The following is a 57,671-nucleotide window of genomic DNA, read 5'->3' as shown; positions in this document are numbered from 1 at the left end:
GCCGGCAGGGCGCTCGGCACTGCGATGCCGAGCGCCAGATCCAGCTGCCCATCCTGCAGCCGGGGCACGATGTTGCCCAGCGTGCCCGATTCCACCTCCAGCTGTCCTTCCGGATGACGGCGCTGGAACTCGTGCAAAATGCTGCCGAGTTTTGTTGCGGCCACGACAGGTGTCACTGCAATGCGCGCGGTGGCAACCGCCTGCCCGGAAATACGCCGCACTTCCTCTTCTGCCCGGCGCATGGTTGCCACGATCAGCCGTGCATGGGTCATCAGCGCCTTGCCGGCCGGGGTGAACTGCGTGCCGTGAGAGGCGCGCAGCAGCAGCGCCGCCCCGGTCTGTGCTTCCAGCTCTCGCAGCATCTTGGTCAGCGCGCTTTGCGACAGCCCCATCTCCCGGGCGGCGCCGCGGATGGAACCCTTGTCGGCGAGGGCGACAAGCGCCTTGAGCTGTTGTGTCTTCACGGGCGGGGTGAACTCTCTTGGTTGTCAGGTGGCAACATTATGTGTCTGTTTTGATTTTTGCCAATATGCCTGAATGACGAAACGAACACCGCAGGCGCGAAGACGCTCGGGTTCGGGCCGCTTCTGCTCTGGAGGCGGCGGACAAGGGGAGGAAGCTTGTGTCGCGAACTGAATTCAGAAAAATCCCGGCAATACTGGCCATGGCCTTGATGAGCCTTCCGGCTGCCGCATCGGCCAGTGACCAGAATGATGCGAAATGGTTGTCACCGACCATGGTGAATGCCCGCGCCAACATGCTGAACCCGGCGCTGAACTACCTGACATTCCAGCATATGGATCAGATGTTTGCGACCCGGACCGTTGCCGCAGGCTCGCAAGTGCAGCCGCTGCCGTCCATGCCTGTTTCGCTGGAGGGCGAGTACACGATTGGTGATGCCAAGCTGGATCTGGAAGGCGCGCTTGAGGCGACTCACACCAACGCCCTCGTCGTGCTGAAGGATGGTAACCTCGTTTACGAGACCTACCGCAATGGCAGTGACGAAAACACCCGCTTTCTGACCTTCTCGGTCGCCAAGTCTTATGTCTCGACGCTGATCGGCCTCGCGCTGGCCGATGGCCATATCAAGAGCCTCGACGACAAGGTGACCGACTATCTGCCCGAGATGAAGGGCAGCGGCTATGACGGGCCGACCATCCGCGATCTGCTGCAGATGCGCTCCGGCGTGGACTGGCTGGAGGTCTATGAATTCGGCAGCGACACCCAGCTGACCACCGTTCATGATAATTCCCTCGTCGGCTACAAGTACCGCTGGTGCGACTATGCCGCCAAGGAATCCAAGCCAGGCGCCAAGGCGGCGGAGCGGCCCTTCAACTACGCCACACTCGACACCAGCGTGCTGGGCTGCATCCTCGAAAAGGCCGTCGGCAAGACCGGCGCCGAATACATGTCCGAAAAGCTCTGGAAGCCGGCCGGCATGGCAAATGATGCCTATTGGATCATGGACGGGCCGCCTTCCGTTGGCCGCGAGTTCTTCGGCGCAGGCCTTGCCGCTACAGCCCGAGATCATGCCCGCTTCGGCCTGATGTTCCTCAATCAGGGCAAGTCCAACGGCAACCAGGTTGTTTCGGCAGACTGGGTGAAGGAAGCCACCGTGCCATCCGAGGGCAACGAGCCTGCCGGGCCGGAGGAAAAGCTTGGCTATCAGTACCAGTGGTGGACCTTCCCGGAGAGCGACGCCTATTCGGCGCTGGGCCTGTTCCACCAGTACATCTACGTCGATCCCACCAACAATCTCGTTATCATGAAGGCAACCGCTTCGCCCGATCCGGTCGGTCATGACGAGCCCAATCTGGCTTTGTTCAAGCAGATCACGGACAAGCTGACGAAGTAATCTGCAGCAGAGGGAAATGCAGACCCATCGCGTATCCCGCTAACTCCAGAACCGCATCGCTTCCTGCGATGCGGTTTTTTTGATGGGCTGCAGACCGCAGCCTGCTGGCATCTTTCAGGGGAGGGGCAATAGGCGCATACGGTGGAATTGCCCGATCCGCAGTAGGATCACACGGGCGCAGGGAGTATCATGCCGGTCTCCTTTCCTCCCTGGGCCATACCGTGATTGATCTGCGCAACATCGAAACCTTTTTCTGGGCAGCGGCTCTTGGCAGCTTGCGGGCTGCTTCCGAGAAGCTTGGCACCACCCAGCCGGCTGTTTCCCAGCGTATTGCCTCGCTGGAAGGCGCGCTGGGCGTGCGGCTGTTTGACAGGGCGGCACGTGGTGTGCGCCTCACCGCCAAGGGGCATGAGCTTCTGGCCCACGCCGAACGGATGATGCAGGCGCGCAATGATATCATTCAGGCCGCCCGCGACCAGACCACCATGAGCGGCAGCTTTCACATCGGCGTGGCGGAGACGATTGTGCAGACATGGCTGCCGCGCCTCATTGCCGAAGTACACAGCGCCTATCCGGCGCTGACGCTGGAGATCGAGGTGGACAGCAGTGAGATGCTGAAGGCGCATCTGATGAGCCGGCGGCTCAACCTCGCCTTCATGATGGGGCCGGTGCTGGAGGCGCGGATGGAGAACCGTCCGCTCTGCACCTATCCGCTGTCCTGGGTGGCCAAGGCCGGACTGGATCTCGGGCCCCGGCCCTTGACGCTGGAGCAGGTGACCCGCTTGCCGGTCATCACCTATGCTTCCAACAGTGCGCCCTACCGGCAGGTGCGCGACATGCTGCGGCGGGAAGGGGTGCCGTCACCACGCATGTATGGCTGTGCATCCCTGTCGATGATCGTGCGCATGGTGCAGGATGGCATCGGCACGGCAGTGATCACGCCCATCTTCCTTGGCGCCGAACTGGAGCGGGGAGAACTGGAAATCCTCGACGTGATCGCAGACCCGCTGCAGGACCTGAATTTCACCGCCACCTGGATCGACGGGCCCGACAGTTATGCCGCCCGGGTAATTGCCCGGATGGCGCAGCAGGTGGCTGCGGGCGAGGCAGGCACAGAAACTGTGCAAATGCCTGGAATTGAAGCTGAGGCATAAATAAAATTTATATCACGCTTCCAAACATACGATTGGACAGCCGGGTTTCCGTCATCGTTCTATAGCGGGCAAGACAGCGCTATAAGCTGCATGCAAGGGAACAGACTGGACGTGTAAATCATCCGGTGATGCAGAACAGGCTTGCCCTGTTTTTATATCTCAGGTGAAACCAGCTGCTTCTTGTGTGCGGTGCTGTGACGGAATACAGCAAAAGGGACCGCAGCATGAAACTCCTTACCCTCACGACCGCATTCCTTGCCGCCTCCACCTCGCTCTCCGCTTTCGCGCAGGACCTGCCGAAGACGGAACTGCATGTCGTTGGCGGCCTCAGCAACCTGACAGCCTATCAGCAGTTCGAGCAGCCGTTCTGGGAAAAGACGATCCCGGAGAAGTCCGGCGGCCAGGTGACGGCCACCATCAAGGGCTTCAATGAGATGGGCGTGAAGGGCCCGGAACTGATGCGCCTGATGTCTCAGGGGGCCATCGAGTTCGGCACCGCAACCCTGTCCTATTTCGCTTCGGACAATCCGATCAACGAAGCCATCGATCTGCCGGGGCTGGCACCTGACGTGCAGACGGCCCGCAAGGTGACCGCTGCCTTCGAGCCGGTCTACGAGAAGTTCTATGGCGAAGGCTCGCGCGTGAAGCTGCTGGGCATCTCCACCTATCCGGCGCAGGTGCTGTTCTGCAACGCCGAGATCAACAGCCTCAAGGATCTGGCCGGCAAGAAGGTGCGCACCTCCAGCCGCACGCAGGCCGAGTTCGTGGAAGCCTTTGGCGGCGCCAGCGTGACCATGGCCTTCGGCGAAGTGGTTCCGGCCCTGCAGAACAAGGTGGTGGACTGCGCCATCACCGGCTCGCTCTCCGGCTATTCGGCCAAGTGGTATGAAGTCTCCACCCACCTTCTGGCTCTGCCGATCAACTGGAACCAGCAGATCCACGGCGTGAACCAGGGTGCCTGGGACAAGCTGGACCCCAAGGTGCAGGCCTTCATCCAGGAGAACATGAACACGCTGATGGATGACATCTGGGCCGCAGCCGATGCGCAGACGCAGCAGGGCTTTGACTGCAACACAGGCGCAGCATCCTGCACGCTTGAGGTCAAGGGCAAGATGAAGCTGGTGGTGCCGTCTGATGAGGACAAGGCGCTTCTGGCCGAAACACTGAAGACCAAGATCCTGCCGCAGTGGGCCGCTCGCTGCTCGGATGATTGCGTTGCTGATTTCAATGCCACCATTGGCAAGGAAATGAATCTGACTGCAGCCAAGTAATGGCAGACTGACAGGGCGGGGCCTCACATTTGCCGAGGCTTCGCCCTGTCCCTTTTTGATTGGAGCCGTGAGACATGGGTATGTCCGGATCTCTCCCCGTCCTTGCGGGTGCCTACCGCTTTGCCAACACTGCGGCGCGCTATGCCGTTCTGGTGAGTGGAGCGCTGACCATCGCCAGCGTCTTGCTGATTTCCTATGACGTGATCGTCCGCAAGCTGTTCGGCATCACCATCGGCGGTTCGGACGAGCTGTCCAGTTATGCCTTCGCCATCAGTACGTCGTGGTCACTCGCCTATGGCGTGATGCAGCGGGCGAATGTGCGGGTGGATGTGCTCTACCAGTATCTGCCGGTGCGCGTTTCGGCGCTGCTCGACTGGCTTTCGCTGGTCTGCATGGGCGTCTTCATCGGTTATCTCACCTTTTACGCCTATGATGTGGTCGCCCAGTCATGGATTTACGGTTCGCGCGCCAATACGCCGCTTGGAACGCCGCTTGCCCTGCCGCAGGGCCTGTGGTTCGGCGGCCTTGTCTTCATGTGCCTCATTCTTGCGCTGATGCTGATCCGCTCCTCCGTCGCACTCGTCACCGGTGACATCGAGACGGTGAAGCTGGTGGCCGGTATGCGCTCCACCAAGGAGGAGGCCGAGGAAGAAGCAGCTCAGGGCGAACGCCTCATTCAGGGAGAGCGCAAGTGATCGCCACAACGCTCATCATTCTTCTGGTCCTCATCGGCCTGTCCGTTCCCGTCGCTGCGGCGCTGGGCGTGCTGGGGCTCATTCTGGACCCGCTCTATTCCATGCTGCCGCTGACGCGGGCCATGGGTGAAATGGCCTGGAGCACGAACAACGAGTTTCTGCTCGTCGCCATTCCGCTGTTCATCCTGCTGGGTGAAATCCTGTTGCGCGCCGGATTTGCCGAGCGCATGTACGGCGCCATGAGCCTGTGGCTCTCCTGGCTGCCCGGCGGCCTGATGCATGCCAATATCGGTGCTTCGGCCCTGTTCGCGGCAACATCCGGTTCAAGTGTCGCCACGGCTGCCACGGTCGGCACCGTCGCCATCCCGCAGATCCGGCGATATGGCTACAACGAGCCCCTGTTCCTCGGGAGCATTGCGGCCGGCGGCACGCTGGGCATTCTCATTCCTCCGTCGATCAACATGGTGCTCTATGGCGTGCTGACGAATACGTCCGTGCCCAAGCTCTATCTGGCGGGCATTCTGCCGGGTCTCGTGCTCACGGGCTTGTTCATGCTGACGATCATCGCCGGCTGCATTCTGGTTCCGCGCTGGGGCGGAGAGCGGGTCAAGGGCACTTGGGGCGCACGCCTTGCCAGCCTCGTGCATCTGGCACCGCCGCTGGGCATCTTTGTTTTGGTCGTCGGCTCCATCTACGCAGGCATCGCCACCCCGACGGAAGCTGCCGCGCTGGGCGTGTTGGGAGCGCTGATCCTTGCCGCCTGCTTCCGCCGGCTGACGCTCCCCATGCTGGCCACCGCCATCGAGGGCACGATGAAATCCTCGGCGATGATCCTGCTGATCATCATCGCCTCAGGCTTTCTCAACTTCATCATGTCGGCGGCCGGCATCACCGATGCCATCACCAGCTCGATCAAGGGGCTTGGCCTGTCGCCGATGCAGATGATTGCGGTTGTCGTGATCTTCTACCTGATCCTCGGCTGCTTCATGGAATCCCTGTCGATCATGATCACCACCATCCCGATCGTGACGCCGATCCTCTTTGCTCTCGGCTTTGATCCGCTGTGGGTGGGCATCCTGATCATCGTGCTGGTGGAAGCCGCCCTGATCACGCCGCCGGTGGGGCTCAACCTCTTCGTGGTGCACAGCCTGCGCAAGAGCGGCTCCATGGGGCCGGTGATCCTCGGCAGCCTGCCATTCGTGCTGGCGATGGGCGTGCTGATCGTCCTGCTCGCGCTCTTCCCGTCAATCGCCCTTTACCTGCCGGGGCTGGCCGGCTGACGGCTCCCCGGTAAAACGGCCATTCCATCCGGATACAAGACACATGAAACTGTCCTTCACCGTTGAAACCCTCAAGGGCCCGTCGAGCCTTGAGGTAAGCATCACTGACCTCATCGTTGCCGGCTGGGCCGGGCGCGACATCCACGCCATCGAGCATCACATCGAGGAACTGGCCGCCATTGGCGTACCGCGTCCCAGCACCGTGCCGCTCTATTACCGCTGCTCCGACAACTCGCTGGTGCAGGCGGACACCATCCAGGTGGTCGGCGAGGAGACATCGGGCGAAGTGGAAACCTTCGTGTTCCGTGCAGGTGACGAGATGTTCGTCTCCATCGCTTCGGACCACACCGACCGCAAGCTGGAATCCCACAGCGTCGCCCTGTCCAAGCAGATCTGCGCCAAGCCGGTGGCCTCCCGCGCCTGGCCTTTCGCAGAAGTTGCCCCGCATTGGGACCAGCTGATCATCCGCTCCTTCATCGAGGAGAATGGTGCGGAAGTGCTTTATCAGGAAGGCACGCTTGCTTCCCTGCGCAGCCCTCAGGACCTGATCGCTGGCTACTCCGGCGGCAATGACATGCTGGAGCCGGGCTCCGGCATGGTCTGCGGCACGGTGGGAGCCATCGGCGGCATCCGCCCGTCAAAAACCTTCAGAATGGAGTTGCATGATCCGGTCCTGAACCGGACCATTGCGCACAGCTACTCCATCGAAACCTTGCCGGAAATCGCCTGATGACAACCTCCGAGACCTCCCGTCTGACCCTTGCCGCCGCAGCTGAGGCTCTGGCGAAGGGAACCGTGACCTCCACCAGCCTGACGGATGAGGCGCTGGCGCGCATCAATGATCCGGCAGGCGAGGGGGCGCGTGCCTTCGTGCGGCGCAATGATGCCCGCGCCCGCAAGCTGGCGGAGGCCTCGGATGCCGTGCGTGCTGCCGGGCATGTGCGCTCGCCCCTCGAAGGGCTGCCCATTTCAGTGAAGGACCTCTTCGGCATTGCCGGAGAGGTGTCACTCGCAGGCAGTATCGCGCTCAAGGATGCCGAAGCTGAGACCGCAGACTGCCCCGTGGTGGCGCGGCTGGTGGCGGCAGGTGCTGTCATCACCGGCACCACCAACATGAGCGAGTTTGCCTTCTCAGGTCTTGGCATCAACCCGCACTACGGCACACCGCGCAATGCCTATGACCGCGCCGCGGGGCGCATCCCCGGCGGCTCGTCTTCCGGTGCTGCGGTGTCCGTCACCGATGGCATGGCTCTGGCAGCCATCGGCACGGACACGGGCGGCTCCATCCGCATTCCTGCAGCGCTTTGCGGGCTGACCGGCTTCAAGCCGACCGCCCGCCGCGTGCCTGCCGAAGGCGTGGTGCCGCTGTCCACCTCGCTCGACTCCATCGGCCCGATTGCCCGCAGCGTTGCCTGCTGTGCCGTCATCGACGCGGTGCTCTCCGGCAGCGGCGAGGATGTGCCCGCAGCCCTGCCGCTCGCCGGCGTCCGCCTTGCCGTTCCCACAACCGTTGTGCTGTCGGACATGGACGAAACCGTCAGCGCCGCCTTCGCCCGCGCCCGCAAGGTGCTGGAAGCCGCTGGGGCGCTGATCACGGAAATCGAGATCCCTGAATTTGCGCAGCTTGCCACGATCAATGCCAAGGGCGGGCTTATAGCTGCCGAAGCCTGGCACTGGCACCGGGCGCTGATCGAAAAGGCCGGTGACAGCTATGATCAGCGGGTGCGCCAGCGCATCCTGCGCGGGCGGGACATTTCCTCGGCGGATTACCTGGACACGCTCGCCAGCCGCAAAGCCTGGCAGGCCGCTGTCGAGGCCCGCGTCGCCCCGTTCGATGCCATGATCCTGCCCAGCGTGCCGGTGATCGCCCCGGAGATTGCGCCGCTTGAGGCCGATGATGCTGCTTTCTTTGCGGCCAACGGCCTGATCCTGCGCAACCCGACGATGATCAACTTCCTTGATGGCTGCGCCCTGTCGGTGCCGTGCCACGCAGCCGGAGAGGCCCCTGTGGGGCTGATGATTGCCGGCACACAGATGCAGGACCGCAAGATCCTGGCCCTCGGGCTTTCCATTGAGGCGGCCCTTGCCGCCATCACCGCATGAACGATTGATACCGGCATGACCGCAACCAGCCTTCTCACCCGCCCCTTCGATGTGCGCCAGGCTGCCCGCTCTGGCGCCCTGTGTGGTCCGACTGCCAATCTGGCACCGGGGTTCATTCAGGCCAATCTCGCCATCCTGCCGCAGGATCTGGCCTATGACTTCCTCTTGTTCTGCCAGCGCAATCCCAAGCCTTGCCCACTGGTGGGGGTGGCGGAAACCGGCGATCCGATGATCCCGGCCCTTGGCCGCAATCTCGACATCCGCACCGACCTGCCGCGCTACCGCGTGTGGCAGAAGGGCGAGCTGGTGGCCGAGCCGCAGAGCGTTGAAGACTGGTGGCGTGATGATCTGGTGTCCTTCCTGATCGGCTGCTCCTTCTCCTTTGAAGAAGCGCTGCTGGCGGCAGGCATTGGCATCCGCCATATCGAGGAAGGCTGCAACGTGCCGATGTTCCGCACCAGTATCGAGACGGTTCCCGCCGGGCGCTTCTCCGGCCCGGTGGTTGTTTCCATGCGGCCCATGAGCCCGAAGGATGCCGTCCGTGCAGTGGAAATCACCTCCCGCCTGCCTGCTGCCCATGGCTCCCCGATCCATATCGGCGATCCGGCACAGATCGGTATTTCCGATCTCTCGCGGCCTGACTACGGCGATGCGGTGAGTGTGCGGCCGGGAGAGGTTCCGGTGTTCTGGGCCTGCGGGGTGACGCCGCAGGCGGCGATTGCCCGTGTGAAGCCGGAGTTCTGCATCACCCATGCGCCGGGCCACATGCTGGTGACTGACATTCCCAACGCCTCGCTGATGTGACGCTGGCCATTGCGCCGCCCGTCATGCCATCCTGTGTCCTGTCTCGGCAGCATATGAGGACAGGGCGCAATGCAGCTTCAGGCGATCACCTATTTCAACGAACTGGTGCGCTGCCGGTCCATCCGGCAGGCCGCCCAGAACCTTGGCGTGACGCCAACGGCGATCAGCCGCCAGCTCGACAATCTCGAATATCATTTCGGCGTGCAGCTGGTGGAGCGCGGCGCGCGCGGCATTGAGCTTACAGCGGCGGGCGAAGTGGTGGCGGCCCGGCTCAAGACGGCGATCCGCGCCTTTGATCAGGCCAATCAGGCGATTGACGACCTGCGGGGCTTGCGCCGGGGCGAGGTGAGCGTGCACGTGAATGGCGCCACCGGCGGCTCTATTCTGGCGGCGGCGCTCGCGGCCTTCTCGAAGGAATTTCCGGCGATCCGCGTCACCGTGCAGGAGACCTCGGCGCGTGAGGCGATGAGCGCGATCGTGCGCGGCGATACGGACATGGCGCTGACCTTGTTCTCGCCGGAAGACCCGCGTGTCGCGGCGCGTGTCCGTGTGCCGGTCCGCCATGCGGCCATTCTTGCACCCGGTCATCCGGCTGCCGCGCTGAAAAGCATTGGTCTTGCAGCACTCACCAGTCATGCACTGGCCGTGCCGGACACGTCCTACAGTCTGCGCGCTGCGCTTGAGGCGCGGCTGCGGGCAGGGGGGCATGATCCGCTTTCCGTCAGCTTCACCACAGCCTCGCTGACCGTGCAGAAGGAACTTGCCCGGCTGGGGGCTGCGATCCTGATTCTGCCTGAGATTGCTGTGGCCCGCGATCTGGAGCTCGGCAGTCTGACTGCCCGTCCACTGGCCGCAGACGCCGCCATCGACACGGCGCTTCAGCTCAGTCTTTCGCCGGAACGCCAGCTGAGTTTCGCCGCCAGCCGTTTTGCCGCTTCGCTGGAACGCTTGCTGCTCTCAAGGTTCGGGTCTTCTTCGGCTGTTAGTGCAACGGTTTCCGCAACACGGAGCACTCAAGATCTTCGTTGAGTGTGCGCTGCAAAGTCGTGCAGCCTGATGCCATGACATGCGGATGACGGCATGTGCAGGCACAGGAGGCAGGCATGGCGATGGTGGATGCGGACGAGCGGGTGCGCCCGGAAGACGAGGTTCTGTCCCTTCCGGCCCGCAGCGTGCTGGCGGCCTTCAAGGCGGGCACTCTTTCGCCTGCCGAGTATATGGCGGCACTTATCGCAAGAATTGAAGATCGTGAGCCAAGGGTTTGTGCGCTCTACGATTTCCGCCCGGATGACGCGATGAAGGCAGCGCGAGCCTCCGAAGCCCGCTGGGTCAAGGGCGCGCCCATCGGCCCGCTGGATGGCATGCCGGTCAGCATCAAGGACAACATCGCCATGAAGGGCGATCCGGTGACCACGGGCACCGCTGCTGCCGACATGACTCCCGCTGCCGAAGATGCGCCACTGACGGCACGGCTGCGTGAGGATGGCGCGATCTTCTATGCCAAGACCACATGCCCTGACTTCGGCATGCTGAGTTCCGGCCTCTCCAGTCTTCACCATCTTTCGCGCAATCCCTGGGATCTGACGCAGAACCCTGGCGGTTCCAGCGCGGGCGCGGCAGCGGCGGGCGCGGCAGGCTATGGCCCGCTGCATATCGGGACTGACATTGGCGGCTCCATTCGTCTCCCGGCCGGCTGGACCGGCCTCATCGGCTACAAGCCATCGCAGGGCCGGGTGCCGGTCTACCCCTATTACCCGGGCCGCTGCGCGGGACCGTTGACGCCAACGGTTGATGATGCCCTGCTGCTGATGGAAACGATCAGCCGCCCGGACTGGCGCGATGCCACGTCGCTGCCGCCACAGGATCTGGACTGGAACGTGCCGCCCGCATCCGTGCGCAGCATGAAAATCGGCCTTATGCTGGATGCCGGCTGCGGGTTGCCGGTGGATGGAGAGATCCGCACTGCGGTGCTCGCCGCGGCCCGCCGGTTCGAGGACGCAGGCGCAGAGATCATCCCGGTGGATGGCATTCTCACGCGGCAGATGCTGGATGGTCTCGATGACTTCTGGCGTGCCCGCTTCTGGGCGCAGATGGAAACCTACACGCCGGAGCGGCGCGCAAAAATCCTGCCCTTCATCCTGGACTGGGCCGCAGGTGCGAAGGATCTGCCTGCCACGCGGGCCGCTTCAGGCTTTGACCAGATGCTGGCGATCCGGCAAGCCACGGCGCAGGTGTTTCAGGGGCTGGATCTGATCATCTCACCAGTGAACCCGGTGGTCAGCTTCCCGGCGGAATGGGCGGGGCCGACCAACGATCCCTCGCTGCCTTTCGAGCATATCGCCTTCACCGTGCCCTGGAACATGGGCGACAATCCGGCCTGTTCGATCAACTGCGGCTTTTCGGTTTCGGGCATGCCCATCGGCCTGCAGATCATTGGCCCGCGTTTTGCTGATCTGAGGGTCTTGTCCGTCACCAAAGCCTTTGAAGGCTGGACCGGCGGCATCCCCAACTGGCCGAAGCCGTGAAGGGCGGAATGGCGTCCTGCTCAGCCCCGGCTGATGGTCTGCGCCGCCTGGATCACCAGCGGCGCCACCTGACGGGCAAAATCCTCGGGCTCCCATTCGGCGAGAGATGCCGCGACGTGGATGGCCGCCACTGGCCGTCCGGATGCGCCAAGAATGGCCGCGCCGATAGCGATTTCTCCGGTCAGGATCTGCTCCAGCGCAAGGGCATAGCCGTTCTGCCTGGTCTCTTCGATCCGTTCCATCAGAACAAGTGGATCAGTGAGCGTCTGCGGCGTCACCGGCACGCGGTTGGAGCGGGCAATCAGTTCCGCGCATTCGGATTCGGGCAAACGGGCGAGAATGGCCCAGCCGCCGGAGGTGCAGAACAGCGGCACGCTGTGCCCGACCATGGTCGAGGACAGGATTTCCCGCTTGCTTTGCAGGCGGCTGGCATAGACGAGGCGCAAGCCATCCCACAGGCTGAGGTCCACACGTTCACGCACCTGCCGCCGCAGTTCCAGCAGCACGGGCGTTGCCTTGACCACCACGGGGTTGAGCCGCAGGAAATCGAGCGAATGGTCGAGGATGCGCAGGCCCGGAACATAGCCGGCGTCGTCGGGATCGCGGGTAACGTAGCCCAGATGCTTCAGCGTGAAGACCAGCCTCTGCACGGCGCTGCGGGTGAGGCCGGTCTGGTCCGCAAGGTCCTGCAGCGACATCGGCTTCTCGCTCTGATGAAAGGCAGACAACACCTGCATGGCCCGGCCAACCGACTGGATGAACAGCGGATCTTCCCAGGTCTCGTCCTGGCGCACGGGCGGACCAAAGATCGAACGCAAAAATTTTGGGCTCATGAGGCTCCAGATTGCATGTGTTTTGACATTGACCTCAGTGGTTAACTGGGTCAGCATATTCAATACAATTGTATTGCATGGCGATACAGTGAGACAAGCCGTGAAATTTCCTGATTGGGTGCAAGGAGAGACGACGGATGAAAAGACGTGTGGCAGTTGCCGGTTTCCTGCACGAAACCAACACCTTCGCCCCCTCCCGTGCAACGCTCGATCACTTCGCCGAAGGTGGCGGTCACATGCCGATTTCACGGGGACAGGAAATTCTTGACCGCTGCCCCGGCATCAACATCGGCGTTGCCGGAGCCGTGGATTACGCCCGCGAGGCCGGGTGGGAGCTGGTGCCGCTTCTATGGACCGTCGCCATTCCGTCTGCCCATGTCGAAAAGGCCGCTTTCGAGACAATCCTTGGCGAGCTGTGCGAGCGGCTTGCTGCTGCAGGGCCGCTCGACGGGCTTTACATCGATCTGCATGGCGCCATGGTCTGTGAGCATCTGGATGACGGGGAGGGGGAAATCCTCGCCCGCCTGCGCAAGGTGGCCGGACCTGATCTGCCCATCGCTGCCAGCCTTGACCTGCACGGCAATGTCACTGCCCGCATGGTGGAGGAGAGCGATGTTCTCGCCGCCTACCGCACCTATCCGCATGTAGACATGGCTGAAACCGGTTACCGCACGGCTGTGCAGCTCGACCGGCTGATGCAATCGGGCAAGCGCTATGCCAAGGCCTTCCGCCAGCTGCCCTTCCTCATCCCTATCCCGTGGCAATGCACCGGGCTGGAACCGGCCAGGAGCCTCTATGCCCGTGTTGCCGCGCTGGAAGGCGGGGCTGTGGCAAGCACATCCTTTCTGACCGGGTTTCCTGCAGCGGATTTCGAGGATTGCGCCCCTTCCGTCATCATCTATGCGGAGGATCAGGCTGCTGCCGATGCGGCGGCAGATGCGCTGGTGGGGGATATTATGGCGGCGGAACCGGCCTTCAACGGCAGGGCCTACGAGCCGGACGAGGCCATAGCTGAAGCGCTCAGGATCGCAGCTTCTGCTTCCCGGCCCGTCGTCATCGCCGATACGCAGGACAATCCCGGAGCGGGCGGAGATTCCAACACCGCCGGCATGCTGGCGGCGCTGGTGCGGGCCGGTGCATCCCGTGCCTCGCTTGGCCTGATGGTCGATCCGGAGGCGGCCAAGGCGGCGCATGCGGCAGGCGAGGGGGCGGAGGTGACGCTGACCCTTGGCGGGCGCTCCGGTGTTGCGGGCGATGAGCCCTTCACCGGTACCTTCAAGGTGGAGCGCCTGTCGGACGGGAGCTTCATGGCGCAAGGTCCGTTCTTCGGGCACACGCATATGGATCTCGGGCTTTCGGCCTGTGTGTCAATTGGCGGCGTGCGCGTGGTTCTTGCCAGCCGCAAGGTGCAGATGGCGGATCTGTCCATGTACCGTTTCGTTGGCATTGAACCAACGCAGGAGGCCATTCTCGTCAACAAGAGTTCGGTGCATTTCCGTGCCGATTTCGAGCCGGTGGCCGAGACCATTCTCGTCGCCCGCTCGCCAGGGCCGATGGCGCTGCATGCCAGCGATCTGCCCTTCCGCAACCTGAAACCGGGCATCCGGCTGACGCCTTGCGGACCTTCTTTCATGACCAGTGAAAAGAAGGGAGAGGTTTCAGTCATCTGACAAGAAGCAATACCGCTGTGCAGCTTGCAACAGCGGATGGGAGGAGAAGCAGAGCAGATCACAACCGGCCGGAAAACAGGCCGGGCTCCAACGAAGCATCATCACAACCAACCAGACGGGGTTCACGAACATGCTGAGTGTTGAAACTGGGGTCATAAGCAGACTGAAGGCTGAGAGCCGCCCGCGCCGCCTGAAGGGCCTTGGCCGCCTTGCCGCCGGTCTTGTTGCCGGCACGCTGCTGGCCGGCAGCGCAATGGCGCAGGAAAAGGTGATTACCGCCGTGATGCATTCCGGCTTGCGTGTCACCGATCCGGTCATCACCACCGCCCACATCGTGCGCAATCATGCCTATATGATTTACGATGTGCTCATCGCTGTAGACGAGAACTTTACGCCCAAGCCGCAGATGGCGGACTGGACCATCTCCGATGACAAGCTGACCTACACCTTCACGCTGCGCGATGGTCTGAAGTTCCACGATGGCGCGCCGGTGACGGCGGAGGACGCTGTTGCCTCCCTGAAGCGCTGGGGGCAGAAGGATTCCGGCGGCCAGCTCATCTTCGACGTGACCGACAGCCTGACGGCAGGTGATGCGAAGACAATCGTCTGGAAGCTCAAGCAGCCCTATGGCCCGCTGATCGAGACGCTGGCGAAAATGTCGGCCCTGCCGCCCTTCATCATGCCGGCCAGTGTTGCGGCAACCCCGGCGTCCGAGTCGATCAAGAGCTTCGTTGGCTCCGGCCCGTTCCGTTTCGTGGAATCCGAGTTCCAGCCCGGCGTCAGCGTGACTTACGAGAAGTTCGCCGATTATGTGCCGCGTGACGAGCCGTCCAGCTGGATGGCCGGCGGCAAGAAGGTATACGTGGACAAGGTGAAGTGGGTCACCATGCCGGATGCCCAGACGGCGGTGAATGCGCTGTCTTCCGGCGAGATCGACTATATGGAGCAGGTGCCTGTCGATCTGCTGCCGCTCCTCGATGGCAATGAGGACGTGGTGTCCGAACTGCGTGATCCGCTCGGCTATCAGACCATGGGCCGTATGAACTTCCTCTACCCGCCCTTCGACAATGTGAAGGTTCGCAAGGCAGCCATGATGGCGATCAGCCAGGAGCAGGTTCTGGCAACGCTGATTGGCAACCCGGACTATTACAAGATCTGCGGTGCGCTGTTCGGCTGCGGCACGCCGCTTGCAGATGAAACCGGGGCAGAAAGCCTCATCAGCGGCGGCAACATCGAGGAGGCGAAGAAGCTTCTGGCCGAGTCCGGTTACGACGGCACGCCCGTGGTGCTGATGCAGCCGACCGACGTGCCGGCCATTTCCGCCCAGCCGGTGGTGGCTGCCCAGGCGCTGCGCGATGCGGGCTTTACCGTGGACCTGCAGCCGATGGACTGGCAGACGCTGGTCACACGCCGCGCCAGCCAGTCCAAGCCGTCCGAGGGCGGCTGGAACCTGTTCTTCACCAACTGGGCCGTGCCGGAAATCGCCTCGCCGCTGATCAACCCGATGCTCAACGGCCGTGGCAATGCAGCCTGGTTCGGCTGGCCGACGGATGAGAAGCTGGAAGCTCTGCGCAAGGACTTCATCGCAGCCGGAACGCCGGAAGAGCAGCTGGAAGTGGCGAAGAAGATCCAGGTCCATGCCATGGACGTGGTGAACTACGTCCCGCTTGGTCAGTACCTCACCCCGCAGGGGCGTTCCGTCAAGCTGGTGGACATGATCGGCTCGCCGGTGCCGGTGTTCTGGAACATGAAGAAGGAAGACTGATCCTCCCGCCGTCTGAACGGCTGCCGGGACCGCATGAAGCGGCCCCGGCCCATCGGGAGCGGCGGGCCTGCCTGGAAAAGGACAGGATCTCCGCCGCTCGCACCGCCTGAAGGGAAGGGAGCATCCGCCGATGATCGGTTACATCTTCCGGCGCATCCTGGCCGTCATTCCGGTCGTGTTGTGCGTCGCCATATTCGTCTTTCTGCTGCTGCGCCTGACACCTGGCGATCCGGCAGCGATCCTTGCCGGTGACGCGGCAACGCCCGAGCAGCTGGAGAAGATCCGCACCTCGCTGGGCCTCAACGAACCGCTTCTCACCCAGTTCGTTACCTGGGCCGGGCGCCTTGCCGATGGCGATCTCGGCATTTCACTCATTTCCAATGTTCCGGTCACGGAATTGATTGGCCAGCGTATCTGGCCGACGATCAACATCGCCGTCATGACCATCACTCTGGCCGTGCTCATCGCCGTGCCCATGGGTGTGCTGGCCGCCTGGCGGCACCGCACCTGGACGGATTATGCGGTGATGGCCTTCTCGGTGCTGGGCTTTTCCATTCCGGTTTTCGTCATCGGCTATCTCTTCATTCAGGTGTTCTCGCTGCAGCTGCGCTGGCTGCCGGTGCAGGGCTACGCGGCACCATCGCAGGACTTCGGCAAGTTCCTGGCCCGTGCCATCCTGCCCTGCCTGACGCTGGCGACGATCTACATTGCGCTCATCGCCCGCATGACGCGCGCCAGCATGCTGGAAGTGCTGGGCGAGGACTTCATCCGCACCGCCCGGGCCAAGGGGCTGATGGAGAAGGCGGTGCTGTTCCGCCACGCCCTGCGCAACGCCTCGGTGCCGATCCTGACCATCATCGGCACCGGCTTTGCGCTGCTCATTTCCGGCGTGGTGGTGACGGAAAGCGTCTTCAACATCCCCGGCATCGGCCGGCTCACCGTCGATGCGATCCTGGCCCGTGACTATCCGGTCATCCAGGCGATGATCCTTCTGACAAGTGCCGTCTACGTTCTCATCAATCTGATGATCGACGTGGCCTACAGCTTTCTTGACCCGAGGATCCGGTATTGATGTCAGCTTCTTCAGACCCCGTATCCCGGCTGCAGCCAGTCCTGCGCCTCTTGTCCCTGCCGGTGAAGGTTCGCAAGCTTGGCGGCGGGCCGATGGTGGCGGCCATCGTGCTCGCCATCATCGCCATCGCCGTAGCGCTGGCTCCGCTCTACATCCCTCACGATCCGCTGGCGATCAATGCGCTCAACCGGCTGAAGGGCCCTTCGGAAACCAATCTGCTGGGCACCGATGCCTATGGCCGGGATCTCTTCTCCCGCGTCATGATGGGCGGACGCGTGTCGCTGTTCATCGGCATTGGCGCTGCGGTGACAAGCGTTCTCATTGGCCTTGCCATCGGCCTTGTCTCCGGCTTCTTCCGGCTGGCGGACGCGATCATCATGCGGATCATGGACAGTCTGATGGCGATCCCGTCGATCCTGCTGGCGATTGCGCTGGTCGCCCTCAACGGCCCGAGCCTCTGGTCGGTGATTGCCGCCATCACCATTCCGGAAATCCCTCGCGTGGTGCGGCTGGTGCGCTCCGTCGTGCTGTCCGTGCGCGAGGAGCCCTATGTGGAGGCGGCGGTGGCGCTGGGGTCTTCCATGCCGAAGATCCTGCGGCAGCACCTGATGCCCAACACGCTGGCGCCGCTGACCGTGCAGGCCACCTATATCTGCGCCTCGGCCATCCTCACGGAAGCGATCCTCTCCTTCCTGGGCGCGGGCGTCAGCACGGAAATTCCCACCTGGGGCAACATCATGGCGGAGGGGCGGATGCACTTTCAGCTCAAGCCCTCGCTGATCTTCTGGCCGGGGCTGATGCTGTCCCTGTGCATCCTGTCCATCAACCTGCTTGGCGACACGGCCCGCGATCTCCTGGATCCGCGCCTGCGCAAGAGGGAGGGCTGAGCCTGTGATCTTCAAGTCCAGATCCTTCGAGGGCGCTCCGGCGGTTCTCACCATCGACAACCTCACCGTCCGCATTCCCACGGCTGCACCGGAGTTCCGGCCCATCCTTGACCGTGTGTCCCTGACCATCCGGGCGGGCGAAACCGTCTGCCTTGTGGGGGAAAGCGGCTCGGGCAAGTCCGTCACGTCGCTTGCCACCATGGGGCTTCTGCCGAAGAACGCGCTGGAGGTGACGGGCGGGCGCATCCTGCTAGGGGACACCGACCTTCTGCAACTCTCGCCGCAGCAGATGCGCGACATGCGCGCCCGCAATCTCTCCATGGTGTTTCAGGAGCCGATGACTGCGCTCAATCCGGTCATGAGAGTGGGGCAGCAGATCGAGGAAGTGCTCGACACCCACACCAAGCTGCCGGCAGCCGAAAAGCGCAAGCGCGTGCTGGCCATCATGGAGCAGGTGCACCTGCCGGATGTGGAGCGGATCTACCGGTCCTATCCGCACCAGCTCTCCGGCGGCCAGCGCCAGCGCATCATGATTGCCATGGCGCTGATCCTGGAGCCGCAGCTGCTCATCGCCGACGAGCCGACCACCGCGCTGGATGTGACCACCCAGAAGCAGATCCTCTCACTGATCTCGGAACTGCAGGAAAAACACGGCACGGCTGTTCTGTTCATTACGCATGATATGGGTGTGGTGGCCGAGATTGCCGACACGGTGCAGGTGATGAAGCATGGCGAGATGGTGGAGAATGCGCCGGTCGCGGAGCTTCTGCGCAATCCTCAGAACGACTATACCCGGCGCCTGCTGAAGGCCGTGCCCAGCCTGACACCGCGGCCGCCGCGTGCCGCGGTGGAGGACAAGCCGCCGGTGCTGGAAGTCTCGAACCTTGCCAAGGTCTATGGCACCTCCGGCTGGCTGCTCAACCGGGAGCCAACCCGGGCGGCGCAGGATGTGGCCTTCACCATCGCGCCGGGCCGCACGCTCGGCATCGTCGGGGAAAGCGGCTCGGGCAAGTCCACCGTGGCGCGCTGCGTCATGCGGCTCATTGATCCCACCGGCGGCGGCATCAAGGTGGCCGGGCTTGAAATCGCAAGCATGCCGCGCGCGCAGCTGCGCCCGCACCGCAAGCATATCCAGATCGTGTTTCAGGACCCGTTCCGTTCGCTCAACCCGCGCTGGACGGTAGGGCGCTCGCTGATCGAGGGGCCACTGAACCTTGGTCAGGACAAGGAGGCGGCCATGGCTCGCGCCCGCGAGCTGATGGCGCTTGTCGGTCTTCCGGCCGATGCAGTGGACCGCTATCCGCACCAGTTCTCCGGCGGCCAGCGCCAGCGCATCGCCATTGCCCGGGCCATCGCCATGGAGCCGGATGTGCTGGTGGCGGACGAGGCCGTCTCGGCACTGGACGTGTCGGTGCAGGATCAGGTGCTGAAGCTTCTGGAGGATCTGCAGGCCAAGCTCGGCATTGCCATCCTGTTCATCACGCATGACCTGCGGGTCGCGGCGCAGATCTGTGACGATGTGCTGGTGATGCAGAAGGGCAGGGTGGTGGAGCATGGGCCTGCGGGCGAAGTTCTGGCCCATCCGAAACATCCCTACACCCGTTCCCTCATTGAGGCCGCGCCTGGCCGCAACTGGGATTTTGCCAACTTCCGTGAGCTGACGCTGGCCTCCTGAGGCCCAGCGTCCGCCGCAGCCGGGGCATCCGCAGCCGCCCCGGCTGCTTCTTCCCTTTCCGTTTCATTTCATCTGTCAGAGGACTGCCCCATGCCCGTCATCGAGAAAATCGCCGGTTATGCCAAGGAGCTGACGGCCCTGCGCCATGACTTCCATGCCCACCCGGAAATCGGCTTCGAGGAACAGCGCACATCCGGCATTGTCGCCAGCCTTTTGGAGGAGTGGGGCCTTGAGGTGCACCGGGGCATCGGCCAGACCGGCGTTGTCGGCGTGCTGAAAGGGGCAAAGGGCGAAGGGCGGACCATTGGCCTGCGTGCCGATATGGATGCGCTGCCCATGGACGAGCACACCAATCTGCCCTTCCGCTCTACCCATCCAGGCAAGTTCCACGGCTGCGGCCATGATGGCCACACCACCATGCTGCTGGGCGCGGCGCGCTATCTCTCCGAGACCCGGGACTTTGCCGGAACCGTTGTCTTCATCTTCCAGCCGGCCGAAGAGGGGCTGGGCGGCGCAAGGGCCATGCTGGCGGACGGGCTGTTCGACCGGTTCCCTTGCGATGAAGTCTATGGCATGCACAACAACCCGCTTGCCCAGCCGAACCGGGTGGCGGTGCGCCCCGGCGTTGCCATGGCCGGTTCCACCTTCTTCGACATCACCATTCAGGGCCGCGGCAGCCACGGCGCGGCACCGCATCATTCGAAGGACCCGATCATCGTTGCCACCTCGCTGGTGCAGAACCTGCAAAGCATCGTCAGCCGCAATGTGGAGCCGGTGCAGCCGGCGGTGCTGTCGGTGACGCAGATCCACTCCGGCACGGCCTATAACGTCATTCCCGATCAGGCGGTCATCTCCGGCACGATCCGCTACTTCGACGATGGCGTGCGCGATCTCATTCATGAGCGGATCGAGGCCTTCTGCGCCGGTTATGCCACCAGCTTCGATGTCACCATCACGCCGGAACTGCGGCCCGTGTTCTCGGTGCTGCGCAATGATCCATCCCTGAGTGCAGCCTATCTGGAAGCGGCAGCCGAAATTGTCGGCGGTGATCTCGTCACCGATCAGGTGGATCTGGTGCCGGCCAGCGAGGACTTCGCCGACATGCTGCTGGCCGTGCCGGGGGCTTACTGCACCGTTGGCCACAGCGGCGGCGTGCCGGTGCACAATCCGGGTTTCGTGCTGGATGACGCCATCCTGCCGGTCGGCGCCAGCATCTATGCCCGCATCGCCGAGCGGCGGCTGGCGGCCTGAGCTGGCTGTCTGATCCTCAACCTCATCCCTTCACGCAGATCCGCCGGGAGCAGGCCATGCGTTTCACGGAATTACCTTTCGACAGCAATGAAATGATCAAGGGCCTGCGCCCCTGGGTGGAATGCGAAAGCCCCACCCATGACGCGGCTGCCCTCAACCGGATGATGGATCTCGCCGCCTATGAGCTGGCAGCGCTTGGTGCGGATATCGAGCGCATTCCGGGGCGGATGGGCTTTGGCGGGTCACTGCGCGCCCGCCTGCCGCATCCGGACAAGGGCAAGCCGGGCATTCTCGTCAGCGGCCACATGGATACGGTGCATCCCGTCGGCACGCTGGAAAAGCTGCCGTTCCGCATCGAGGGCAACCGTGCTTACGGGCCGGGTATTCAGGACATGAAGGGCGGCAATTACGTGGCCGTCGAAGCCCTGCGCCAGATCATCCGCGCCGGGCTTACCACACCGCTGCCGGTGACCGTGCTCTTTACCCCCGATGAGGAAGTGGGCACGCCTTCGACGCGCGATCTCATCGAGATGGAGGCCCTGCGCAACCGCTATGTGCTGGTGCCTGAACCGGCGCGGGAGGATGGCGGCTGCGTCACGGGCCGCTACGCCATCGCCCGCTTCAACCTGCGCACCATTGGCCGCCCCAGCCATGCGGGCTGGGCGCTGAAGGACGGGCGCTCGGCGATTGCCGCCATGGCCCGCAAGGTGCTGGAAATCGAGGCGATGACAGGCGAGGACTGCACCTTCAGCGTCGGCATCGTCCGGGGCGGTGAGTGGGTCAACTGCGTTTCGTCCCTCTGCGAGGGGCAGGTGCTGTCCATGGCCAAGCGGCAGGCGGACCTTGATGCGGGCGTGGAGCGGATGTTGGCGCTCAATGATGACAGCGGCGACGTGATCATCGAGGTGACACGCGGCGTCACCCGGCCCGTGTGGGAGCCGGATGCAGGCACGCTGGCGCTTTATGAAGTCGGCAGGGAACTGGCCGCAGAAGTGGGCTTTGAGATGAGCCATGCCAGTGCGGGCGGCGGGTCGGATGGCAACTTCACCGGCGCTCTCGGCATTCCGACGCTGGACTCCATCGGAGTGCGAGGCGCCGGGCTGCATACGCTCAACGAGCATATCCTGATCGACAGCCTCCCTGAGCGTGCCAAGCTCTGCGCCGGTCTGTTCCTGCGGCTCAGCTGAAGCATGCGAAGGCGGGGGCCAAAAGCCCTCGCCTTATTCCAGTGGCTCTCCCGCGTGGACGCGGGAAATGAGCGCCGAGGCCTGGCGCGTGCAACCGCTGTCGAGCAGCCAGCCAAGCACGGCCCCTGGCGCGGCTCCTTCCAGATCCTGCGGCAGCACCTTGATGTCGAACTTGCGCAAGTTTGATCCGGCAGAAAAGGCCAAGGGCCCTTCGGTAGCGGCGAAGGATGCGGGAGCGGAGAGGGTATGGCTGCCGGCCGGCCATGTCAGGTCTGAAGCCCGCGCTGCTTCGCTGCGCAAGGCGATGGTCAGTGCGTCATCTGTATCCCGCCGCCAGAAGGTCAGCTGATCCTTGCGGGCGCAACGCTTGCCGGAGCTGTCGATGCTGACGAGCCATATGCCCGGCTGTTCCGGCAGGCTGCTGTCTGCCTTGCGTGAGGCGCCCAGAACTTCGGACTTTTGTTCGGCAGCGCCGAGAAAGCTCTTGATCGTCTCCCAGGTGCTGATCGGTGCGGCGGCGGGTGTATCCCCGGCTATGTTCCCTTCGAAGGGGCCGCTGATCACCTTCATTTCACCGGACTTGAAAAGAAAGGTAAGCCTTGCCCCTTCTGGCAATTGCAGGCTTGTACCCTCCGCAATCCGGTCGCCGGGATGGAATGCGGCATCCCCGCTGGCTGCAACCACAATCATCTCCGCGAGCGCCGGGGCCACGTTTGCCGCCATCAGAGCGGTTGCCATCATCACTTGCCGGAACATGCCGAACCTCATGCTGCTTTTGCTCAACCGGGCTAGGCCTATTTGCCACCCAGAACGATCTGCGTACCTGTTTCACCTTGCCCGAGGCGCGCCAGATGGAGCCGTGAGGGGCCGTCATCCGCACGAAGGCGCAGAACCGCCTCAAATCCCTGCCGCGCCGCCTCTGTATCGCCCTGATGCAGCAAGACAAAGGCAGATTCATACGCAGCCAGCCAGTCTGCGCCAGCCTCTGTTTCGCTCATAGGCTCGACGCAAGGCAAGGGTTCGGCGCGCCCCTTGACCACCAGATCGCCGATGGGGCGGTAACGAAAGCCCGGAGCATGGGCCGCGGCTGCGGCGCTGACACAGATCCGCGTGCCCAGATACTTGTTGGCGCCTTCAAGGCGGGCGGCGGTGTTCACCGTGTCGCCAATGCTTGTATAATCGAAAAACCGGCTACCGCCAAAATTACCGACGACAGCCTCACCCCTGTGCATGCCGATGCGGGTGACGCCAAGTGGAATGCCCTCCGCCGCCATGTCCTTGCGGAAGCCCTCACAGAAGGCATCCACCGCCAGTGCCAGCTTGACCGCCTTGAGACTTTGCTCCGGGTCATCCTCAGGCGCACCGAAGAAGCCGACCACCGCATCGCCGATCAGCTTGTCGATGGTGGCGCCGTGGCTGACGAAGAGATCGCACATGCGGTCAAGGTACCGGTTCAGGATGGTGGCGACCTGATCTGCCGTCAGCTGCTCAGACAGGGTGGTGAAGCCCTCCAGATCCGTGAACACATAGGTGACTTCACGCTTTTCCCCGCCAAGCGCGAGGCTCAGCCTGCCCGACGTGAGCCGTTGCACGACTTGCGGGCTGACATAGCGGGAGAAGGCGGTGTTGAGAAAGGCGCGCTCCGACCTGTCGATGCGCCAGCGGAACAGCGCCAGCAGCAGCGCAGAAGTGATGGCCGCGGCCGGTAAGGTCAGCACCGGCACTTGCAGGATCTGCAGGCGCAGCAGCAGCGCGGAAATGGCAAGGCATGCGAGCGAGGTGAGGGAGAGAACGAGGAAGAACTGGCCGGGCTTCGGCGTCAGGGTGAAGCCCGTGACAGTCAGCACGGCGGCAAGAGCGGCCAGCAGCAGGCCTGCCTCCAGCGGCAGGGCAGGCAGGCTGCGGCCTTCCAGCACCTGCGCCAGAATATGCGCATGGATGGCAATGCCCGGCACGGTGCCATCCTCGGAACCGGCCAGTGAAACCATGGGGGCCGGGTGCTGGTCAAGATGCGGCAGGTCGGTGCCGATCAGCACGTATTTCCCGGCAAGCCATTCATCCGGCAACAGGGCCGCGGTGTGGGCGGGGTACTGCGGAAAGGCGGTGAGGCCATCGCCTTGCGGCGCCTGATAGAGAATGCGCCCGTGGGGCGGCGGCGTGCCGGCTGCTTCGGCGGCAAGCGCTGCCGTGAAGGTCATTATGGGGGCGCCGTCCCGGTCCTTTGGGAAAGGCAGGTGCCGCACGATGCCGTCCGCATCGTCCCGCTGCAGCACGATGGAGCCATGGCCGCGCCCGCTGACGGAATGCCCTAGATAAAGCCTCTGCTGCGGTGTCAGGTCGTTTAGGTCGCTGGCAACGGCCAGGATCACGGGGCTTGGCGCCTCGTCGATAGCGGCCAGCAGATCGGCATCCTTCACCGGGTCGCTTGGGCCATCGAACAGAATGTCGATGCCGATGGACTTGGGGCCGGCGGCGCTGATGCGGCGGATCAGGGCGGCGAGAAAGCCACGGTCGATGGGCGAGCGGTAGGGGAAGGCGGCCAGGGTTTCCTCGGTGATGGTGAGGATGACGATATCCTCGCGCCGTTCCGCCGGAGTGCCGCCTCCTGCAAACAGGATCACATCGCCAAGGCGCGGCTCCAGCCGCGTCGCAACGGGCAGGACCAGCAGCAGCGCAAGGCAGGCAGCCAGAACCGGTGCCAGCCGCCGCTGCAAGGGCCCCGCAAGTGCGGGTTTGCTGGCCCGGCCCATGGTCATCTGGGCACGTCGAAGCGGCGCACGTCCGAGCGGCTGCCGTCCTTGTAGGTCAGTTGCACGGTGATGTAGGACGTGCTGCGCGGCACCTTCATATAGACATCCGACCCCGGCCCGGAGCTGGGCACGGCATGAGGATTGTCCGGGTCACAGGGGCCTGTTTCGAAAGCGGTATCCGGCTCATCCTTGTTGATGCCGTAGCGCACGCTGGACAAGGCACAGCGGTAGCTGATCAGATGGGTGAAATAGGCGAGCCTGTCACCGGTGCCGCCGAAGGAAACCCAGCTGTTCCAGAAACGCTCCAGAATGTCCTTCTGTCCTGCAATCAGCGCCGTATCCGGATCGAAACGCAGCGTATAGGGCCCCTGCGTCTCGCCGCGCAGATTGGTATATTGCACCTCGATGTCCATGGCCGCCGCCGAGCCCGGCAGCTCGAAGCCGGGATAGGGCAGGGGCTGACCGGTCGCCGGGTCCATCGCCCCGCTCATGACGCCAGTGGAACGGAACTCCCCGCCCGGCAGGCGCACGAAAATTTCCCGTGCCCTGTCGGCGATGGAGAGTGTCATCAGCCAGCCCTGATTGCTGCGTGTGGCGGAAAGCTGCAGCGGATTGGACATGGCCGCATCGCTCATCGCCGAAAGTGCGGCAAGGCGGCTGCGGGCATCCTCCAGCCAGCTGGCGGCCATCTGCTGGTCGATGAAGTAGCGCAGCACCTTGCCTTCATCCGCCGCCTGAACGAACCTGCTCAGCAGGTCCTTCTCCTTCGTCTTGTCGGCCAGCGATTGCTGGCCGAGGCGGCTCTGCGAATAATCAAGGCTGAGTTCGTAGAGGGCAGGGCCGAAGTCTGGATAGGCCTCGATGAAGCTGTCCAGACGGCGCACCCGCTCGTCCCGTTCTTCCAGCAGGATCGCAGCAAACAGCGTTGCCGGATCGCGCCGCCCGGCCGACAGGGAGCGGTAGACCTCCCGCGCTCCGGCGCGTCCCTCCTGCACCTTCAGCACCGCCTGAAAGCGTAAGTGAGGATCGATCTGCGGCTCGCCGAAGGCAAAGAACTTCAGGTAATCGGCCCTTGCGCCCGGATAGTCGCCCTTCAGCTCCCGCAGGCGCGCATTGGCATAGAACTCATGCGGGCGCTGCGGATTTTCCACTAGCAGCGAGCGGCTTTGCAGGGCAGCAAAAAGCTGTTCGATCTGCCCGGTATCCGCCGCAGGCAGGCTGGCAAGGCGCATGCGCGCCAGTTCGGCAAAGGCGCCAGCGGGAAAGCGCTCCAGATAGGCTTCATAGTCGGCGGCGGTGCGGCTGTCCTTCACCCCGTTCCAGAACACCAGTTCCTGCTGCAGCGCCTCGGCGGTGGCCGCAGGGGCAGGACTGGCACCCTCAGCTTGCCCGCTGTCTGCAGCAGGCGTCAGGATGATGTCGGTGGTGAGGGACGAATGGTCCCAGGGCACCTGTGCCCCATCCGTCGCCGTCACCACATCCTGCCGCACCCGCTTGAACACGGTTTCGATGCTGGCGCCCGGCACCAGGATTTCCCGTGCGATGGCTGCCGAATAGGGGCTGTTGAGCCCCTCGCCATCGGTTGCCGTGCTGCCGGGTGCCGTTGCAAAGGAAATGAAACTGCCGCGCGGTGTGCCCGTCAGCAGTGTCAGCCCTCCTGCGCTGCCGCCTGCCGACCGGCTCAGCGCCGTGTTTCGGCAGGCATCGAGAATGATGATGTTCGGCCCGTCATGGGCTTCTTCCACCGCCGCCAGAACCCAGTCCACCGGCAGCGCCTCGAACTCCGCATCCACTTCCTCGCGCAGGTCCGCACCAAGCGGGGCCAGATAATTGCGCCCGCCGGCTGCAAAGCCGTGGCCGGAGTAATAGACCGCCGCCAGCGTGCCGGAGGGGGCGGCCTTGAGCCTTGCGGTGAAGTCGCGCACGGCAGCCTTCATGGCGCGCAGGTCCGCGTCCATCACCAGCGTCACGTCAAAACCCGCGGCCTTGAGGCTGCCCGAAATCAGCGCCGCATCATTGGCCGGGTTCTTCAGGGCAGGCAGGGCAGCGCTGTCATAGGCGGCATTGCCGATCACCAGCGCGAGGCGGCTAGCCGTGCCCTCCGCACGTGCCGGAACCATCGCGACCAGCAGCATGAGACAGAGCAGGGCGGTCCCCAACATTGCAAGGGCGGCCCTGCGAGGGGCTTCGGCCATCTTCTGCAACGCGCTGTCAGCCTGTGTCATGCCTTGTCCTTGCCCGTGCCGGCGTTCGAAATGGTGTCCGTGCTTCTGACGCTCTGGATAATCCCCAGCACGCGGTGAAAGCAACCTGCGGGAAGATAGCTTACTGCAAATTGCCTCTTCCGCTGTGTTGCCTGTCACGCCCTTGCGGGTTCCCGCTGTCAATTGAGTGGAAATGATCGATGGTTTTTTCGCCGACTAAGCAAGCAATCCAAGGTGAGTGGAGATATAAGGTTGGCTTATATTCATGATCACTCCTGCTTACACAAGGATAAGATCCCTGCTTAAATTTGCTTAAGTCATCAAAAGGTCAGCAAGGCTTCGTCAATCTGTCATACGGAGACTTGCATATGCGCCCCTGAACAAGGAGCGCAGGATGTCGCCGCAAGCAGTCGAACTTTCCGGAATCCGCAAGACCTTTGGCAGCGAAAGCGTGCTCAAGGGCATTGATCTGTCTATCCGCCCGGGTGAATTTCTCTCGCTGGTCGGCTCCTCCGGCTGTGGCAAATCCACGCTGCTGCGGGTCATCGCCGGGCTGGAAACGCCGGATCAGGGCAAGGTCACGATCGGCGGCTCGGATGTGACCGGCATGGACCCGAGCAGCCGCAACCTTGCCATGGTGTTTCAGTCCTACGCGCTTTATCCGCACATGAGCGTGCGGCAGAACATTGCCACCCCCTTGCGGATGCGCCGTCTGCCCGCTTCCGCCCGCCTGCCGCTGGTGGGGGGGCTGATGGCGCCCAGGGCAAAGCTCGCCGGAATTTCTGCCGCTGTCGAGGACGCGGCCGAAACCCTGCAGATCGGTCATCTGCTGGACCGCAAGCCCGCCCAGCTTTCCGGTGGTCAGCGCCAGCGTGTGGCGCTTGCCCGGGCGCTGGTGCGCTCTCCGGCCGCCTTCCTGATGGATGAGCCGCTGTCGAACCTCGACGCCAAGCTGCGCGCCCATATGCGCGAGGAACTGGCTGCCTTGCACCGGCGGCTGGGGGCGACCTTCATCTATGTGACCCATGACCAGATCGAAGCCATGACCATGTCGGACCGCATCGCGCTGATGTCGGAAGGGCGGATCGAACAGCTGGGCACGCCGGACGAACTCTACCGCCGTCCGGCGACGCTGACCGTCGCCCGCTTCATCGGCATGCCGGCGATCAACCTTCTACCAGCCGAAATCAACGCTGAAGGCCGTGTGCATGCGCTGGGGCTGGATCTGGGCGTACAGGTCGCCGCACAAGGGGCCGAAACCGCCACCATCGGCCTGCGGCCCGAAGATCTGGCACCTGCCTCCGAGGGGCTTGCCGTGCGCGTTCTGCGCGCTGAAATGCACGGGGCAGACCGCTATGTCAGCTGCGCGCTTGCTGGCCATGACGATCTCATCCTGACCTTCCGCCAGTCTGCCGCCGAGCCTCTGTCTGTCTCGCCGGAAGGCACGCTGAACCTCGCATTTTCACCTGAGCGGTTGCATGTCTTCGGCGCCGATGGCCTGCGCCGGGAAGCCGCAACTGCGGGGAGGGCGGCTGCATGAGCGTGACCAGCCTCGGCCTTGAGAGCGGAGAGGCCGCGCCCCTGCCGCGCCACCGTTCGCGCATGGAGCGGCGCATGATGACGCGGGGGCTGATGTTTGCCGCGCCCGCCAGCCTGCTGCTGCTTGGCATCTACATTCTGCCCGTCATCATCCTTGCCGGGTTTTCCGTCACCGATTATCAGCTCGGCGCGCTGTCCTTCCGTTTCATTGGCCTTGATAACTTCGCGCAGGCCTTCTCCGATCCTGTGTTCATGCGGGCACTGTGGAATACAGTGCTTTATGCGGCCCTGGTCATTCCCTTCGGCGTTGGTCTTGGGCTTGGCGCGGCGCTGCTGGTCAATGCCCGAAAGCGCAGCCGCAGCTTCTGGGAAGTCGCCTATTTCCTGCCCGTCACGGCCACGCTCGTCGCCATGGCCACTGTCTGGCAGTTCCTGCTGCACCCTTCCATCGGCCCGGTGAATGCCGCCATCAAGTGGCTGGGCTTTGAGCCTGTCTCCTTCCTCTCCGATCCGGCTCTCCTGATCCCTTCCATGGCGATCATCGGCATCTGGCAGGTGCTGGGCTTCAACATGGTGCTGTTTCTGGCCGGTCTCACAGCCATTCCGCAGGACCTTTACGAGGCCGCAAGGCTGGACGGCGCCCGCTCGCCGATGGACCGGTTCCTGACGGTCACCTGGCCGATGCTTGGCCCGACCACGCTCTTCGTCGTGGTCACCACCTCCATCTCCGCCTTCAAGGTGTTCGAGACGGTGGCCGTGCTGACCAAGGGGCGCTTCGGCTCCGAGACGCTGCTCTTCGCGCTCTATCTCGAAGGCTTCGAATATTCCAACACGGGCTACGCCGCCGCGCTGACGCTGATCTTCCTTGCAATCGTGCTGGTGCTGTCCATCGGGCAGACGGTGCACATGGACCGGAAGGTGCATTACTGATGGCCGCCCTTCGCCGCCTTGCCCCGCATCTGGTTCTGGCCCTTGGCGCAGCCTTCATGCTGCTGCCGTTCTACTGGATGCTGCTGACCTCCATCCGCCCGCCTGCGGAGATATTCAATGTCTCGCTCTGGCCATTTCCGGACCAGTTCGACGGGGCGGAGAACTATTCCCGCGCCGCCAGCCAGGTGCCCATGGCGCGCTTCATGCTGAATGGCGCCATCGTCTGCGGCGGTATCCTGATCGTGCAGATCCTGACGGCCGTGCCTGCGGCCTATGCGCTGGCCAAGCTTCGCTTTCCGGGCCGCCGCCTGCTGCTTGGCCTCGTCATTGCGGCGCTCTGCGTGCCCATGCAGGCGCTGGCCCTGCCGCTGTTCGTCGGGCTCGCCTGGACCAAGATGCTCAACACCTATGTGGCGATGATGCTGCCGTTCTTCCTGTCGGTCTTCGCCATCTTCCTGTTTCATCAGTCTTTCCGCAGCTATCCGGACGAAATCATCGAGGCCGCCCGCATGGATGGCTTTTCGGAGATGGAAATCTGCTGGGGTCTGGTGCTCCGCGGCTCGCTGCCCTCGCTTGCCGCCTTCTCGGTCTTTTCCGTGGTCGCCCACTGGAATGACCTCTACTGGCCGATGATCGTCGTCACGGACGTCAATCTCGCCCCTCCGCCGCTCGGCATGCTGTTCTTCGCCGATGCGGAGACGGGCGCCAACTATGGCGCGTTGATGGCCGGTGCCACTCTCATCACCGCACCCATGGTGCTGTGCTTCCTCCTTGCCCGCCGCCATTTCATCGCGGGCATCACCATGACCGGTGTCAAATGACCCGGCCTTTCTCCTCCTCCCAACCGCATCCGGAGACTGTCATGAAGATCACCCGCCGCACCGCCATTGGCGGTCTTGCCCTCGGCCTTGCCATGGCCGGGCTTGGAAAGCCTGCCTTCGCCGATCAGATCACGCTGGACGTGCTCTACAACCTGCCGGGCTTCACCAAGTTCCATCAGCCGCTGGCCGATGAGTTCATGAAGAACAACCCGGACATCAAGATCAACTTCCTTGCCCCCGCCGCCGGCTACAACGAAGGCCAGCAGCAGGTGCTGCGCGCTGCCGTGACGGGCAACCTGCCGGATGTCTATTTCTCCGGCTATAACCTGACGGCGGAACTCGTTCACACGCTTGCCCCGCGCAACCAGATCACCGATCTGTCGCCCTTCATCGAAGCCGAAGGCGGTCAGGCGTTCCTGGATGCCAACTACAGCCCGAAGATGGCCGCTCTCGGTCAGATCGATGGCAAGCAGTACGGCCTGCCGGTCAACGCCTCCTCGCCGATCATGTATATCAACGCGGATCTGGTGAAGAAGGCGGGTGGCGACCCGGACAAGATGCCCACCACCTTCGAGGGCCTGATCGAACTGGCCGCGAAGATCCATGCCCTTGACCCCAAGATTGCCGGCATGGGCTATGACATCAACGGCTGGCCGGATGACTGGCTGTGGCAGGCGCTGATCTTCCAGCAGGGCGGCCGTCTGGTTGATGCGGAAACCAAGACCGTTGCCTTCGACAACGAAATTGGCCTCAACGCCCTGAAGCTGACCCGCCGTTTCGTCACTGAAGGCGGCCAGAACCTCCTGGACTGGGACCAGTCGCGCCAGCAGTTCGGTGCAGGCCTCACTGGCTTCATCTTCTCCACGCCCGCCCACGTGCAGACCATCGAAGGCCTGGTGGGTGACCGCTTCACGCTGAAGACCGCCACCTTCCCGCTGGACAACAAGGACACCGGCGGCGTGCCGACGGGCGGCAACTCTGCCGTGATCCTGACGCAGGACAACGCCAAGCAGGATGCGGCCTGGAAGTATCTGAAGTGGATCACCGGCCCGCAGGCGCAGAACACCATCGTGCGCATCACCGGCTATCTGCCGACCAACAAACTGGCCACCGGCCCGGACTATCTCGCCCCTTACTATGCCGAGAAGCCGAACGTGAAGACCGCTTCCCTGCAGGCCGACCGTTCCATGCCCTGGGCCGGTTATCCGGGCGGCGATTCCGTCCGTATCTGGCGCACCCAGCGCGACATCATCGGCGCCGTCATGCGCGGCGAGCTGACGCCGGAAGACGGCCTGAAGCAGGTGGTTGAACAGACCAACGCCTTGATGAAGTAATGCTTTCCCCCGGCTGTCTGCCTCTTGCGGCAGCCGGGCTCAGCCAATTGACCGTTGAGGCTGCGGGGGCCTGCTTCCCGCAGCCTTTTCTTGCCCCTTGCATACCCTTTCAGGATCGTTTCCATGAAAATCATCCAGCTCACCGACACCCATCTGATGCCCCCCGGCGCTGTGGTGAACGGCGTCGATCCGGAGCGCCAGCTGCGCCTTGCCGTCGAGGACATTCTTGCCCGTCATGGGGATGCGGACTTGATGGTCATCACCGGTGACCTGTGCAATCACGGCGATCCGGAAGCTTATGCGCTGCTCCGCGATATTCTAGCGCCCGTGCCCTTCGAGCTGCGCCTTTTGATCGGCAACCACGACCGCCGCCCGGAATTCCGCGACGCCTTCCCGGAGCATCCGGTGGACGGGCAGGGCTTCGTCCAGTCCTTCAAGGATACGGACCATGGCCGCCTGCTGTTTCTGGACACCCATGAAGCGGGCATGATCGGCGGGCTTTACGGTCCGGACCGCATGGCCTTTCTCGATGAAGCGCTGGCCGGGGCAGGGGATGTGCCCGTCACCGTCTTCATCCATCATCCGCCGTTTGACTGCGGCATCGGCCATTTCGAAAATATCGGCCTGCATGATGACGGTGCGCTGATGCAGCGCCTCGGCGCTCATCCGGGCGGCGTGCGCCACATCGTCTTCGGCCACATCCATATCCCCATGGCAGGCACGGCAGCCAACGGCATCGCCTACAGCTCCGGTCAGGCAACCGGCCACCGCTTCATCACTGACCTCGCCGACCCATGCCCCTGGTGGACCGGCGGCAACCCCACCTACCGCATCCTCCTCCTCGACGCCCACGGCCTGCGCGCCTACACCGCCGAGACATCGCAAGTGGCAACAAGCCGGGCAGCGCTGTGCGAGGGGCCGTGAGGGGGGAAATGATTGCTGCTTGATCGCACAACTCCTGATATCGTATTGAAGTCAATGCGCTAGGCAGGGAGCAAGATTGGCAGTGTCTGCAAATTTTGGACATCTGAAGGATATCAGTCCGGAACTTCACCGTCTTGGGGTGCTGGCTGAACGTTTCTTTGCAGATGATGCAAATACGTCCCTGATCAAAAGCCGCCAGTTCGGTGAGTTTTTGGCCAAGGAGATTGCTGCGCGAGCAGGGTTTTATGATCCGGCCGCGCGGGAGACGCAGGTGGACCTGATCCGCCGGCTTGCCGCCGAACAGATATTGCCGAGGGATGTTGCCGGCATTTTCCATGCAGTCAGAAAGGCCGGCAACGAGGCTGCCCACGGTATAGGTGGTTCGTCTTCCGATGCTCTTTCTGCGCTGCGGTTCTGTCATGCGCTGGGCGTGTGGTTCCGAAGAACCTGCGGGAGGGATTCTGGGTTCAATACTGGCCCCTTCGTGCCGCCGCGTGTGTCAAGAGACATTGACTCTGCCACTCTGGCCGAGCTGGCGGCCTTGCGCCAGCAGGTGCAGGAGGCTGAGGCGAAACTGGCTGCGGCCCATGCGTCCGCTGAGGAGCTGGAAAGAGCCCGCCTTGCAGCGCAGGAGATGGCCCGGCAGGCTGCAGAAGAGAGTTCTGTCTGGGAACAGACAGCAATGGAGCTCGAAGCCAATCAGGCGGCTTTGGCTCTGAGGCTCAAGGAACTGCAGTCAGATGCTGCCGCCCAGCCGCAGGCAACGCTTCTGGCATTCCGCCAGGCGGGCATGGAGGCGGCAAACAGGCTGGAACTGGACGAACGCCAGACCCGCCAGCTGATTGATGTGCAGCTGTCGGATGCCGGATGGGAAGCCGATTCCACGTCCTTGCGTTATTCGAAGGGCACAAGGCCGGAAGAGGGGCGCAATCTTGCCATCGCCGAATGGCCCACAGAAAGCGGCTCTGCCGACTATGCGCTGTTTTGCGGCCTGACCTGCCTGGGCGTGATCGAAGCCAAGCGGGAGGCCGTGAATGTGCAGTCTGCCCTGTCTCAGGCCGAGCGTTATGCCCGCCATATTCGGCTGAGCCCTGAAATGCTGCCTGGGGATGATCCGTGGCAGTATGGCATCGACGAGCCTTTCCGGGTGCCGTTTGTCTTTGCCACCAATGGCCGACCGTTCTTGCGCCAGTGGCTGGCTGGATCGGGCATCTGGTACAGGGACGTGCGGCGGCAGACCAACCATCCGCAGGCCATGCCAAGCTGGTTTACGCCGAAGGATCTCCTTGAAAAGCTGCGTATGGATGTGGACGCCGCTGCGCTCGGGCTTGCCGAAGACAGTTTCGGCCATGGGCGGTTGCGGCCCTATCAGGAGAAGGCGATTTCTGCAGTGGAGGAGGCGATTGCCCGGGGGCAGCGCGAGATCCTCATCTCCATGGCGACGGGCACCGGAAAGACACGCACGGCCATTGCGCTGATGTACCGGCTTTTGAAGCACAGCCGCTTCCGCCGTATCCTCTTCCTTGTTGACCGCAAGACGCTTGGCAAGCAGACGAGTGATGCCCTCGACACCACTGAAATCGACGGCATGCTCAACTTTTCGCAGATCTACAAGGTGTCAGGCCTTGAGACGCGCCAGCCGGCAGATGAGGACCGGGTACAGGTGGCGACCGTGCAGTCGATGATTGCCCGTATTCTCAACGAGCCAGACCCGGCAAGGCGCCTGTCGCCCGGCACCTTTGACTGCATCATCGTGGATGAGGCCCATCGTGGCTACACGCTGGATGCGGAGATGAGCGAGAGTGAAGCCGGCTTCCGCAACATTGATGACTACCAGTCCGCCTACCGGCAGATCCTTGACCATTTCGATGCGGTGAAAGTGGCGCTGACGGCAACGGCTGCGCTGCACACCTACGAGATCTTCGGCCATCCGGTGTTCCATTATGGCTACCGGCAGGCCGTCGTTGAGGGCTATCTGATCGATTATCTGCCGCCCCGGCGCATCACAACAGCGCTGGCCGAGGCGGGTATCCACTTCGAGGGCGGCGAGGAGGTGGAGATCATTGACCGCCGCACGGGGCAGATCGACCTGTTCGAGCTGCCCGATGATGTGGAACATGACTATGATCTGGCCGACTTCAACAGGCGGGTCCACTCCGAAGCGTTCAACCGGATAGTCTGCCGGGCCATCGCAACCGAGATTCCTCCGTCCAGGCCGGGCAAGACGCTGATTTTTGCGGCCCGTGACAGCCACGCCGATGATATCGAGCGGCTTCTGGTGGAGGAGCTGCAGGAGGAATACGGCAGGGATGCCATTCCGCACGGCATGGTCGCCAAGATCACCGGAAAGGTTGAACGGGTTGAGGAAAAGATCCTGAAGTTCAAGAACGATCCTCAGCCGAAATACGTGGTGACCGTGGACCTGTTGACCACCGGTGTGGATGTGCCCTCGATCTGCAATCTGGTCTTCGTGCGCCGGGTGAAAAGCCGCATTCTCTATGACCAGATGATCGGCCGGGCGACACGGCTTTGCCCTAATATCGGCAAGGAGCATTTCCGCATTTTCGATGCGGTCGATCTCTATGCTGAGCTGCAGGAAACATCGGATATGCGGCCCGTGGCCGTAAAGCCGGATGTTTCGCTGGACCAGCTCCTGGCTGACCTTGAGAACGCGCCCACGGAAGAAGACCGCAACTGGGTTGCGGGCCAGGTGATCGTGCGCATGCGGGCGCGCATCAAGCGCATGGACGGGGAAACGCAGGAGAGCTTCGAGCGGGTGACGGGGGAGAGCCCGGATACCTTGCTGCAGCATCTGGCAAGCCTCTCCGGCAGGGCGCTGCAGGACTGGCTCGACACCCACCCGCACGCCATATCGCTGCTGGAGCGGCGGCCGGTGGTGCAGGGGGAGGGGATGCTCATCTCCACCCATGAAGACGAGCTGCTGCGCATCGAGGAAATCTTCGGGCGCAACACCACGCCGGAAGATTACATCACCGGCTTCGAGCGTTTCGTGCGGGAGAACATGAACCAGGTTCCGGCGCTGATCGCCGTGACCCAGCGCCCGCGTGACCTGACCCGCAAGGAGCTGTCCGAACTGGCGGGGCTGCTGGACGAGCAAAACTACTCCGAAAGCATGCTGCGGGCCGCCTATGGCCGGGCGCGCAATGCCGATATCGCCGCCCATATCATCGGCTTTGTGCGGCAGGCCGCGCTGGGCGATCCGCTGGTTCCCTATGCCACCCGCGTGGAGAATGCCATCCGCAGGATCGAGGCCTCGCGCAGCTGGACGGCAAAGCAGAAGAAATGGTTGCAGCGGATTGGCCGTGCCTTGAAGGACAGGCCCGTGGCCGATCCGGTGATGCTGGATCAGGACAACTTTGCCGACAAGGGCGGTTTCCAGCACATCTCGCAGGAGTTTGACGGCGCACTGGATGAGGTTCTGCACGCCTTCAACGAAGCCATATGGGGACCTTCTGCCGCGTGAGGCGGAGAGCCTGTTGACCCGCGCCCGCCGCCCGCTACAAACACACACCCGCCAAGCGAACCGGAAAGCCTGTCATGAACGCCAATGCCATCGTCCAGAAACTCTGGCGCCTTTGCACCGTGCTGCGCAAGGACGGCATCACCTATCAGCAATATGTCACGGAGCTGACCTATCTGCTGTTCCTGAAGATGATGGCCGAGCGCAACCGCGAGACGGGCAGTCTGCCAAAGGGCATGCGCTGGGCGGATCTGGTGCAGGCAGGCGGGCTGAAGCAGCTGGAGCACTACCGCAAGCTTCTGGTCACCCTCGGCACTTCCAGCACCCGGCTGGGGCGTGATGACGAGCTGGTGCCCGTGCCTGCGGACAATGCCACGCCGGAAGAGCGCAAGCGCTATGCCGATGCGCGGCCGCTGCCGGAGATGGTGCAGGAGATCTTTGACAGCGCCTCCACCTTCATCCGCGAGCCGCAGAACCTTGCCACCCTTGTCACCGCCATTGACGAGCTGGACTGGTTCTCGGACGAGCGCGACCAGTTCGGTGATCTTTACGAGGGCCTGCTGCAGAAGAATGCGGAAGAGACGAAGCGCGGTGCCGGGCAGTATTTCACCCCGCGTGTGCTGATCGAGCTTCTGGTCCGCCTCATGCAGCCGCAGCCGGGGGAGGTGATCCAGGACCCGGCAGCAGGCACCGGCGGTTTCCTCATCGCGGCAGACCGCTACATGCGCGCCCGCACGGATGACTATTTCGACCTCGGCGAAAAGGCCGCCTGGCAGAAGCGGCAGGCGATCCGTGGCATGGAAAACGTGCCGGGCACCCTGCGCCTGCTGCTGATGAACCTTTACCTGCATGATATCGACAGCGAGCATGTGCATCTGGGCGACACCCTGTCGGACAAGGGCACGAAGCTGGGCCGGGCAAACCTCATCCTCACCAACCCGCCCTTCGGCCCGGCGGGCGGGGCACCGACGCGTGATGACCTGACGGTCACGGCCACCGTCTCCTCCTATCAGCTGCCCTTTGTGGAACATTGCATTCGTGCGCTGCAGCCCGGCGGGCGGGCGGCCATCGTCGTGCCGGACAATGTGCTGTTCGAGGATGGGCGCGGCAAGGCACTGCGGCAGATGATGATGGACTGGTGCGACCTGCACACCATCCTGCGCCTGCCCACCGGCATCTTCTATGCCCAAGGGGTGAAGACCAATGTCATCTTCCTGACCCGGGGCAAGAGCGAGACCGGCAACACGAAAGCCGTCTGGATCTATGACCTGCGGGCGCAGATGCCGAAATTCGGCAAGACCACACCGCTGACGGAAAGTCATTTCGAAGGATTTGAGAAAGCCTTCGGCACCAGCCCCCATGGTGCGGAGCGCGGCCCGGACGAGGGCGAGGCCGGCCGCTGGCGCATGTTCACCCGCGAAGACATTGCCGCACGCGGTGACAATCTCGACATCTCCTGGCTGCGTGAGGCGGAGGAAGAGGCGGAAGACGGCCTCACCGAGCCCGACGACATCGCCGCCGCCATCCTCGGCCACCTGCAGGCCGCCATGCTGGAAATCGAGTCCCTCTCCGCCGAACTCGGCGGCGATCTGCCGGAGGTGGTGGAATGAGCGGGTTGCCGAAGGGGTGGGCTACTACAGATCTCGGAGCAATTGGCGAAGTCTATTGCGGGCAAAGTTCAACTGCCTCTGACGTGAATGGTGAGGGACGTGGCACACCTTACGTGACAGGGCCAGAACAGTGGACAGGGTCCGAAATCGAGCTTAACAAGTGGACAACTACGCCTAAACGCACAGTGCCTGAAGGCTGCATTTTCATTACCGTTAAAGGAGCAGGCGTAGGGAAAATGTTTCCCGGTGTCGCGTGTGCGATTGGCCGTGATGTTTACGCGTATGAGCCCTCGAAGCAGCTTTTGTATCCATTTGTGATGAGAGCGCTTGCGAATACTGTCAATGCCGTCATTCGCGAAGCACGTGGCGATATTCCAGGTCTTTCGAAGGAGCACATTACCGACCACACTGTCCCACTCCCACCGCTGGCCGAGCAAAAGCGCATCGTGGCCAAGCTGGAGGCGCTGAACGCGAAATCCGCCCGCGCCCGCACCGAACTCACCCGCATCGAAACCCTCGTCTCCCGCTACAAGCAGGCCGTGCTCAGCAAGGCGTTCAGCGGGGAGTTGGTCACATCGCAGCGTTCTATTCCTACGGCGCGCGTTGAGGTCCGAGAAATGCTTTCGGAACTTGCCCAAGGATGGAGCCCGAAATGCGATAAAATCTCCGCCAGTTCTGACCAGCAATGGGCGGTTATTACAACGACCGCGATTCAGCCGTTTTCTTTTCAGCCAAACGAAAACAAGGTTTTGCCGACCAATTTATTGCCGCGAGAACATCTTGTAATTGAAGAAGGTGACGTGCTTATAACTAGAGCTGGGCCTCGGGTGCGCTGCGGTGTTTGCTGCTACGTGGAGACAACTAGGCCGAGGCTGATGCTTTGCGACAAGGCCTATCGGCTTCGATTGAAGGATCTGTGCGATCCTAAGTTTTTTGTGTTCATGATGAACTCCCCGGAGCTCCTTTCTCGAATTGAGGATATGAAAACGGGAGGGAATGATAGCGGCCTGAACCTCACCCAGGAGCGTTTCACGAGCCTAGTCCTCCCCACGTGGCCACTTGAAGTCCAACACGAAATCGTCCGCCGCATCGAATCCGCCTTCGCTAAAATCGACCGGCTGGCAGCAGAGGCGAAGCGGGCCCTGGCGCTGGTGGGGCGGCTGGATGAGGCGGTCCTGGCCAAGGCCTTCCGCGGCGAACTGGTCCCCCAGGACGAAAACGACGAACCCGCCGCAACCCTCCTCGCCCGCGTCCGCACCGAACGCGAAGCGGCACCGAAGGTGAAGCGGGGGCGGGGGAGAAAGGCATGACAACGCTGTGTGACCTCGCCACACGGCTTCCCATCGTCATCGGCCTGCCTTTAGCTGCCGTTCGGACGCGCTTCAAGAAAGGAAATTGATGACCTCCTTTTGGGTAAACTCAGCGACGCTCTCGGCTTAAATCAGAAGAAGTCAAAAATAAGCAATCTTTTGAGCAGCTTACGGATGAAGGGGCGGATCCATAACGCGGGATCCAAGACGGCGCCCGAATGGCGCCTTTCGGACGAAGCGTGAACATTCTAAGAAAGCTCTAAGAGAGCTACCAGACTGCTGACAAACCTTCGGCCTCTCCATCGTCATCCTCGGCCTTGTGCCGAGGATCTAACCAAATCAATGGCTTGCAGATGGCCGGGACAAGCCCGACCATGACGAAAGAGGAGAGCTCTGGCTTTGTCAACGACCTTAAAGCTCTAAGAGAGCTACGAAAGGAATTTAAGAAAGCCGGTGGTCATTGATACAGCCACCAGCCGCGCCGGATATAGGAACGTTTTGAGGAGCGTCTGACTTCGCAATGACCATCCCCGATTACCAAACTCTCATGCTGCCCGTCCTGCGTCTTGCTGCCGAAGGTGAAACGCGGGTGGGGGATGCGGCCGGGCGTATTGCCGGTGAGTTCGGGCTGACGCCGCAGGAGCAGGAGGAGATGCTGCCGAGCGGGCGTCAGCGGGTGCTGCACAACCGCATTCACTGGGCGAAATTCTACATGAGCAAGGCCGGACTGATCGTCTCGCCGGGCCGGGGGCGCTTTGTGGCCTCGGACAAGGGCAGGGCGCTGCTGGCCGGCGCTCCGCAGCAGATCACCCTGGCGATGCTGATGCAGGAGCCGGAATTCCGCGCCTTTTATGAGAGCGGGCGCGGCAGCACCAGCGGGGAAGACGCGGCGGGCACGCCGGGGGCGGTTGCTATTGAGGCTGCCGCTTCGCCGGCCACACCGGAAGAGCAGATCGACGCGGCCCATGCGGCCATGATGGCAGAGCTCCGGGATGAGTTGCTGCAGCGCATCCTCGCCAACAGCCCGGCCTTTTTCGAGCAGCTCATCGTCGATCTGCTGGTGGCCATGGGCTATGGCGGCAGCCACAAGGATGCCGCCGCCCAGCTTGGCCGCTCCGGCGATGGCGGCGTGGACGGTGTGGTCAACGAAGACCGGCTCGGTCTTGACCGCATCTATGTGCAGGCCAAGCGCTACGCCCCCGGCAATCCAGTTGGCCGCCCGGATGTGAATGGTTTCGTCGGGAGTCTCGTTGGCCTTGGCGCCACCAAGGGCGTGTTCGTCACGACCTCCAGCTTCAGCGAGCCCGCACGCGACTACGTGCGCCATCTCGCCCAGCGGGTGATCCTCATCGACGGGCAGGAACTGGCCGATCTGATGATCGAGCATGGTGTTGGCGTCAGAGAATACCGCAAGGTCGAGTTCAAGCGGCTGGATGAGGATTTCTTCGGGGAGGAATGAGACCCGCACTCGATGAGTTTGACACATCGAGAGCGGGGCAAGCCTGTGCGGCACACTCCGCCCCCCGTTTCTCCCGCCCTTCAGAACCTGTATTGCAGGCTGAGGCGGCCTGCGTGGGTTTGGGTGGTGGCGCCCAGTTCGCTCTGGTAGGCGAGGGCGAGGCCGAGGGCCTGATCGTTCTTCAGAGACAGCCCCGCCTCGAACAGCGCCGCGTCCCGGTCCAGCGGCGTGCCGGAGACGGTGAAGGCATCCCCCCCATTGGCAAAGCGCAGGGTGGACGAGGGAGTGACATCGCCGAAGGCGTGGCGCCAGGCGAGCGAGCCGCTGAGCGAGGTGGTGAAGCTGCCGATCTGGCCGATGGCCGTTTCACCGCGCAGGCCCAGCGTGGTCACGCCCAGAACATCGTTGCTGCTGCCGCTGCTGAGCGCTGCTGGGCCACCGGTCTCGGTGAAGCCGTCCGTGTGCTGGTTGATGACGGCAATGCCGGCAAAGGGCTCGACGGTGGCCGGGGCCAGATGCAGGGCATAGCCGATCTCGGCAAAGGCCTGCGCGGTCGAGGCGCTGTAGGCCGCCGCCAGCCGGTTGGAAAAGCCGGTGAATGCCACATCGCGGCGGGTGTCCAGAGTGTGCCAGGCATAGCTTGCGCCCAGCCGCAGGCCGATCGCGTCCATCTGCGTGCCCGCATAGAGACCGGCCTGATAGGTGTCGGCAGAGCCGCTGGAGTGGTTCGCAGAGGAGCTGAACTGATTTCTGGAGTAACCGGCCATCATGCCTGTGCGCCAGCCGGGAGTGATTTCCGCATCAACGCCAGTGAGGAAGCCGCCGCCGTAGCTTTCAGCAGCTGCGGTGCTTGCAGTGGCATCTGTCCTGCCCCAGCCGCCGGTGGCCTGGCTCCAGACCTGGGCGCCAATCTGCCTTGCCAGCGGCACGCCGCCCTTGCCGTTGAAGGCCATAGAGACCTGTGTCCCGGTGGACCCGCCAACCCCGCCGGTGGCGGTGATGATCCGCTGCGTCATGCTGTTGCGGCTGGTGCTGCTGGCGGACATGACGGTGCGCTGCACCGTCGCATGGGCCTCGCCGGACAGCATCTGGAATGCCTGCTCCGTCTCGCCCTCGCGCATCGACAGAACGGCATCATGCAGCGCACCCACGCCGGTGGCGCCGATTGCATCAGCAGCCGATTTGCCGTTTGGTCCCGAGGCTCTGGAGACGAAGGACAGCAAGGCCCCGTCCGGCGTGGTGGCACGGTTGAGGGTGATCGTCACAAAATGAGTGTCAAGCCCGGCCGTGTACGCCACCGAGGCATCCAGAAAGGCGAGGTTGTCAGTCACCGTGCTGAACCTGCCTTCGAGGCCGTCAATCGACGTCAAGACCGGATAGCTAGTGGACGGTTTGTAGGCGGCTCCGTCTGCGGCCACGACCGAGAGCGCCGCGCCACTGCCGATGGACACCTTGCCGGTTGATACAACTGCTGTTGCGAAGCTGGAGCCGTTTACGCCCACCTGAAAGGTGGAACCGGATTCGAAGCGGATGCCGTTCGTCACCAGTCCGTTGCTGGCGTTGCCCGGTGCCAGCACGGCACCGGCTGCGAGCGTCACAGCACCGATGCGGCCATTGCCGCCAAGTGTGGCGCCTGAGAGCACCTGAAAATTATTGTTATGAGTGCCGTTTACGGTGAAAACGGTGCCATTGTTGAGGCTGATCTTACCGGTATAGGCGGAGGTGAGATTGAAGGTTCCGGTCTTGTAGATCTCTGCCGTGCCTGTGAAACCGGAGTAGTCGCCAGTGAGCGTGGTGGTGCCGGAGTAAAACGCCAGAGTGCCGGACCCGCTGACCTTGGGAGCAAATACGTAATCCGTGTCCGTGTGATTGAAGACCACGGCACCTGTGCCGGCCCCGAAGGCGATCTCTGCTGCCTGAACAGTGCCTGCTGCCTGCGCCGGCTGACCTGCCGCCGCACCGATGTTCAGCGTGCCTGTGCTGCCAGAGGCAAGGGCGATGTTGATCGTGCCGTTTCCACCAGATGCTGTAACGCTGCCGTCATTTGAAACGGTAAGCGTGCCGGTTGAATTCACCACTCCCAAATAGCCAGCCGGGACCTGGCCGCGCCCGACATAGATCGCATTGGCTTGCAGCACCGAGCCCTTGCCAGTGACGGCTACAGTGCCTGCGCTTGGTTCGGGGCCAAATGTGTGGGTGCCACGTCCATAATCAAAAGTGACGGCCTGCTGTTCATGGCCAATGAAAAGGTTGCCGTTGACCGTAACCTGACCGCCATCTGTAACGTTAAGGGCTCCCTGCCCATAGTTTCCAATGATGAGATTACTTGTTTCAAGCTTTGAGTTGGTGCCCGTGACAACAATATATGGCAGGAAATTTGAAGCACTGCTCACGACTATTTGGTTGCTTATGAGCTGGCCACCAGCCGAGATGGTCAAAGTCCCATATCACCCAATGATGAAAACATCCCCTCGGGAAGGACTGCAGGCTGTGCCGCTGTTGTCGCCATTGATCGTCTCGTCGCTCGCGACGAATGTACCCAGCTCGTCCGGCTCGTAGCCCGGCCAATCCGATGGGAAGCGCGTGCAATTCAGTGCCAGTGCCGCACCAGGGCAGAAGCAGAGCATGGCTGCTGACAGAAGGGCAGCACGGGGGGCGGGCTTGAAGGCGTGATACGCCTGACGGAACCCGTGTGTCGCGTGGTGAGTTGCAAAACTCAAGGAACGTTGCATCGGCCCCTCCGGCATCCGGTTACTTCTTTTGAGCAGCTGCCGCGGTGCAGGGGGGGGGCGGCGGCCAGCACGCCGGACGAACGCATGGCCGTGTCCGGGCATTGGTCCAGCTGCGTTTCACCCTGGCCTGGAGGCCACAGAACAGTCAGACAGATTCAAGACCGTGTCTCCTCCGCCCGGGGGCAGGAAAACCGGGTTCACGCTACACCGGAAAGAACCGGCAGGTGGCGGGCGTGGCAAAAATGCGCCGTCTGGAGGCGAGTTATCCACGTGTGATTCCTTGCGGGCCGTCGCATGACATCGCGCCCGGGAGGTGTGAGGTGCAGAGCTGAAGCGGTCAGGAGCTATCAATTCTGACAATATACTTATAAATTATCGTCAAAAATCCCGCACTTCATATGAAATAAATATGACGCAAATATAATTCCGTCTCTTTTCCTTTCAAAAAAGTAGATAGGCCTCTTTCTGCCGCAGCGTGTTGGGGGATTTTTAACAGAGCAAGTCTAGCGTCCTTTTTGCAGGGCTGCTGTTGATCTGGTGCGGTAGAGACAAAGGGACAGGGGCGCTGCATTTGCATTTTTCCAATATGGGGAAGACAATATGCCGACCACTTTGCTGAAGACCGGAATCGCCGCCTCCCTGCTCCTTGCTGCATCGCCGGTTCTTGCCGACTCCTACAAGCTGACCACACTGGAGTGGCCGCCCTATGTCATGGCTGACGGATCTGGCACCAGCCCTGATGCGGTGAAGAATACCTTCTCAAAGGCAGGTCACAGTGCGGAAGTGGCGGTTTTTCCTTGGAACCGCGCCGTGAAGATGGCTGCGGAAGATCCGGCCTGGATCGGAGTCTTCCCGGAATATTACAGCTCTGACTCCGATGCGGACAAGGGCGGCAGCCGCTGCCTGTTCTCCAAGTCTTTCGGCATTAGCCCCGTCGGGTTCATTCAGCTTGCTGACAAGCCCATTACCTGGAAATCGCTGGATGATCTGAAGGCCTACAAGATCGGCGTGGTGCGCGGCTACAACAACGAAGAACAGTTCGATGCCATGGCCGCCAAGGGTGAGATCAAGGTCGACGAGGCGGACAGTGATGTCCAGAACATCCTGAAGGCTGCCGGCGGGCGCACGGATGCTGCTGTGGTCGACAAGCTGGTCTTCGAGCATCTTGCCAAGACCGATCCCCAGGTTTCAGCCGTTGCCGGCAAGCTGTCCTTCAATGAAGTTCTGTTGAAGGAGCATGGCTTGCATGTCTGCTTCAAGAATTCTGACGAAGGCCGCAAGGCGCGCGACGCCTTTGACAGCGGACTCTGAGGTGAGAGGCCCCGGCTGCTGACTTTCCGGCACCGGGGCCAGTTGTCCTTCTTCTTGTCTGAAGGGTCCTGAGTGGCCTTGTCTGAGGCGTCAATCGAATGCTCCGCCGTCTGGGTTGGGTGCAAAGAAGATTCTGCCGGGTTTCTGACAAGTGCATGCATATTATTTGTGCCTATGCATGGAGCCGGATCGTAGTATGGCTTCATTGTGTAAATTCGATTTCTTTATATTTTGTACTTGGAAATAATTATCTCTATCGGCTTGCGAAATTAAGGTTTCGTTTGTTGATTTAGGTCACGATGCTTCGAATTGAGATGGGGATATACAATGAAGTTCTGGCAGTCTGTAAAGTTCGCCACCATCGCTCCTGTCGTTGCTGTCGTCGCGGTCGCTTTCGCCGGATTCTCCTACGTCACCGGCACAAAGCAGATTGCAACAGTCGAGGCGTCCTTCCGCTCCGAAATCCGGCTGAGCACCGAGCTTTCAAATCTCGCGCTCGGCAATGCGATCTGGGATTTCAATGCGGAACTTGCCAAGACGGTTCTCAGTCCGCTGCTGGACAATCCCCATTTCTCCTGGGCGGTCGTGCGGGAGGAGAGCGGCTCCATCTTTGCCGTGATTGACCGGAATGGTGTCAGTGGCGAGGATCTGCTTGCCAATGTGGCGGCGGAAGATCAGGCTCCTGCAGATGACGGGCGCACCAAGTTCATCATGACGCCGGGCTACATTGTTGGCATCAAGCCGATACTACGTGAAGAGGGGGGCAAGCAGACCCGGATTGGCGCTGCCTATGTGGCGTTTGACCGTCAGTTCGTCACCAGTGCCCGGACCGAGGCGCTGACAACCTCGCTGATTTTGACTTTGGCTGCGATCGTGATCGTGTCGCTGTGCCTGTTCCTCCTGATCCGCCGTATCGCCAAGCCGATTGCGCAGCTGTCGCGCACCATGCTGACGCTGGCCGATGGCCAGCTCGACTGTGAGGTGCCTTGCCTCGACCGGGCTGACGAGCTGGGCCAGATGGCCAAGACCGTGGAAGTGTTCCGGCACAACGGTCAGCGCCAGCGCGAACTTGAGGGGCAGCAGGCCGCAGCCTACGAGAAGGAGCGTGAGCGCCAGGCCGTGCTTGAAGCGCTCGTCGCAGACTTCCGCAATGACTCGCGCCAGCTGCTTGAACCGGTGCAGCAATCGACCGTCGCCATGTCGCAGATTTCGGACCAGCTGCTCGGCATGTCGAGGGATACCACGAGCCGTACGGCGTCCGTCGCTGCGGCAACCGAACAGGCCTATGCCAGCGTGCAGACGGTTGCCTCCGCAGCTGAAGAACTGTCGGCTTCCATCAGTGAGATTTCGCGTCAGATCGCCGATACCAGCGGCGTTGTGGCCGCCGCCAATTCCAAGGCCGCCTCTGCCAACGAGCAAGTGGCCGGTCTTGCCGCCTCGGCGCAGAAGATCGGCGCCGTGCTGCAGCTCATCCAGGATATCGCAGAACAGACGAACCTTCTGGCCCTCAACGCCACCATCGAGGCAGCGCGTGCAGGTGACGCTGGCCGGGGCTTTGCCGTCGTGGCAGCCGAGGTGAAGGAGCTGGCGACGCAGACGTCAAAAGCCACCGAAGAGATCGCGGCCCAGATCACGGCCATTCAGGACGCCTCGACCGGCTCCGTGGCTGCAATTGACGAAATTGCCAGAACCATGGTCCGGGTCAATGAATACACCGATGCCATCTCCCGTTCACTCGAACAGCAGGGGCTGGCCACGACCGAAATCAGCAACTCTGTGCAGGAAGTGGCATCCGGAACCCGTGAGATCACGGTCAACATGACCAGCGTCAAGCATGCGGTCGAGGAAACTTCGTCTGCGGCTGCGGATGTGTCGCGCTCCTCGGGTGATGTCTCCGAAAAGACCCGCCTGCTGGCGGGCAACATTGACGACTTCCTGCGCCGCGTCAGCGCGGCATGATCTTGCGCAACCGCGCAATGGCAAAGGCTCCGGGGCACTCCCCGGAGCCTTTCAGTGTGTTTGCTGATGGCTGTGGCCTTTACAGACCTCGCTTCCAGTCCGCCGGCATTTTCTGGCGGTGAGGATAGGGCGCGCAGCTTCCCAAGCGTGACCTTCATCACAGGCCGTATTCTCCCGCATTTGCTATAGTGCCTTAAAGCAGAAAGCCGGACTGGTGCTTCTGCAGGGTAGGGGGCTGTGCATGACGATCCTGTCGATAAGATCGAAAGACTTCAGCCGCGCGCGGCGTGTTGAGGAATTCCGCAACGTGGTCGCCAATATGACCAAGGTGGATTTCATCCCCGATGACCGGCAGGACTTTCACTCCGAAACAACCATTGCGGTGATGCCTGGGCTTATTGTGGGGCATGGACGGCATTCCGCCTCGACAGCGGTGCGCAGCCAGAGCCATGCGGCCGATTGCAGTGACGACGTCATGTTCCACATTCCGCTTTCCGGTGGTGGCACAATCCTGCAGACCGGCGGGCGTGAGGAGGTGCTGCGTCCTGGCCTCGTCTATGCTGATCCGGGCGACGTGCCAGGGACCCTGCGCTTCGGTGGGGAGCACATGGAGGGCATCTATGTGTCCATCCCGCGGGTGCATCTGGGTCCGGCAGCAGCGGGGCTGGATGCGGTGTTGCGCCGTACAGCGCCGCTGACGCCGCAATGGCGGCTGTTTCTGGGATATGCCCGCATGCTGCACGACGAACTGCCCGTTCTTGCCCCCGAGGAAGCGGCGCAATGCGTGGCGCATGTGCAGGATCTGGCGCTGATGGCCCTTGGCGCAACACGGGAGGCGGCAGAGGCGGCTGCCGGACGGGGGCTGAGGGCCGCACGGCTGAAGCAGGTGAAGGCGGAGATCGAGCGCAGCCTCGTGACACCCGGGCTGAGTGCAGACGGTGTCGCCGCGCACCTTGGCCTTTCCCCGCGCTATGTGCGTGCCTTGTTTGAGCGCGAGGGCACATCGTTTCGCGACTATGTGGCTGCCCGGCGTCTGGCCATGGCGCACCGGATGCTGACGGATCCGGCCTTTCAGCATCTCAATATTGCGCAGATTGCGATGGAGGCCGGTTTTGGCGATCTGTCCTGGTTCAATGCCCGCTTCCGCCAGACCTACGGCATGACGCCAAGGGACGTGCGGGCACACCGGTTCTAAGGTCATATGCGGGGAAATTGGCCCCTGTTTGTGCCGTAGTCCCCGCAAACAGGTGCCGGGAGCCCCAAGACGGTCCCGGCCTAACATCCTAGTCTTTTTTCACGATGCTGCTGCTGCCTGTCTTGCCGGCGGGCGGTCCGGGCATGGCCATTCGAGGATTTTCTGGATGTGGGATTTCAGCCTGACCGGTGCTTTTGCACTCATGGCGCGTACGGCGCCCTTTCTTCTTTTCCGCATGGCGGTCTATTTCGGCATGGCCTGCGCCTATGTCATTGCTACGGGTACGGGCGTAGCCATCGGCTATGGTGTTGGCCAGCTGGGCGATGAGGATTTTATGGCTTCCAGCACGGCTTTGGGGGGCATCACGGGTTTCGGCCTTGTGGCGGCGGTGCTCTATCTGCTGCGCGAATATGTGCTTTACATCGTCAAGGCTGGGCATATTGCCGTTCTTGTCGAGCTGATGGATGGACGTGCCCTGCCGGACGGGGAAGGGCAGGTGGCCTATGGCAGCCGCATGGTGCGTGAGCGCTTTGCGCAGGCCAGTCTGCTTTTCGGCATCGACCAGCTGGTCAAGGGCGTCATTTCCGCCATCGCCGGGCTTCTCGAAGGCATTGCTTCGCTGTTGCCCATTCCCGGTCTGCAGGCTGCGGCGGGGCTGCTGCGCAATTTCTTGAAAGTGGCGATCGGCTTCACGGACGAGGTGATCCTGGCCCATGCCATGCGCACCCGCGCAGCCAATCCCTGGGCCTCGGCGGAAGAGGCGCTGGTGCTCTACGGGCAGAACTACAAGACCATGTTCCGTAATGCCGCCTGGCTGGCGGTGATGATCTATGGCCTGTCCTTCCTGGTGTTTCTGCTGGCGCTCGCCCCTGCGGCAGCCGTTGTCTACCTGATGCCTGGTGCGCTCAGCGCAGGCGGGCTGGTCTTTGCCATTCTCTTTGCCTGGGCCTTCAAGGCAGCGCTGCTGGAGCCGCTGGCTGTCACCTGCATGATGCAGGTCTTTTTCAGAACAACAGAAGGACAGGTGCCGGATCCGGCATGGCGCGCCCGGCTGCAGGATCTGTCGGCCAAGTTCAGGGAAATTGGCGGCAAGGCGCGCGACTGGGTTTCAGGACGTTCCGGTGCTGACCGGCCGACAGCCGCATCCGCATGAGGAGATTACCGGTTATGAAGAGCATCCAACTCAAAACGGCTGCCCTGCTGGCGGCAACCATCTTTTGCCCGCCACTGGCCGCTGTGGCACAGGAGGCCCCGCGCACCATCATTGTCATGGATGGCTCTGGTTCCATGTGGGGCCAGATCGACGGGCGGGCCAAGCTGGAGATTGCCCGCGAGGCTGTTGCCAGGGTGGTGCAAGGCATTCCCGCGCAGCAGGAACTGGGGCTGCTGGCCTATGGCCACCGGTCCAAGGGCAATTGCGGCGACATCGAGCTTCTGGTGCCGCCCGGACAAGGAAGCGGAGCTGCGGTCGTCAATGCCGTCAACTCCATGCGCTTTCTCGGCAAGACACCGCTTTCGGCTGCCGTCCGGCAGGCGGCAGAGGCGCTGCGCTATGGCGAGGAAAGCGCCACCGTTGTCCTTGTCACCGACGGGCTTGAAACCTGTGAGGCTGACCCTTGTGCCCTGGCCTCGGAACTGGAGGCGGCTGGCGTCAATTTCACTGCACATGTCGTGGGGTTCGGACTGACGAAAGAGGAGGGCGCGCAGGTGGCGTGCCTCGCTGAAAACACCGGCGGGCGCTACATCGAGGCGGCCAATGCGGGCGAACTGGCTGATGCCTTGACTGAAGCCATCAGCATGGAACCGCCTAAGGCAAACACTCATTTCCCCGGCAAGCCCTTGATGCCTTCCATCCAGTTGCAGCCGACAGGTGCGGCGATCGGTGCCGAAACTGCCGTGCCTGCACAGCCGGATTTTCCCCGCACCGGCACGGCGGAGGACTGCCGCGCCCTGGCGGAGGCAGATGCCAATGCCGCAGCCTGGAATTTCGAACCGCCCGGCAGCTATTTCGTCGAAGAGCCGCGCTGCCGCCTCTACAGTTACTCGACTGAGATGGACTGGGCCGTGTCGCCGCCGGAAGACGGCTGGGTCTCGGGCTTCAAACCGGATGCCATCCTCTTTGTCCGGCCGCTTGAAGAGCCAGCTTTTCAGCCGGGCAAGGCAGGCATGATCAACCGGGGGCCCTACGCCGTTGGCGTTGCCCAGATCGAACTGGGTGTCCTCGCCGAGGGAACGGAGACGGGGGGCGCAGCCCTGGCCTTGCGGCTCTACCCTGCGGGGAATGTGACCGAAGGGTCAGCGATTACCTACAGCACGGTCGAGGGGACCGAGGGAGCCAAGGACGCGGCAATCGAGCTTGCCGCGCCCGGTGAGTATACTCTGCGGCTGGAAACCTGGGGTGGCGATAAACTCGACGAAATGGAAATTGTTGTCGAGCCTGATCCAGCCGTCACCCTCACGGCGCCGGCGGCGGTCGAGCCGGGCAGTCCTATCGCCATTGAGACTCGCGGCAGCCAGTTGCGCAGTGACGGCATCGAGATCTGGCAGGGCGAGCAGCAGATCGACTGGGGCCGGACACTCAGTGAACTTGCTGCGGGCCAGTCTCTGAACGCCCCCTCTGAACCGGGCACCTATGACCTTGTCTACAAGGGCTATGATGCTTCTGGCGAGCGGAAGGAAAAGGCGCGGGTCTCCATTGAGGTCGGCACCTCGAACGCTACCGGCGGCGGAGGTGCGCCACGGCAGAAGAAGGCTGAGGCTGGTTCAGCCCCAGTCCCGGGCGCAGCTTCTGGCGCGGATGGAGAGGCGGTCTATTCCTGCGATGGTCCGGCACCATGCTCCATCACTGACGGCAGTACCGGCCTGTCTTTCATGCTGCCTGCCGGCTGGTGGACGGACCAGCCCGTAACGGAAGGGTATACGGCAGGTGCGCAGGCATCGGGTGAGACCTTTCCTCCTCGCGTCAACTTTTTCCGCCATGGTGCTGACGACACTCTGGTTCTTGGTCCGCGTCAGTGGCTGGCCATGAACGGGCCTTGCGATGAGGTGGGCACCCTTGGCCAGTTCTGCATGTTTGAAAGCACCGATCCGCAGGTGCTGGCGGCCTTTCAGCTCGTCAAGGCGACATTGAAATGGGAGCAGCCTCAAGCGGCTAAAACGACGCAAGCTGATCAAACAGGTTTTGCGGCAAGCGTCCAGCAGGGTCTTGCCGGTCAGGACGCCCAGACCAAGGCGATGATCGGTGCGCTTCTGGGGGCCGCGCAGAACGCCGGGCCGAATGGCGAAATCGACCAGAAGGCCATGATGGGGGCACTGCTTGGCGCCGTCCAGGGAGCGGCACAGGGCACCGCTCCTGCGGAGGCGGGCGGTTGCGGTGACAGTCAGGGGCACGGGCCGGATCATTGTGAAAACGGCAAGGAGGCCGGCGGCAAGGCCTGGACGGATTATCCCCATCGCTGCCTGCCCGGCGACAAGACGGTTGACAGCTGCGACATGCGCGATGCGGCCACCAATCTTGCCTTTTATCTCCCGGAAGGCTGGGTGGCGGACGTCACCCCGGCTGCGCCTTTTCCGCGTGTCGAATTTGCAGAAAACACCGGTTCCACCCATTCGATCTGGCTCAATCCCGCCGATTGGCCCTTGGGGGAGCGGGGGTGCGAAATCACCCGCGTTGGCCGGTTATGCACGGACCCGGACCGGGGAGACGAAAAGCTTGCCAGCGTTTTCCGTACCCTGCAATTCACGCTGACCACCGGAAAGGTTCTGCGCCGCTGTGGAGACGAACCTTGTGAGTTCGGTTTCAAAGGCTCGCCGGTTTCAGGTCATCTACCCGCGCGCTGGTCGGTGGAGTTAGGCGAAACGCTGCCGGATGGCCGTGTGCGCACCTGGTTCTGGGATATGGATCGCAGCGGCAACTTCAAGCTGATGGGGCTCAATCAGCCGGGAGGCCAGAATTGCCAGCCACTCCAGCCCGGCGATGAGATCTGCGAATTCACCTCAAATATCCCGCAGGAGGAAAGCAGCCTGATCATCAACATGATCGTTCCGCCAGCGCCTCAGGACCGCAAACCCGCCTTGCAGGCAAGCCCGCCGCGGACACTCGCGCCCGACGAAATGAAAGCCCTGCTTGACCTTATCGGGAGGAATTGAGCCATGCGAGTTCTGATAACTGCCATTGCCACTTTACTTGGTTCTTCCGCAATGGCCTGTGAGCCGCCTGTCATCGCCATTGATGAAAAAGGAAACGCAAGGTGGAACGATGTCGGCCCGGAAGCACGGGGCGCAATGGAAAACCGCGCCGGTCCGGCGTCCTCGGCACTGGATGTTCTGATAATCGATGAACGCTCATCGAAGACGCAGTGGATCGGCCCCGGCCATACCCCGGACGAAATTGCAGTCGTCTATGGTATCAACAGCTATGTCTACACCGGCTCTGAACGTTGCGCACCTGCCGGCATGCCGCGCGACCTCGAACGTCTCCCCGATGATCCGCCGCCTAGGGAGCTCCCCCCCGGAAAGCCGCCTGAGGAACTGCCCCCCGGAAAGCCACCCATAGAGCTGTTTCCTGATGAACCCGCTGCTGGTATCCAGCCGCGATCGGGCCTCTGGCAGGCCCGCCTCGGTACGGCCCGCTTCGAGGGGTGCCCGCAGATGATGCAGCAATATGGACCCATGGGAACCGGACTGAAGCCCGAGATGATGGCACCGCGCCCGTTGACTTACAGGGTGCCGTTCCATCCTGACCAGCTTGAGCTGACCAAAAGGCTCGCCGCAGAGGGGCTAAGCACCATCACGTGGCGCCGTGCCGGGCCTGACTCCTGGGAAGCGGAAGTATTCCCCGAACTTTCCAGGACGGCGGCGATTGAAGGCGCCGGGCTTTGGAAGATGTTCTGGAAGCTGACGGTGAAGAGCGATGCTGAGATTGAGCATGCCGTGACTCAGCACATCAAACTGCCGCCCGAAGCTGCCGCAGTGATGGGCGGTTCATCCAATTGCCGCATGACCGTCGTCAATTCATGGGTGCGTGTTGGAAATTGAAGAACTCCGGTCAAGGAAGCTGGCGGCTGGGCTAACCTGCCGCCAGCTTGACCCTGTTCCGTCCGGCATTCTTGGCCCGGTAAAGCGCCTGATCGGCGAGGCGGCAGGCCTCTGCAAGGCTTGTCTGGAAGGGCACCGGGGCGACGCCAAAGCTGGCAGTCACCTTGAGGTCACGCGGCAGGTCCGGCAGAGACATGACCTCCAGCCGCAAGCGCTGTGCGATCTGTACGGCAGCATCGATATCCGTCCCGGGCAGGAACAGGGCAAACTCCTCTCCTCCCATGCGTCCGGCCACAGCCTTTGCAACTTGGCAGGACTGCAGACGCTGGCCAAAACTTCTGATCACCGCATCACCGGTCGGGTGGCCGAACGTGTCGTTGATCTGCTTGAAATGGTCCAGATCACACAGGATGACAGCATGGGGGCCTTGCGGGTCTTCGCGGCGCAGCGCATCGACCCGCCGGTCAAAGCCGCGCCGGTTTGCAAGGCCTGAGAGAATGTCGATCTCAGATTCCGTCCGCTGCAGAGCCATGATCTCCAGAACGAGTTTCGCAAGCAGCGTCAATCCGCTTACCACCATCAACACAGCCGTCAGGCTTTGCGAGATGAGTGCATAGTTCGTGTGGACATAGTCCTTGGCGGTCGTGCCCGCACCAAAGGCGACAGCCAGCCCCGCCTTTGCCAGAAAATGCAGGCCGGTGAACAGCAGCAGAAAACCAAGAAATCTGTCGAGCCCGGTCCGTTGGGGGGCTGAGATCACGATCTGAGCTCCGGCCAGAACCGCGAAGGCAAATGGGCCTTGGTAGAGGAACGCATGCAGTGGGGTGCCTCGAGGCAGATCATAGATCACATAGGCCATGAACAGGGCTGCCGGCAGGAAAACGGCAATGCCTCTGGCATCAACCCTGCGGCGGTACATCTCGCCGATCCCGACGGTCATCATGACCAATCCGCACAAGACGGACGCAAAGGCTCCCAGCGCCCACAGCCTAGGTGGCCCCGCATAGGCAACCAGCAGTTCGCAGAGGGCCGAAAGTGATGCGACAGCAAAGCCGGCGCCGAGCCATCTGCCCGCCAACGGGGATGTGCTGCGCTGTGCGACAACGAAGAACACAGCGCTGAACGACAAGGCCACAGCGAAGTTTACCATCAGAAAGAATGCTGCGCCGTTCATCGTTCTGCCGCCCGGACGTGGATTTGGCCGTTTGCGTTTTGTCCGGTCTGGATAATGCCTAAGTGTGAAGGCTTTCCTGACTGCCTGTTGCAGTACCTCCGGTGCCAGCTCCGGCGTTGCGGTCTGGACCGGGAGGCAGGACTTCGCGCCTTGCGGCACAAAGGCAGGTGAGGGCGTCGCCTTGTCAGGCACAGCGGCAATGACAAGGCAAGGCAAGATTTATGGTACAGCGCGATCCGGAAACGCCTTAACAGGATGCGCTCTCAAGGATGGCTCCTTGACGAGGAGCGCCGGACCGGATGCTGGGCCGATGCTCAGGCCTGACGGGCCTTGCGGTTGGCATAGCGCCGGTCACGCTCTGCCTTGCGGGCAGCTTCATCTTCCAGAACGCGGGCGGCGCGGTTCCTGTCGGCCAGTTCGCGCGCTTCGGTTTCGGCTCTGGCTGCGGCCTCCGCTTCGGCGGCCTTGAGGGCGGCTTCGGTTGCAGCCCGGTTTTGCTCTTCCAGCTTTGCCTTTGCGCGTTCTGCCCGGCGTGCGTCGCGGGCCTCCGCGATCCTGATCCGCTCGGCCTGCTTTGCTTCGCGCTCCGGTCCGGCTGCTTCCTTTGCTGCGCGGTAAGCCTGCACAAGGGCTGCCTTCGCGTCGGAAGCGGTGCTGCGGCGGCCGGAATGGCCGTTGTTCGTCATGTCTCTCAAGTCTTCACTCCATCAGGCGGTTCCGCCTTGGCTTTTCATGCAAGGGCACCAGCTGCCGGTGCAGCGGGTCTGCCATAAGGCTCTGTTATCAGGTCCGTTTCGTCCGTTTTGCCGGGGATCTGGCGGCAGCTGCGAGGCTGTCACTCAGTTCCCTGGCAAGCCGTGCTTCCCGCAGTCTCATGGTCTTTTCGTCGCGTGCAGCAGTGATCGCATCCAGCTCTTCAAAGGCACGGGTGCGGGCAAAGAACTGCGACTGTTCCCGGCCAAAGGCCGTTTCTGCCTGCTGGCGGGACTTGCTGTGCTTGTCGGTCATGGGGGTCCTTCCGGAAGTTGCCCGCTGCTGCAGGCAACAAAAAAGGCCAGGCAAATTGCCTGACCTTGTTTGGTCTCATGCTTTCGGCAATGCCAGTACATCCGTGGTCAAGGGAAAGCAGATCCCGGATCTATCAGGCGGCCTGCAGATTGCAGGCAGACATCTTGCCCGACTTGTTGTCGCGCTCCATGTCATAGGAAACCTTCTGGCCTTCCACGATCTCGCGCATGCCGGACCGTTCGACGGCGGAGATGTGGACGAAGGCGTCCGGGCCGCCATTGTCAGGCTCGATGAAGCCGAAACCCTTGGTGGAATTGAACCATTTTACTGTGCCAGTGGTCATGATGAACCCTTTCATAGCATAGAGAAAACCCGCAAGCCGGAAGGCCTGCAAGCGGTGATAACGATGCTTTAGAGGGAGTGTTCGTTCAGCGCGATGTTGATCGCGTGATAACCAAAGCTCAGCAAAAAAGATATCGATGAAAAATACATACAGTTTTTGATCCGATTTGTCAAATTTTGTTTTTGGAAAACATGGATAAAGCAAAAAATACGCAGGATTTCAGCCGAAAAAACGTATCTGAATCTTCTTATTCGTAAGGCGGATACCGGCGTTGTAGGGCTTCAGGAGGTGAGGCTTCGTGGATTTGGGAGGGGCTGCCGCCGGGCGCGTCCGCCGGAGCTCCTTCGAACAGGGCCTTGTCCTGTTCTGACGGGGCCAGAGGATGAGCTGCGAAGATTAGGCAGTTCAGACAATCCCGGCTATGATCCAGCCAAAGATCACGGGAGGCGGTCCGCGTGGGCCGGTGATTGATGGGCTTTTCCGATCATATCAAGGAAATCGAACGCGTCGGGCAGGGCAGCAACACGGGCAGGGATGCCGTGGTTGTTGCGTCCTGGCGGCGCTGCCTGGAGACCTACCAGCTTGATCCGGCGAAGGCGCGCGAGGCGGTGATCGTGTCCGAGACGCGGCTGCGCGAGCACAGGCAGCAGGCCGAGGATCTTGTGCATATTGCAAGGTCCGGACTGGAGCGGCTCTACCGGCAGGTGGCGGAGCAGAACTACGTCCTGCTGCTGTCGGACCGGCAGGGCGTCACCGTCGAGTTTCTGGGCGATCCGTCCTTCAACAACAGCCTGCGCAAGGCAGGGCTTTATCTGGGCTCCGAATGGTCCGAGCCGCGTGCCGGAACCTGTGCGGTGGGGGCCTGTATCACCACCGGCGAGCCGCTGACGATCCACCAGAGCGACCATTTCGACATCACCCACACGCCGCTGTCCTGCACCGCTGCGCCCATCTATGACACGCAGGGCGCACTTGCGGCGGTACTCGACATTTCGCTCTTGAGCTCGCCGATCCTCAAGGCCAGCCAGAACATGGCCCGGCATCTGGTCTCTTCCACGGTGAGGCGGATCGAGCTGGCCAACCTGATGGCGAGCAGCCGCCACGATCTTGTGCTGCGCTTTGCCGGAGCGCCGGAGTTCCTTGATGTGGACCCTGAAGCGGCGATTGCCGTTGACGGGGCAGGGCGCATCACCGGCATGACGCATGGCGGTGCAAAGCTTCTGGCCGCCTCGCGTGGTCTCGACTGGCGCAGGCCCGAATTGCTGCTGGGGCAGCTGGTCACGGATTTCTTTGAAGCGGAGTTTGGCGAGCTCGCTTCGCTGACCCGGGCCAGCCTGCCGCAGGACCGCAGGATTGCCCTGCGCGGCGGCGCGTTCCTCTATGCCCATGCCATCGAGCCGCAGCAGCGCATTGCAGGCCAGCCGGCGGCCCGCCTGCCGCGTGCCTTGCCCGCGCTGAGCCGGCTGGGCGGGACCTGTCCGGCGATCGACAGCCTGAGGCGCAAGGTCATGAAACTGGCGCCTGCACGGCTGCCTGTGCTGCTGCAGGGGCAGACGGGCACCGGCAAGGAGCATCTGGCACGGATCATCCATGAGGTCAGCGGCGTTTCCGGCCGGTTCGTCGCCGTCAACTGTGCCGCCATCCCGGAACAGCTGATCGAGAGCGAGCTGTTCGGCTATGCGCCGGGCGCCTTCACCGGAGCGCTTGCCAAGGGGCGCAAGGGGCTGGTGGAAGAGGCGAAGGGTGGCACGCTGTTCCTGGACGAGATCGGCGACATGCCCTTTGCCGCGCAGAGCCGCCTGCTCAGGGTTCTGGCGGAAGGCGAGGTACTGCCCGTGGGCGGCTCAGTGCCGCGCAAGGTGAGTTTCCGCGTCATCTCCGCCTCTCACCGGCCACTGGCGGCCCTTGTTGCGGCAGGAAGTTTCCGCGAGGATCTCTATTACCGGCTGAATGCCGCCGTTCTGCCGCTGCCGCCGCTGTCCGGGCGGGAGGACTTTCCCTGGCTGCTCGCCCGCCTCCTCGAAAAGCACTCTGCCGGTGGGAGCCCCTTGCGGCTTTCGCCGGAGGCCAGAGCGCTGCTGCTCGCCCATTCCTGGCCGGGTAACATCCGCGAGCTGGACAACGCCATCGCCTTTGCCGCCGCACTTTGCGAGGATGGCGTGATCGGGGTGGAGGATCTGCCGGAGCAGCTGACCCTTTCGCCCCATGCCGCTACAGAAGGCAATGACGGGGACGGCCTGCTCGCCATGCTCACCTCTTGCAAGGGCAATGTGTCTGAGGCCGCGCGGCGGCTCGGCATCGACCGCACCACCTTGCACCGCCGGATGAGACGCCTGGGCATCGGCCGGCCGCATTAGGGGGGCGGAGCCTTTGATGGGCGCGATTGTAGCGTAGCCTGTGCCGCGCCACACACCCGGCGTCGTCCCGGACGCAGCGGAGCGGAGATCCGGCAACTGTTTCATTGATGTCTGAATGTGGCGTTCTCCCGGAGCATGGCATTGAGGATTGTGAGGAGTTTGCGCG

General features: G+C 62.6%; 43 protein-coding genes (1 of these 43 running past the window's edge). 33 read left to right on the top strand and 10 right to left on the bottom strand.

From position 1 onward, the window contains the following. A protein-coding gene (locus V6L75_RS10970) for a LysR family transcriptional regulator (RefSeq protein ID WP_334251560.1) crosses the window boundary here: on the bottom strand, window positions 1-464 show its 5' portion. The gene continues 430 nt to the left of window position 1, outside the view; only the first 464 of its 894 coding nucleotides appear in the window; the start codon lies at window positions 462-464; the stop codon falls past the left edge of the window. A 200-nt stretch (window positions 465-664) separates the two neighbouring features. Between V6L75_RS10970 and V6L75_RS10965 the strand changes: the two genes are divergently transcribed. The 10 genes from V6L75_RS10965 to V6L75_RS10920 all read left to right on the top strand — a co-directional run bounded on the left by V6L75_RS10965 (window position 665) and on the right by V6L75_RS10920 (window position 11,687). Beyond that, a complete protein-coding gene (locus tag V6L75_RS10965; protein ID WP_334251559.1) occupies window positions 665-1,855 on the top strand; it encodes a serine hydrolase domain-containing protein in 1,191 nt (396 codons plus the stop codon). A gap of 221 nt (window positions 1,856-2,076) precedes the next feature. Beyond that, the gene (locus V6L75_RS10960) at window positions 2,077-3,009 is read left to right on the top strand and encodes a LysR family transcriptional regulator (RefSeq protein ID WP_334251558.1); all 933 of its coding nucleotides are present in this window, start codon (window positions 2,077-2,079) and stop codon (window positions 3,007-3,009) included. A 224-nt stretch (window positions 3,010-3,233) separates the two neighbouring features. Further along, on the top strand, window positions 3,234-4,280 hold the full coding sequence (locus V6L75_RS10955) for a TRAP transporter substrate-binding protein (RefSeq protein ID WP_334251557.1): 1,047 nt from the start codon (window positions 3,234-3,236) through the stop codon (window positions 4,278-4,280). An 80-nt stretch (window positions 4,281-4,360) separates the two neighbouring features. Continuing rightward, complete coding sequence (locus V6L75_RS10950) at window positions 4,361-4,975, top strand: TRAP transporter small permease subunit (protein ID WP_334251556.1); 615 nt, start codon at window positions 4,361-4,363, stop codon at window positions 4,973-4,975. Next, a complete protein-coding gene (locus tag V6L75_RS10945) occupies window positions 4,972-6,255 on the top strand; it encodes a TRAP transporter large permease (RefSeq protein WP_334251555.1) in 1,284 nt (427 codons plus the stop codon). The genes V6L75_RS10950 and V6L75_RS10945 overlap by 4 nt, the downstream gene beginning before the upstream one ends. A gap of 43 nt (window positions 6,256-6,298) precedes the next feature. Continuing rightward, window positions 6,299-6,985 (top strand): DUF2848 domain-containing protein, encoded by a 687-nt coding sequence (locus tag V6L75_RS10940; RefSeq protein ID WP_334251554.1) that lies wholly within the window; start codon window positions 6,299-6,301, stop codon window positions 6,983-6,985. After that, window positions 6,985-8,358, top strand: coding sequence for an amidase (locus V6L75_RS10935; RefSeq protein WP_334251553.1), 1,374 nt, complete (start codon window positions 6,985-6,987; stop codon window positions 8,356-8,358). Before V6L75_RS10940 ends, V6L75_RS10935 begins: the two co-directional genes overlap by 1 nt. Before the next feature lie 15 nt (window positions 8,359-8,373). Then, window positions 8,374-9,162: a putative hydro-lyase gene (locus tag V6L75_RS10930; protein ID WP_334251552.1), complete on the top strand. Its 789-nt coding sequence runs from the start codon at window positions 8,374-8,376 to the stop codon at window positions 9,160-9,162. A 69-nt stretch (window positions 9,163-9,231) separates the two neighbouring features. Then, complete coding sequence (locus V6L75_RS10925) at window positions 9,232-10,191, top strand: LysR family transcriptional regulator (RefSeq protein ID WP_334251551.1); 960 nt, start codon at window positions 9,232-9,234, stop codon at window positions 10,189-10,191. Between the two features lie 74 nt (window positions 10,192-10,265). Further along, complete coding sequence (locus V6L75_RS10920; RefSeq protein ID WP_334251550.1) at window positions 10,266-11,687, top strand: amidase; 1,422 nt, start codon at window positions 10,266-10,268, stop codon at window positions 11,685-11,687. 20 nt (window positions 11,688-11,707) lie between these two features. Here V6L75_RS10920 and V6L75_RS10915 read toward each other — a convergent pair whose 3' ends face one another. Next, window positions 11,708-12,520, bottom strand: coding sequence for an IclR family transcriptional regulator (locus V6L75_RS10915; protein WP_334251549.1), 813 nt, complete (start codon window positions 12,518-12,520; stop codon window positions 11,708-11,710). 137 nt (window positions 12,521-12,657) lie between these two features. On the opposite strand from V6L75_RS10915, the gene V6L75_RS10910 reads away from it, so the two are divergent. From V6L75_RS10910 to V6L75_RS10880, 7 genes are all read left to right on the top strand, one after another. Continuing rightward, window positions 12,658-14,190 carry a M81 family metallopeptidase gene (locus V6L75_RS10910; RefSeq protein ID WP_334251548.1) on the top strand — a complete coding sequence of 511 codons (1,533 nt, stop codon included), beginning with the start codon at window positions 12,658-12,660 and terminating at the stop codon, window positions 14,188-14,190. Between the two features lie 130 nt (window positions 14,191-14,320). Continuing rightward, complete coding sequence (locus V6L75_RS10905; RefSeq protein WP_425498757.1) at window positions 14,321-15,955, top strand: ABC transporter substrate-binding protein; 1,635 nt, start codon at window positions 14,321-14,323, stop codon at window positions 15,953-15,955. A 130-nt stretch (window positions 15,956-16,085) separates the two neighbouring features. Next, entirely contained in the window at window positions 16,086-17,027 is a 942-nt protein-coding gene (locus tag V6L75_RS10900; RefSeq protein ID WP_334251547.1) for an ABC transporter permease, read from the top strand. After that, the gene (locus V6L75_RS10895; protein ID WP_334251546.1) at window positions 17,027-17,914 is read left to right on the top strand and encodes an ABC transporter permease; all 888 of its coding nucleotides are present in this window, start codon (window positions 17,027-17,029) and stop codon (window positions 17,912-17,914) included. Before V6L75_RS10900 ends, V6L75_RS10895 begins: the two co-directional genes overlap by 1 nt. 4 nt (window positions 17,915-17,918) lie before the next feature. After that, window positions 17,919-19,589: an ABC transporter ATP-binding protein gene (locus tag V6L75_RS10890; RefSeq protein ID WP_334251545.1), complete on the top strand. Its 1,671-nt coding sequence runs from the start codon at window positions 17,919-17,921 to the stop codon at window positions 19,587-19,589. A 90-nt stretch (window positions 19,590-19,679) separates the two neighbouring features. Further along, the gene (locus V6L75_RS10885; RefSeq protein ID WP_334251544.1) at window positions 19,680-20,840 is read left to right on the top strand and encodes a M20 aminoacylase family protein; all 1,161 of its coding nucleotides are present in this window, start codon (window positions 19,680-19,682) and stop codon (window positions 20,838-20,840) included. Window positions 20,841-20,896: 56 nt separating this feature from the next. Beyond that, the gene (locus V6L75_RS10880) at window positions 20,897-22,027 is read left to right on the top strand and encodes a M20/M25/M40 family metallo-hydrolase (protein WP_334251543.1); all 1,131 of its coding nucleotides are present in this window, start codon (window positions 20,897-20,899) and stop codon (window positions 22,025-22,027) included. A 33-nt stretch (window positions 22,028-22,060) separates the two neighbouring features. Here V6L75_RS10880 and V6L75_RS10875 read toward each other — a convergent pair whose 3' ends face one another. From V6L75_RS10875 to V6L75_RS10865, 3 genes are read right to left on the bottom strand one after another with little or no spacing between them, the layout of a single operon-like run. Further along, entirely contained in the window at window positions 22,061-22,783 is a 723-nt protein-coding gene (locus V6L75_RS10875; protein WP_334251542.1) for a hypothetical protein, read from the bottom strand. A gap of 38 nt (window positions 22,784-22,821) precedes the next feature. Continuing rightward, a complete protein-coding gene (locus V6L75_RS10870) occupies window positions 22,822-24,783 on the bottom strand; it encodes an adenylate/guanylate cyclase domain-containing protein (RefSeq protein ID WP_334251541.1) in 1,962 nt (653 codons plus the stop codon). Continuing rightward, window positions 24,780-27,002 carry a caspase family protein gene (locus V6L75_RS10865; RefSeq protein WP_334251540.1) on the bottom strand — a complete coding sequence of 741 codons (2,223 nt, stop codon included), beginning with the start codon at window positions 27,000-27,002 and terminating at the stop codon, window positions 24,780-24,782. Before V6L75_RS10865 ends, V6L75_RS10870 begins: the two co-directional genes overlap by 4 nt. 373 nt (window positions 27,003-27,375) lie before the next feature. On the opposite strand from V6L75_RS10865, the gene V6L75_RS10860 reads away from it, so the two are divergent. From V6L75_RS10860 to V6L75_RS10820, 9 genes are all read left to right on the top strand, one after another. After that, the gene (locus V6L75_RS10860) at window positions 27,376-28,521 is read left to right on the top strand and encodes an ABC transporter ATP-binding protein (RefSeq protein ID WP_334251539.1); all 1,146 of its coding nucleotides are present in this window, start codon (window positions 27,376-27,378) and stop codon (window positions 28,519-28,521) included. A gap of 62 nt (window positions 28,522-28,583) precedes the next feature. After that, window positions 28,584-29,450, top strand: a complete 867-nt coding sequence (locus tag V6L75_RS10855) for a carbohydrate ABC transporter permease (protein WP_425498760.1) — start codon at window positions 28,584-28,586, stop codon at window positions 29,448-29,450. Beyond that, entirely contained in the window at window positions 29,450-30,271 is an 822-nt protein-coding gene (locus tag V6L75_RS10850) for a carbohydrate ABC transporter permease (RefSeq protein WP_334251537.1), read from the top strand. Before V6L75_RS10855 ends, V6L75_RS10850 begins: the two co-directional genes overlap by 1 nt. 41 nt (window positions 30,272-30,312) lie before the next feature. Beyond that, window positions 30,313-31,605, top strand: coding sequence for an ABC transporter substrate-binding protein (locus V6L75_RS10845; RefSeq protein ID WP_334251536.1), 1,293 nt, complete (start codon window positions 30,313-30,315; stop codon window positions 31,603-31,605). Between the two features lie 123 nt (window positions 31,606-31,728). After that, a complete protein-coding gene (locus V6L75_RS10840) occupies window positions 31,729-32,529 on the top strand; it encodes a phosphodiesterase (protein ID WP_334251535.1) in 801 nt (266 codons plus the stop codon). 82 nt (window positions 32,530-32,611) lie between these two features. Next, complete coding sequence (gene hsdR, locus V6L75_RS10835; RefSeq protein WP_334251534.1) at window positions 32,612-36,013, top strand: type I restriction-modification system endonuclease; 3,402 nt, start codon at window positions 32,612-32,614, stop codon at window positions 36,011-36,013. A gap of 74 nt (window positions 36,014-36,087) precedes the next feature. After that, window positions 36,088-37,620 (top strand): class I SAM-dependent DNA methyltransferase, encoded by a 1,533-nt coding sequence (locus V6L75_RS10830; RefSeq protein WP_334251533.1) that lies wholly within the window; start codon window positions 36,088-36,090, stop codon window positions 37,618-37,620. Then, complete coding sequence (locus V6L75_RS10825) at window positions 37,617-38,930, top strand: restriction endonuclease subunit S (protein ID WP_334251532.1); 1,314 nt, start codon at window positions 37,617-37,619, stop codon at window positions 38,928-38,930. Before V6L75_RS10830 ends, V6L75_RS10825 begins: the two co-directional genes overlap by 4 nt. Before the next feature lie 520 nt (window positions 38,931-39,450). Further along, window positions 39,451-40,389, top strand: a complete 939-nt coding sequence (locus V6L75_RS10820) for a restriction endonuclease (RefSeq protein ID WP_334251531.1) — start codon at window positions 39,451-39,453, stop codon at window positions 40,387-40,389. A gap of 80 nt (window positions 40,390-40,469) precedes the next feature. Here V6L75_RS10820 and V6L75_RS10815 read toward each other — a convergent pair whose 3' ends face one another. Beyond that, window positions 40,470-42,782, bottom strand: a complete 2,313-nt coding sequence (locus tag V6L75_RS10815; protein ID WP_334251530.1) for an autotransporter outer membrane beta-barrel domain-containing protein — start codon at window positions 42,780-42,782, stop codon at window positions 40,470-40,472. Window positions 42,783-43,721: 939 nt separating this feature from the next. Between V6L75_RS10815 and V6L75_RS10810 the strand changes: the two genes are divergently transcribed. From V6L75_RS10810 to V6L75_RS10785, 6 genes are all read left to right on the top strand, one after another. Beyond that, complete coding sequence (locus tag V6L75_RS10810; RefSeq protein ID WP_334251529.1) at window positions 43,722-44,432, top strand: substrate-binding periplasmic protein; 711 nt, start codon at window positions 43,722-43,724, stop codon at window positions 44,430-44,432. A gap of 327 nt (window positions 44,433-44,759) precedes the next feature. Further along, window positions 44,760-46,391: a methyl-accepting chemotaxis protein gene (locus V6L75_RS10805; RefSeq protein ID WP_334251528.1), complete on the top strand. Its 1,632-nt coding sequence runs from the start codon at window positions 44,760-44,762 to the stop codon at window positions 46,389-46,391. A gap of 241 nt (window positions 46,392-46,632) precedes the next feature. Then, a complete protein-coding gene (locus tag V6L75_RS10800; RefSeq protein WP_334251527.1) occupies window positions 46,633-47,586 on the top strand; it encodes a helix-turn-helix transcriptional regulator in 954 nt (317 codons plus the stop codon). Window positions 47,587-47,752: 166 nt separating this feature from the next. Beyond that, window positions 47,753-48,739 (top strand): hypothetical protein, encoded by a 987-nt coding sequence (locus tag V6L75_RS10795; protein WP_334251526.1) that lies wholly within the window; start codon window positions 47,753-47,755, stop codon window positions 48,737-48,739. A gap of 14 nt (window positions 48,740-48,753) precedes the next feature. Continuing rightward, complete coding sequence (locus V6L75_RS10790; RefSeq protein WP_334251525.1) at window positions 48,754-51,735, top strand: vWA domain-containing protein; 2,982 nt, start codon at window positions 48,754-48,756, stop codon at window positions 51,733-51,735. 3 nt (window positions 51,736-51,738) lie between these two features. Then, entirely contained in the window at window positions 51,739-52,623 is an 885-nt protein-coding gene (locus tag V6L75_RS10785) for a hypothetical protein (protein ID WP_334251524.1), read from the top strand. 31 nt (window positions 52,624-52,654) lie between these two features. Here V6L75_RS10785 and V6L75_RS10780 read toward each other — a convergent pair whose 3' ends face one another. From V6L75_RS10780 to V6L75_RS10765, 4 genes are all read right to left on the bottom strand, one after another. Further along, the gene (locus V6L75_RS10780) at window positions 52,655-53,797 is read right to left on the bottom strand and encodes a GGDEF domain-containing protein (RefSeq protein WP_334251523.1); all 1,143 of its coding nucleotides are present in this window, start codon (window positions 53,795-53,797) and stop codon (window positions 52,655-52,657) included. Window positions 53,798-54,111: 314 nt separating this feature from the next. Further along, the gene (locus tag V6L75_RS10775) at window positions 54,112-54,492 is read right to left on the bottom strand and encodes a DUF6481 family protein (RefSeq protein WP_334251522.1); all 381 of its coding nucleotides are present in this window, start codon (window positions 54,490-54,492) and stop codon (window positions 54,112-54,114) included. 88 nt (window positions 54,493-54,580) lie between these two features. After that, window positions 54,581-54,805, bottom strand: coding sequence for a hypothetical protein (locus V6L75_RS10770; RefSeq protein WP_334251521.1), 225 nt, complete (start codon window positions 54,803-54,805; stop codon window positions 54,581-54,583). A gap of 133 nt (window positions 54,806-54,938) precedes the next feature. Beyond that, entirely contained in the window at window positions 54,939-55,148 is a 210-nt protein-coding gene (locus V6L75_RS10765; RefSeq protein ID WP_334251520.1) for a cold-shock protein, read from the bottom strand. A gap of 470 nt (window positions 55,149-55,618) precedes the next feature. Between V6L75_RS10765 and V6L75_RS10760 the strand changes: the two genes are divergently transcribed. Beyond that, a complete protein-coding gene (locus tag V6L75_RS10760; RefSeq protein WP_334251519.1) occupies window positions 55,619-57,505 on the top strand; it encodes a sigma-54-dependent Fis family transcriptional regulator in 1,887 nt (628 codons plus the stop codon). Window positions 57,506-57,671: the final 166 nt, after the last annotated feature.

The organism is Pannonibacter anstelovis, assembly GCF_036881715.1.
Classification (GTDB): Bacteria; Pseudomonadota; Alphaproteobacteria; order Rhizobiales; family Stappiaceae; genus Pannonibacter; species Pannonibacter anstelovis.
This window is presented reverse-complemented; position numbering and strand designations above follow the sequence as displayed.

Excerpts from the sequence above, each read along its gene's own strand:
- V6L75_RS10895 (WP_334251546.1), top strand. The coding sequence starts at position 17,027 with ATGTCAGCTTCTTCAGACCCCGTATCCCGGCTGCAGCCAGTCCTGCGC.
- V6L75_RS10780 (WP_334251523.1), bottom strand. The coding sequence starts at position 53,797 with ATGAACGGCGCAGCATTCTTTCTGATGGTAAACTTCGCTGTGGCCTTG.
- V6L75_RS10905 (WP_425498757.1), top strand. The coding sequence starts at position 14,321 with ATGCTGAGTGTTGAAACTGGGGTCATAAGCAGACTGAAGGCTGAGAGC.
- V6L75_RS10855 (WP_425498760.1), top strand. The coding sequence starts at position 28,584 with ATGGAGCGGCGCATGATGACGCGGGGGCTGATGTTTGCCGCGCCCGCC.
- V6L75_RS10830 (WP_334251533.1), top strand. The coding sequence starts at position 36,088 with ATGAACGCCAATGCCATCGTCCAGAAACTCTGGCGCCTTTGCACCGTG.
- V6L75_RS10950 (WP_334251556.1), top strand. The coding sequence starts at position 4,361 with ATGTCCGGATCTCTCCCCGTCCTTGCGGGTGCCTACCGCTTTGCCAAC.
- V6L75_RS10825 (WP_334251532.1), top strand. The coding sequence starts at position 37,617 with ATGAGCGGGTTGCCGAAGGGGTGGGCTACTACAGATCTCGGAGCAATT.
- V6L75_RS10965 (WP_334251559.1), top strand. The coding sequence starts at position 665 with ATGGCCTTGATGAGCCTTCCGGCTGCCGCATCGGCCAGTGACCAGAAT.
- V6L75_RS10930 (WP_334251552.1), top strand. The coding sequence starts at position 8,374 with ATGACCGCAACCAGCCTTCTCACCCGCCCCTTCGATGTGCGCCAGGCT.
- V6L75_RS10790 (WP_334251525.1), top strand. The coding sequence starts at position 48,754 with ATGAAGAGCATCCAACTCAAAACGGCTGCCCTGCTGGCGGCAACCATC.
- V6L75_RS10785 (WP_334251524.1), top strand. The coding sequence starts at position 51,739 with ATGCGAGTTCTGATAACTGCCATTGCCACTTTACTTGGTTCTTCCGCA.
- V6L75_RS10820 (WP_334251531.1), top strand. The coding sequence starts at position 39,451 with ATGACCATCCCCGATTACCAAACTCTCATGCTGCCCGTCCTGCGTCTT.
- V6L75_RS10865 (WP_334251540.1), bottom strand. The coding sequence starts at position 27,002 with ATGACACAGGCTGACAGCGCGTTGCAGAAGATGGCCGAAGCCCCTCGC.
- V6L75_RS10885 (WP_334251544.1), top strand. The coding sequence starts at position 19,680 with ATGCCCGTCATCGAGAAAATCGCCGGTTATGCCAAGGAGCTGACGGCC.
- V6L75_RS10805 (WP_334251528.1), top strand. The coding sequence starts at position 44,760 with ATGAAGTTCTGGCAGTCTGTAAAGTTCGCCACCATCGCTCCTGTCGTT.
- V6L75_RS10940 (WP_334251554.1), top strand. The coding sequence starts at position 6,299 with ATGAAACTGTCCTTCACCGTTGAAACCCTCAAGGGCCCGTCGAGCCTT.
- V6L75_RS10925 (WP_334251551.1), top strand. The coding sequence starts at position 9,232 with ATGCAGCTTCAGGCGATCACCTATTTCAACGAACTGGTGCGCTGCCGG.
- V6L75_RS10850 (WP_334251537.1), top strand. The coding sequence starts at position 29,450 with ATGGCCGCCCTTCGCCGCCTTGCCCCGCATCTGGTTCTGGCCCTTGGC.
- V6L75_RS10810 (WP_334251529.1), top strand. The coding sequence starts at position 43,722 with ATGCCGACCACTTTGCTGAAGACCGGAATCGCCGCCTCCCTGCTCCTT.
- V6L75_RS10915 (WP_334251549.1), bottom strand. The coding sequence starts at position 12,520 with ATGAGCCCAAAATTTTTGCGTTCGATCTTTGGTCCGCCCGTGCGCCAG.
- V6L75_RS10765 (WP_334251520.1), bottom strand. The coding sequence starts at position 55,148 with ATGACCACTGGCACAGTAAAATGGTTCAATTCCACCAAGGGTTTCGGC.
- V6L75_RS10875 (WP_334251542.1), bottom strand. The coding sequence starts at position 22,783 with ATGTTCCGGCAAGTGATGATGGCAACCGCTCTGATGGCGGCAAACGTG.
- V6L75_RS10760 (WP_334251519.1), top strand. The coding sequence starts at position 55,619 with ATGGGCTTTTCCGATCATATCAAGGAAATCGAACGCGTCGGGCAGGGC.
- V6L75_RS10910 (WP_334251548.1), top strand. The coding sequence starts at position 12,658 with ATGAAAAGACGTGTGGCAGTTGCCGGTTTCCTGCACGAAACCAACACC.
- V6L75_RS10845 (WP_334251536.1), top strand. The coding sequence starts at position 30,313 with ATGAAGATCACCCGCCGCACCGCCATTGGCGGTCTTGCCCTCGGCCTT.
- V6L75_RS10880 (WP_334251543.1), top strand. The coding sequence starts at position 20,897 with ATGCGTTTCACGGAATTACCTTTCGACAGCAATGAAATGATCAAGGGC.
- V6L75_RS10870 (WP_334251541.1), bottom strand. The coding sequence starts at position 24,783 with ATGACCATGGGCCGGGCCAGCAAACCCGCACTTGCGGGGCCCTTGCAG.
- V6L75_RS10900 (WP_334251547.1), top strand. The coding sequence starts at position 16,086 with ATGATCGGTTACATCTTCCGGCGCATCCTGGCCGTCATTCCGGTCGTG.
- V6L75_RS10770 (WP_334251521.1), bottom strand. The coding sequence starts at position 54,805 with ATGACCGACAAGCACAGCAAGTCCCGCCAGCAGGCAGAAACGGCCTTT.
- V6L75_RS10920 (WP_334251550.1), top strand. The coding sequence starts at position 10,266 with ATGGCGATGGTGGATGCGGACGAGCGGGTGCGCCCGGAAGACGAGGTT.
- V6L75_RS10955 (WP_334251557.1), top strand. The coding sequence starts at position 3,234 with ATGAAACTCCTTACCCTCACGACCGCATTCCTTGCCGCCTCCACCTCG.
- V6L75_RS10840 (WP_334251535.1), top strand. The coding sequence starts at position 31,729 with ATGAAAATCATCCAGCTCACCGACACCCATCTGATGCCCCCCGGCGCT.
- V6L75_RS10860 (WP_334251539.1), top strand. The coding sequence starts at position 27,376 with ATGTCGCCGCAAGCAGTCGAACTTTCCGGAATCCGCAAGACCTTTGGC.
- V6L75_RS10800 (WP_334251527.1), top strand. The coding sequence starts at position 46,633 with ATGACGATCCTGTCGATAAGATCGAAAGACTTCAGCCGCGCGCGGCGT.
- V6L75_RS10935 (WP_334251553.1), top strand. The coding sequence starts at position 6,985 with ATGACAACCTCCGAGACCTCCCGTCTGACCCTTGCCGCCGCAGCTGAG.
- V6L75_RS10795 (WP_334251526.1), top strand. The coding sequence starts at position 47,753 with ATGTGGGATTTCAGCCTGACCGGTGCTTTTGCACTCATGGCGCGTACG.